33 protein-coding genes and 1 pseudogene (1 of these 34 only partly in view) are annotated in these 57,671 nt (G+C 49.8%); 7 read left to right on the forward strand and 27 right to left on the reverse strand.

Annotated features, from left to right (window positions below; genetic code table 11):
* The 20 genes and pseudogenes from F0L74_RS11780 to F0L74_RS11875 form a co-directional block, all read right to left on the reverse strand.
* Window positions 1-5,381, reverse strand: partial view of an RHS repeat domain-containing protein gene (locus F0L74_RS11780; RefSeq protein WP_188315972.1) — the 5' portion only. Its footprint begins 3,346 nt before the window's first position; 5,381 of the gene's 8,727 nt are visible here — the first part of the coding sequence; the start codon lies at window positions 5,379-5,381; its stop codon lies off the left edge, out of view.
* Window positions 5,382-5,386: 5 nt separating this feature from the next.
* The gene (locus F0L74_RS11785) at window positions 5,387-6,145 is read right to left on the reverse strand and encodes a LolA3 family protein (RefSeq protein ID WP_149838064.1); all 759 of its coding nucleotides are present in this window, start codon (window positions 6,143-6,145) and stop codon (window positions 5,387-5,389) included.
* A 3-nt stretch (window positions 6,146-6,148) separates the two neighbouring features.
* Complete coding sequence (locus tag F0L74_RS11790; protein WP_149838065.1) at window positions 6,149-9,244, reverse strand: hypothetical protein; 3,096 nt, start codon at window positions 9,242-9,244, stop codon at window positions 6,149-6,151.
* A 399-nt stretch (window positions 9,245-9,643) separates the two neighbouring features.
* Window positions 9,644-15,136 (reverse strand): PA14 domain-containing protein, encoded by a 5,493-nt coding sequence (locus F0L74_RS11795; protein ID WP_213086945.1) that lies wholly within the window; start codon window positions 15,134-15,136, stop codon window positions 9,644-9,646.
* Window positions 15,137-15,307: 171 nt separating this feature from the next.
* Window positions 15,308-16,411 carry a hypothetical protein gene (locus F0L74_RS11800; RefSeq protein ID WP_149838067.1) on the reverse strand — a complete coding sequence of 368 codons (1,104 nt, stop codon included), beginning with the start codon at window positions 16,409-16,411 and terminating at the stop codon, window positions 15,308-15,310.
* 9 nt (window positions 16,412-16,420) lie between these two features.
* Window positions 16,421-18,679: a hypothetical protein gene (locus F0L74_RS11805; protein ID WP_149838068.1), complete on the reverse strand. Its 2,259-nt coding sequence runs from the start codon at window positions 18,677-18,679 to the stop codon at window positions 16,421-16,423.
* A gap of 426 nt (window positions 18,680-19,105) precedes the next feature.
* A complete protein-coding gene (locus F0L74_RS11810; RefSeq protein ID WP_149838069.1) occupies window positions 19,106-21,904 on the reverse strand; it encodes a M14 family metallopeptidase in 2,799 nt (932 codons plus the stop codon).
* 27 nt (window positions 21,905-21,931) lie between these two features.
* Window positions 21,932-24,685 (reverse strand): M14 family metallopeptidase, encoded by a 2,754-nt coding sequence (locus F0L74_RS11815; RefSeq protein ID WP_149838070.1) that lies wholly within the window; start codon window positions 24,683-24,685, stop codon window positions 21,932-21,934.
* Between the two features lie 41 nt (window positions 24,686-24,726).
* Complete coding sequence (locus F0L74_RS11820) at window positions 24,727-26,019, reverse strand: M20/M25/M40 family metallo-hydrolase (RefSeq protein WP_149838071.1); 1,293 nt, start codon at window positions 26,017-26,019, stop codon at window positions 24,727-24,729.
* Between the two features lie 23 nt (window positions 26,020-26,042).
* Window positions 26,043-26,675, reverse strand: a complete 633-nt coding sequence (locus F0L74_RS11825) for a hypothetical protein (protein WP_246197684.1) — start codon at window positions 26,673-26,675, stop codon at window positions 26,043-26,045.
* Between the two features lie 22 nt (window positions 26,676-26,697).
* Window positions 26,698-28,308: a SusD/RagB family nutrient-binding outer membrane lipoprotein gene (locus F0L74_RS11830; RefSeq protein ID WP_149838072.1), complete on the reverse strand. Its 1,611-nt coding sequence runs from the start codon at window positions 28,306-28,308 to the stop codon at window positions 26,698-26,700.
* A 24-nt stretch (window positions 28,309-28,332) separates the two neighbouring features.
* The gene (locus F0L74_RS11835) at window positions 28,333-31,929 is read right to left on the reverse strand and encodes a SusC/RagA family TonB-linked outer membrane protein (protein ID WP_149838073.1); all 3,597 of its coding nucleotides are present in this window, start codon (window positions 31,927-31,929) and stop codon (window positions 28,333-28,335) included.
* 300 nt (window positions 31,930-32,229) lie between these two features.
* On the reverse strand, window positions 32,230-33,204 hold the full coding sequence (locus F0L74_RS11840) for a FecR family protein (RefSeq protein ID WP_149838074.1): 975 nt from the start codon (window positions 33,202-33,204) through the stop codon (window positions 32,230-32,232).
* 112 nt (window positions 33,205-33,316) lie between these two features.
* Window positions 33,317-33,913, reverse strand: a complete 597-nt coding sequence (locus F0L74_RS11845; protein WP_149838075.1) for an RNA polymerase sigma-70 factor — start codon at window positions 33,911-33,913, stop codon at window positions 33,317-33,319.
* Between the two features lie 144 nt (window positions 33,914-34,057).
* Window positions 34,058-35,791, reverse strand: coding sequence for a DUF885 family protein (locus F0L74_RS11850; protein WP_149838076.1), 1,734 nt, complete (start codon window positions 35,789-35,791; stop codon window positions 34,058-34,060).
* Between the two features lie 18 nt (window positions 35,792-35,809).
* A complete protein-coding gene (locus F0L74_RS11855) occupies window positions 35,810-37,060 on the reverse strand; it encodes an NAD(P)/FAD-dependent oxidoreductase (RefSeq protein WP_149838077.1) in 1,251 nt (416 codons plus the stop codon).
* 24 nt (window positions 37,061-37,084) lie between these two features.
* Window positions 37,085-38,089 carry a 4-hydroxyproline epimerase gene (locus tag F0L74_RS11860; RefSeq protein ID WP_149838078.1) on the reverse strand — a complete coding sequence of 335 codons (1,005 nt, stop codon included), beginning with the start codon at window positions 38,087-38,089 and terminating at the stop codon, window positions 37,085-37,087.
* Between the two features lie 143 nt (window positions 38,090-38,232).
* A complete protein-coding gene (locus F0L74_RS11865; protein WP_149838079.1) occupies window positions 38,233-39,654 on the reverse strand; it encodes an APC family permease in 1,422 nt (473 codons plus the stop codon).
* 78 nt (window positions 39,655-39,732) lie between these two features.
* Window positions 39,733-41,202 (reverse strand): annotated as a pseudogene (locus tag F0L74_RS11870) (aldehyde dehydrogenase (NADP(+))); the annotation flags it as partial.
* 32 nt (window positions 41,203-41,234) lie between these two features.
* Window positions 41,235-42,164, reverse strand: coding sequence for a dihydrodipicolinate synthase family protein (locus F0L74_RS11875; protein ID WP_149838081.1), 930 nt, complete (start codon window positions 42,162-42,164; stop codon window positions 41,235-41,237).
* Between the two features lie 252 nt (window positions 42,165-42,416).
* On the opposite strand from F0L74_RS11875, the gene F0L74_RS11880 reads away from it, so the two are divergent.
* Window positions 42,417-43,298 carry an AraC family transcriptional regulator gene (locus F0L74_RS11880; RefSeq protein ID WP_149838082.1) on the forward strand — a complete coding sequence of 294 codons (882 nt, stop codon included), beginning with the start codon at window positions 42,417-42,419 and terminating at the stop codon, window positions 43,296-43,298.
* Between the two features lie 19 nt (window positions 43,299-43,317).
* Window positions 43,318-45,615, forward strand: a complete 2,298-nt coding sequence (locus F0L74_RS11885) for a S9 family peptidase (RefSeq protein ID WP_149838083.1) — start codon at window positions 43,318-43,320, stop codon at window positions 45,613-45,615.
* A 72-nt stretch (window positions 45,616-45,687) separates the two neighbouring features.
* Here the strand turns inward: F0L74_RS11885 and F0L74_RS11890 are convergent, their stop codons facing one another.
* The gene (locus tag F0L74_RS11890; RefSeq protein WP_149838084.1) at window positions 45,688-47,580 is read right to left on the reverse strand and encodes a DUF4139 domain-containing protein; all 1,893 of its coding nucleotides are present in this window, start codon (window positions 47,578-47,580) and stop codon (window positions 45,688-45,690) included.
* Window positions 47,581-47,682: 102 nt separating this feature from the next.
* On the reverse strand, window positions 47,683-48,360 hold the full coding sequence (mnmC2, locus tag F0L74_RS11895) for a tRNA (5-methylaminomethyl-2-thiouridine)(34)-methyltransferase MnmC2 (protein ID WP_149838085.1): 678 nt from the start codon (window positions 48,358-48,360) through the stop codon (window positions 47,683-47,685).
* 368 nt (window positions 48,361-48,728) lie between these two features.
* Between mnmC2 and F0L74_RS11900 the strand changes: the two genes are divergently transcribed.
* On the forward strand, window positions 48,729-49,349 hold the full coding sequence (locus F0L74_RS11900) for a hypothetical protein (protein WP_149838086.1): 621 nt from the start codon (window positions 48,729-48,731) through the stop codon (window positions 49,347-49,349).
* 80 nt (window positions 49,350-49,429) lie between these two features.
* On the opposite strand, the gene F0L74_RS11905 is transcribed toward F0L74_RS11900, so the two are convergent.
* Window positions 49,430-50,359 (reverse strand): EamA family transporter, encoded by a 930-nt coding sequence (locus F0L74_RS11905; protein ID WP_149838087.1) that lies wholly within the window; start codon window positions 50,357-50,359, stop codon window positions 49,430-49,432.
* Window positions 50,360-50,498: 139 nt separating this feature from the next.
* On the opposite strand from F0L74_RS11905, the gene F0L74_RS11910 reads away from it, so the two are divergent.
* From F0L74_RS11910 to F0L74_RS11925, 4 genes are read left to right on the forward strand one after another with little or no spacing between them, the layout of a single operon-like run.
* Window positions 50,499-51,164 (forward strand): CGNR zinc finger domain-containing protein, encoded by a 666-nt coding sequence (locus F0L74_RS11910; protein WP_149838088.1) that lies wholly within the window; start codon window positions 50,499-50,501, stop codon window positions 51,162-51,164.
* A gap of 2 nt (window positions 51,165-51,166) precedes the next feature.
* The gene (locus F0L74_RS11915; protein WP_149838089.1) at window positions 51,167-52,441 is read left to right on the forward strand and encodes a flavin monoamine oxidase family protein; all 1,275 of its coding nucleotides are present in this window, start codon (window positions 51,167-51,169) and stop codon (window positions 52,439-52,441) included.
* A gap of 40 nt (window positions 52,442-52,481) precedes the next feature.
* Window positions 52,482-53,045, forward strand: coding sequence for a YeeE/YedE family protein (locus F0L74_RS11920; protein ID WP_149838090.1), 564 nt, complete (start codon window positions 52,482-52,484; stop codon window positions 53,043-53,045).
* Window positions 53,046-53,048: 3 nt separating this feature from the next.
* A complete protein-coding gene (locus F0L74_RS11925; protein WP_149838091.1) occupies window positions 53,049-53,540 on the forward strand; it encodes a DUF6691 family protein in 492 nt (163 codons plus the stop codon).
* A 2-nt stretch (window positions 53,541-53,542) separates the two neighbouring features.
* On the opposite strand, the gene F0L74_RS11930 is transcribed toward F0L74_RS11925, so the two are convergent.
* The 4 genes from F0L74_RS11930 to F0L74_RS11945 form a co-directional block, all read right to left on the reverse strand.
* On the reverse strand, window positions 53,543-55,726 hold the full coding sequence (locus F0L74_RS11930; RefSeq protein ID WP_149838092.1) for a peptidase domain-containing ABC transporter: 2,184 nt from the start codon (window positions 55,724-55,726) through the stop codon (window positions 53,543-53,545).
* Between the two features lie 17 nt (window positions 55,727-55,743).
* Window positions 55,744-56,907 carry an HlyD family secretion protein gene (locus F0L74_RS11935; protein WP_149838093.1) on the reverse strand — a complete coding sequence of 388 codons (1,164 nt, stop codon included), beginning with the start codon at window positions 56,905-56,907 and terminating at the stop codon, window positions 55,744-55,746.
* Between the two features lie 15 nt (window positions 56,908-56,922).
* Window positions 56,923-57,153, reverse strand: coding sequence for a helix-turn-helix domain-containing protein (locus tag F0L74_RS11940; RefSeq protein ID WP_149838094.1), 231 nt, complete (start codon window positions 57,151-57,153; stop codon window positions 56,923-56,925).
* 313 nt (window positions 57,154-57,466) lie between these two features.
* On the reverse strand, window positions 57,467-57,658 hold the full coding sequence (locus tag F0L74_RS11945; RefSeq protein ID WP_149838095.1) for a hypothetical protein: 192 nt from the start codon (window positions 57,656-57,658) through the stop codon (window positions 57,467-57,469).
* Between the last annotated feature and the right edge of the window lie 13 nt (window positions 57,659-57,671).

Below are 57,671 nucleotides of genomic sequence, written 5' to 3' on the forward strand. Positions count from 1 at the left end.
GTATTCAGGTAGTCTTGGTTAAAAGCGTTACGTACAGAATCCCTGTAGGCATAATACAGCTCTGATCCGGTACTGGTCGCAAAGAAGTCATTATCAGAACAATTATTGTTATCGCTTGCAGCTGCAGGAAATACCGGCGATGCATTACCACAAAGCAGCGGGCCGTTGTTGAAGGTGTAACAGTTCTCGTATCCCGGGCAATTGATAATACCCGGCGTTACGTTAGCTGCCTTAGCTACTACCGAAATAAACCGAATCGTATCTATCAGTTCCCACTCACCATATTCATAGTCCAGTTCACTCATGATACAATTCTGATAGCTATTATTTGCAGGTACGTCGCCGCAACCGGTTTTGCCCTCCGCATTAGTAAGCAGCAATAATCCTTTGTTATCACTTCCCCCGACGCCAGCAATCGTGCCATCCTCATTTTGGGTAAGGGCATATATGGCCTGCACTCCATCCGCTTGTATCAGATTTGACCAGGCCAGACCGTCACCGTCCTGATTTGTCCTATGTAAGACGATATCCTGGGGTGATTTGGCGAGCACCTGGGCCGCGATTGTACTACCATCTGAATTGCGGTTAATAGCCAACCAGGAATCCTCGTTGCCGGCAGGTACTGCCACCTTTTTTGCAGACAATATAGTACCTTGTTTATCCAGGTCTAATATTGCACCAACGCCATCCTTATTTCCCCAGTCAGTTGCGTTCAATACATTGATCTTATAACCATTATTATTCTTAAATATATTAAGAAACCAGTTTGTTCTAGAATCAAGATCATATTGTCTGCTGAATACTACCTGGCCACTTTCCATCTCTATTTTCAACAATACGCCATTGTAGTTGCTACCATAAACAGATGTACCAGCTGCCACCAATGTTCCATCGTCATCTAACAGCTTTAAGGTGGGATCCGAATTTTGTGTTCCTATTCTTTGGGTCCAAATAGTATGTCCTAAACTATCTAACCGGCCCACCATCCAGTCTCCCACTACCCTTTCGAAATTAAACTCACCGGCAAATGCATAACCATCTCCGATCGGGAGGATATCCATCCCTTGCTCCCCATTAGTTGTTTTAAAACCTATCGCACGGCTCCACTGCACCTCTCCGTTCACATCCATTTTCACGATAAAAGCATCGCTCACATGACCTGCTGAATAAGAAGATGTAGTAGTACCAATAGCAATATACCCGTTATCCTTAGTAGGTCTCATGCGCACAAAATCATCATTCCCTGTTCCGCCATAGGTTTTTGCCCACTGGAAGTTTCCAAACCTGTCTGTTTTAACGACATAAGCATCCTTGCCTCCGTTACCACTACCTGTTGTAGATCCTACCAACAAGTACCCATTATCCGCTGTCTTTACAATATCACTGAAAACATCCGTGGCTGACGCCCCCGTAGAATATGTCCGTAGCAATTGACTGGGCGTACACACTACCGTATCCCTCGAAGATGTATGCTGACAGCTATCCCGGAACTTAAGATATTCCCAGGCCTGTTTATCAAAGCCCAGGCGATTGTTCATATAACCGGCAAACAGTTGGTTCTTCTGCAGCTGAGTGGTATCTGACTCCTCCACGCTTGGTACTACATCCGGATAGTCATGGGTGAATATTGTAAACAAGCTGTCCACCACATGACAGGTAGCGCACCCGGGCCCTGTATTACACTGCATCAACGCAGGAATTTTCAATGGGGCATCTGTGTAGGCGCAATTGGAAGCGCTATTGCACGCATTTATCAGTTTGTTTATATCTGCGGAGCTTATAACTACATTCCTCGTGCGTTTAAGATAGGCAGACAAGTCTACGTCTGATAACCGCTTATTTGCCACAAATTCCTTTTGCAGCTGCTGTAATTTATCACACTCACAATCCGCCGGCTTGGTAAAACTTGGCTTATCCGCATAAGCAGGCTGCCTGTCATATGGTTTCGGCACCGTTATCATCATCGCGTTACACCCAAATGGCTTACCTGGATGCTCAGTGTTATACCTCCCTATCACCTCTTCGAAACTGTGGTAATCATAGCTGCCGCCTGGTTTTACCGTACTGGACCCATAAGGATGGTCAAGATCAGATCCGTCCTTACATACTTGTACCAACTTATCTTTTACTTCATTCCATTCTGTTGTATTAGCAAAGGCACAAGGCGCCAACTGCTGCAGCCAATATTCCGCATATGCTTTGCAGTTCTCATCATACGCTTGTTGCAAAGCCGCAGTAGCAGCAGCTGCTGCAGTGGTGGCATCCCCATTGTTCAGATAACCCAGCTGTTGCTGATTCAGGGCGTCCTGTGTATTGTTAAAATGCAGTTGCTTGCCGGCCAGATCGGATGCGGACACCTGACAAGCGGCATTTATTTTCGCATTAATGATATCCCGCTTAGCCTGCTGGTATAAACCACGGAAAGCCCGCCATGCCATATCCAGCTCACCCGGACACAGACTTGCCTCGTCAAAGGCGGCCTGCGCATTTCCGTATTTCACCATACAGGCATTGTCAGACTGGGGACATTTTATTGCAATTACCGCTACACTCCACATGGAGTAATTTTGCTGGAAATTGGTCAGTTTACCTTCCAGCAGACCTTGTAATTCCGCGCTTTCCTGCGCCAGGGAATCCTTATTATCTGCTACCAGGTTGTAGCTGGTATAAGCCGGATTAGCAGTTGGGTTCAGGTATCCCAGGGCTTTCGCTTCCGCATAGGTATCCACTATTTCAAACTTCCGGTCCCAGCGGGTACTGGCCGCATGTTTTTCCAATTCAACCAACTTGCAGTATTCGGGGTGGAAAGACAGCAATGTCTCCGCCCAGGTATCATTGAATTTACTAGCAAATTGGGTGGGGCTCAGTTGTTGAGGCAGTACGTTGCTGTTACTGAGCTCATTATAGGCAGAATCAGGTTGGCCGGTCTCATCGCGGTAAATTAACGCGCCACTCTGATAATAGGGCGGATGATCATTACCGGTGCTATAAAATATAGAATGACTATCATTTACATTACTGATATCGGCATATTGGCCAGAAGGAGGCGTCATATCCATCAGCATGGCCATCCTTATATCATCCGTCTCTGATAACTTATTACACAATGCGTCACAGCTGGCTACGGCGTCATTATATGCTACCTCGATATCCTTCTCATAGTCCGCTACATTACCGCCGGAGTCGATCCTGTTCATGTAGTGCACACGAAAACTGTCCAGGCTTCCTATACTTGTCAGGCAAGACTGACAGGTAGGCGTACATTCTATATTTGCCACCAGCGCAAGCTGCTGACTTATAAAATCGTCCAGCGTCTTACACAGGTTAGCCGGCATATATACATTATCCCGGTAATAGTCCATCCCTTCTGTGCTAACCGTGAGCTGTTTAGTGATCTCGTAGCTGCCTTTCTTAAGGCGGATAGTAAAATTGGTATCCAGCACCGGCGCTGCATCATTACAGTTCCCCGCCTCAATAGCGCCTGGCGTATAATTACGCACAATAGCTTTAAAAGGCTTCTTATCCGGCATCAGCTGGTTCTGGCTATCATCGGTGATAGTGATCTCAAGATCATACAAGCCATTATAACAAACAGTATTACCATCACAATCTTTTTTCTGTAATACCGGCGGCGTAAGATGATAATTGAACGTATAATCGGCATCAATGGTCACGGCTTGTGATTGGCGAGTTTCCATCACCAGCTCCTTCACCATATTTTTACCGGGGCCGGAAAGGTTGGCCGTTGTATTATAAACGCTGTAAGAAGGCAGGGGGTCCAGGTTAGCGCTATCCGGCATACCAGCCAGCGCGGTAGCGATGGTACGGCCATGCATATCCACATAACTTACGGAATACTGGCCGTTGGCGTCACGCACCATATTCTTGAAATAGTGCGTCTTATCGCCGGCCTCCGTGCCAAATAACGCATCCAGGTCATTATCCCCCGGGCTGCCATAGAAATACTTTGTTTCATGGTTGCTGCCCATTTTAAAGACCGGTCCTAATCCTCCTTGCCGGCTAATGCGACCGGTATTGTCCTGCATATAGGAGGTCTCAGTAAAGGGGTAGCCGCCGGCATCCGGTATAAAACGGCTGGAGCCATTATCTTTATCTGGATTCTCCGGTGAATAGTACTGGCTGGCGCCACTACCTGTTGACATGGGCGCCGCACTGGCTGTCAGGAACTCATTGGGGTCTTCCAGATGATCATACTGATCCTTATCGTACTCAGCGCCATTGGCGGCACTATTAAAATTCCGGCTATACTTAATGATCGTATTCAATGTAGGCGCAGGCATAACCTGTACTACCGGCCGGCCCTGGTAATCATAAAAAGACTCAGCCACCACCGTTGTATTAGTGGTATTGTCTTTTGTAACGGTTTGCCGGCTATGCAATCCTCCGTCGAGATATTGCACGACCGCTTTCCGTTTACCGTCTTCTGCGAAACTGATATCTGACTGCCAGTTCAGGTTACGCTGATGGCCAGTAAAGGAGAAACGCCCCAAACCGGTGGTGAAGTCAGAGCTCCAGGCAGTTTCCACCCGCCGGTTGCCGGGCTTTTCCTGTACGGCGCGTACCCTAAAAAAGAGCACGCCACCATTATCATACAATAATGGCACTTTATAGGCATTATCACTTATAGTAACCCTGGTGGCGTTATTTTTGAATAACAGATCCGCATTGGGCGGCGTACCATACCGGCCCAAAGCGGATGAGTCAATATAAGCCCACTCCAGGTCATATACATCTGCTCCCGTAACTGTGCTCCAACTGATCCGGATCTCGTCCGTGGAATCGGTATTGGCGGTATTATCCGCATATATGCTATTAATAGCATCCGCTGTGCAGGATAATTTATATACCGGGTGTACCTGCATCTCATTCTCTATCATAAGCGCCGGCAATAGATCCGGTATGGATACGGTCATACTCAACACCTTCACCGTAACCTCGTGCGCATTTTTGAACACAAAGCTATTCCGGGCTGAATAAGCCCTGGTGGTATCATAGTTGATGTCCAGTATTTTCTCGTCAATGGAATCTACTGTATGCTGCGGCGTGATATAATAAATACGCACCTTAGCACTAGCCGTAAAGGGAGCCCGCAGGTATAACGGCGAGTATTCGTTGATCCGGAACGTAATTACGTTCATAACGCTGTAAGGCGTGTCCAGCTTGTTCTGAAAAGTGGTGCTGAAGAAAGCGGTATCCCGTACCGTGATAGCCGAATCCTTCACCAGTTGTCCTCTACTGCCATCCAGCACCTTCTTAAACACTACGTTATTTCCGGTCTGTGCATGAACACTGCCGGCTGCCACTAACAACAGGCACAGTGTTATCCATCTGCCAATTTGTTTCCGCAAAAATTGCTTCATATCTTTCATAGATTGGGAGATCCTATAAATATTTTATAATCCTGGTAGGCGGCCGTTACTTTGAGATCGGTTCCCTCACGCTGGAAGAAAGCCTGCTCATCGAACCGGTCCTGACCGGGTGGGGTATCATCATAATTTTCAAACACGGCCTGCACGGTAGCGTATTCCTCATATCCTTCACCGGGTGTTGCATCGCCTCCGGCAGCAGCATCCATAAGTAGCGCAGTCTTCACCACGTACCGCATGGCCTGTAGATGTCCGGAGAGCGTATCTACTGTTATCTGCAGGCTTTTATAAGGCGCCCCTGCCCGGAAGCTGATCTGTACAGTTTTCTTACTGCCCTGATAGGATATACCACAGTCTGTCACACCTGCAGTTTGCAGGGCAGTACGGATCGGCTGTAGCAGATCGGCGCTGTTTACTGCGGTATCAGATTTGGCGAGATACATGATCTTATCTTCCGCAAACAATATCACATTGTACCGGCTGTTGTGTATGGACTCCGTATTTCTAAGCAAACAGCGGGAGTCAGCGCCTGACAACTCTATCCTGCCTTTCATCGAATCCAGCACTTTACCTGGCGTATGCTCATTGCTATAGGTATAGACTATATCAAATGACATAGGCCGGGTATTATAACCATGCTGTATCTCTTTTATAGCCTGCATGGCCAGGTCAATATTATGATCTGCCTGCGCCGCAGCCGGCAGATAGGCCGCCAGCAAAACCATCACTCCAGTCAGTAAAACATTCCGGTACTTCATATACTATTGCTCTTTTAACAATGCGCTTCTTGTTTCTTTAATTGTTTTTATGCCTCTTTCTGTTTCTTTCTTCAAACGGATCAATGTGCCATCATCATCGTACTCATAGAAAGTAGCATAGTTATTTTCATCCAGTTCTGCCATCAGACGCAGATTTATGGCATTGTATACAAACGACTTCATATTGGCGTTGTAGGGATGCACCCTTACATCATCGAAGTATACAATGGAACTACCGGTTGACACCAGGTTAACAGATATGCGAGTGGCGGATGCCGGCACAGCTATTACGCCTTCCACCCGTTGCCAGCCATCAATGATGCCGCCAATAGGTTTGGCGTTAACAATTATATTACCCCCGCCGTTCTCCACCGTCAGGCTTACCTGGCTTCCTGTATAGCTTTGGCAGTTGCAATCCTGTGCTTCTTTTACCCATGCGCTTACCAGTATTTCCTTACCAGGTATGGGTAAAAACCCAGGCAATATTGCATTCGCATCTGCTCTTATGCTTTTTAAAGCGATATTCCCATCTGCGCAGACGCCAGTGCCTGTATTGAAATTCAGACCGGAGACATCTGTATCTGCGGCTACCAGTGCTGCGCTTATACCGGCTGATGAGCCGGCATTCACCCGCAGACTGTACCTGCCGGTATGCTGCTGGGTAGAATCAATGTTAGCTTTATAGGCAGAAAAATCGAACCGTCGGCCTACGGCGCATGTCGTATCACAGATAACAGGTTCAAAAAAGTAGTCCTCAAATCCTTCAAAAGCAGACTCCCTGTAACGGCTGTTCTGTACCACCGCTACTGGCACGCTATAGTCATAACCATATAACCCGGCATTGTAACGGCCCAGCGGGTCTTTATTTTCGAGCTCGAAGCCTTTACGGTTAAAGAGGGTGCTTTCTGCGTTCCATACCCATCGGGTGGTATCCACAGGGTCAGATGACCAGGCCCCGGCGGCATTTTTCCAGAATGCGGTAAAATCTGTGAAGGCGCCATCTGTGCTGATGTCTGTTTGTTGCGTGTCACTAACTTTCGCAGTCCTTGTCCCATAATAAGTGTAAGAACGGGCAGGCCGCCATTCGCCCAGCAGGCCATAGAAATATGGGTTCACGCTGGTGTCCGTGATGGCGCTGTAGCAGTCTGTTACAAACGGCGCAAGGTCTACTTCCACATCATCTATAATTGGGTCGCGGCAGATATCAGAGTTGATAACCACATGATAGGTACCTACTGTGCTAGGTTTTACGCCAGTAACCACCGGTGCAGGGGCCGTGCTGGAAAATCCGTCGGGACCGGTCCATTGATAGGTATCGGCGGTAGTCGGTAGATTGATCACACTGAGGTAGATGTTCTCTCCTATGCAGTACTGCGGTTTATCAGACTTTGCTACTTGTGCGGTAATAAGATCTATTATCTTGATCGCTTGCGTGGTTTTTGCACCACAGGCATCCACCACTTTTATAATATAGCTCTTATCAACTGTTAATGTATAACTACCATTTGAAGCAGAAGTACTGAACCGGCCGCTGGTGTTAGAAGCAATAGGCGTACCATTCTGTCCCAGTTCGGCCGGTATTATGCTAAATGTGTACGGAGGCACTCCATTAACAGCAGCGGTCCTGATGTAGCCGGAATCATCCGGCAAACTGGGGCAAACCCAACCAAATGTATGAATCGTATCTACCGCTAATGTTTTATTCTCATAAACAATCGTCTTTACATTTACGCCAAAGCTATCGACGCTGGTGGGGCTCGCGGACATTCCGACAGTATACACACCAGGCAAGGGTAATATCAGCGGCGTATCGATCGGTACAATTTTGGAGCTATAACCGGGAGGACCCGACAATATTTTAAAATAAACAGGCTGACTGTTATTTTTATACATAGCAGTGCCAGACCGAACGACTGCCATTCCATTACAGGTTGGCTGCAGATCGTAGGTCCAGTTGTAACGGTACACATCCGTCTCTCTGACAGTAATTGGAACATTATAAGTGTTACAACCATCTGTAACCGTAAAAACATAATTCCCAGGGTGAAAATAACCGGATTTGGGCGGCAGTGACACCTGTACCGGATGCACAGAGGTCGCGGACGAAGGAGTTCCTTCATAGAAATAATCGGACGGGCTTAGCAGTTTGATAGTTGTATTGGCAGTAAAGTTGCTGCCGTTCCGTAATATAAAGAAAGACGCGGCGCCATCGTTCCCTGCCGGTCCGGTACTATGGGCATTGGCTTGCGCCCTGTACGGATTGGGCGCTGCATTTACTATCCAATTGGCATTTTGATATACTGGATAACCATCGGATGAAGTACAGGTAACGGTATAACTACCAAATGGGAGCCCAGCCGTTGTTCCAGACTCTAGATCTGAAATTGTATCATACTTCATCTCACCCGTGCTATTATTTTTGAAGCTAACAAACACGGGCGGGCACACAATCTCTCCGGTAACAAAATAGTGCGCATCAAAGTTAATATTGCAATTATTGGATGATGAAAGACTCAGTGAAGGAAAGCCCAGAGGTACATCTATCGCCACCTCTTCTCCGCAGGGCGATTTGATGAAAACAGTTACTTTTTTCCCATATATGTCCTTAAACGTTAAACCGGAAGGCAATGGAAGGGTATCTCTTATACCCGAATAGGTTGGTTTATAGGGTATTTTATCTCCACCATCAAATGACATACTGGAAGTTAAAGGCGTACCCGGCTGCCAGTATGAGGCGCCGTCATCGCCAGGTAAGGTAGGGGAAAGCATCTCCATCCGGTTGCAGGTAGCCGGTACTGGCAGCAAGTTAAACGGATGAATATCCATTTGTGACATCGGCGGCATTTCAGTGATATCTATGGTCTTAGGAGGCATTCCCTGGCCACATGTGTCCGTTACGGTTACCGTATAGGAACCAGCCGATAGATTATCAATAACGTACGTTTTATTATAGGTAACAAATGTGGTAGGCCCCGTATAACCAGCTGGCGCATCGATATTTATTGTATACGGCCGGCGGCCGTCCACTATGGTCACACCGATTTGCCCTGTGCTGCAGCTGTTCAACGTATTTCTTTTACGGCTGGTAGTTGCTGCCATTAGCTGGTAATTACCGGGAACTGTAATATTTTCAGTACTCGATACTTCCACTGATCCGTTGCAAACGCCCTTAACAGTCACTGAATAATCGCCAGATGGCACATCAACGAATGTATCAGAAGATTGATCACCCACGTTGATCCCCCCGGGTGTTTGCGCCTGCAGGCTATAGCGGAGACCGGTTATTGATCCGGCATCTGGCCCCGCAAGGCTAGCTACTATCCTACCATTCCTTGTACAGGTAGAAGAATCTGCTGACAGTTCAATATGCCATTGGCATTGTGCCCTGACCTCTGCCGCATAACACATCAACAGCACCATACATAACGCCGCAACAGCCATTGACTTCTTTATAACCCACCGTTTTATAAACATGTTAATTCGTTTCATCATTGAATATTATTGCTCATTAGGGGCGCAGATAAGCCTGGCTTTGCGTGCGTCATCTACCTTCCAATGTTGTTTAAATTCTGTGACAGCGGCATTAATGATCTTTGAGTTATTGTCTATCACCAGGTGATAGGCGCCTCCGGCATCCTTCTTCAGCGGGTTTGCCATCATGGTTACCTCACCGGCAACAGCGCTGATGTTTTTCCTGCCGGAGCGGATTATCTTCAGTGAAATATTGTAACCGGTAAAGGGCGCACCTTTGGCGTCTACAAAGTAGATATCCGGATCGCCTCCGCTGATCGCCGTTGCATCTACCGCCCACAGCTTACCGCTTAAAGGATAGGTAGCAGGCCGTGGATTGCAATCGTCGCCGGATGTTTTAGGGCTGGACCAGATCAGGATCTCATCCCCGGATGCAAAGTATGCCGCCACATCAGCAGCCGTCAGCCCACGGGTGACCTTCCCCTGCTTTATATCAATATCTCCTGTTACAAATCCTACATTCTTATAAGCGCCGCTCATGCCGTCATACATCCAGTCTGCAGGATAGGTAAAATGATAGATCGGGGCATTATACTCATTCTGGGTACCCGTCAGCACTGGCTCTCCTGATTCACTGCTGTATAACATATTGCTGGTAGTTACCCGGCTGCCCTTGTCTATTGCCCGTACGCTGTCAACGATGCCATGGCGGTTCACCACCTTGGTTACTGCTACGGACCGGAACTTGTTTTCGTCCCGCTGGGCAAGGTTCAGGAGAGATGGTATCAGCCAGGGCAGAATACCCGCTGCAAACATGTCTGTATTCAGGTTCACGTTATAAGCGTGGGTTACCGCACGCTGTTCCCGCATATCTGTCATTAATTCCACATCCTTGCCAATAGAAGCCGCAGGGTCTATTGCACCCTGCAGAGTGATGGCTGGCACGGTATTGTTAAGGTGCTTAAACTCGGCGTTCACATCATCTACATGATAAAAGTTCTCTGTATATGTGATATAGTGCTCAGGATCTGTTTCCGGGTAGGTGGCTACAGAACGGATCTTGCCGTGCATATCGTTCAACTCTACCTTAAATCCCTGGCTTACTGCCAGGAAATACTTGGCGTCAATATGCAGAAAACTGCCCAGTGCCGGTTTGTATTTCCGCTTCTGATCCGCCAGGTTGGTCTTCTCCGTGAGCGTGGGAAAATCATAGGCGGTATAGAAATTAGTTTCCGTATACCCGTTGGCAGAGCGGGTATTCTTTGTGTGAATAGATCTTACCCTCACTTTACTATACCCTACAGCCGGCGCGGGGAAAAGTGATTCTCCGAGCGGCTCTTCCGTATATCCCAGGTTTACCGGCGCAAGAGCAGCCACCTGTTCGCCATACTGTTTCACCGGTACCCTCCATGGGTTCTCCTCTCCGCCTAAGACCGGCTCATATACTGCTACGCCGGAGCTGATCGTTTCCTTTACATTATTTACCAGCCTGGTAGTAGTATAGAGGTATTCCTGTCCGTATACGGATTCTTTTTGTTTGGTCATGGCGCTCCAGTGGTCATAGCTCACAATGCTTTTTACACGTAAGCCGCCGCCATATTTCTTAAAGAAGGGATTGTTCAGCCGGATGAATGTCCGGGACAGGTCAACTGTCTTTGCCCAGCCTTTATTGCGGGCGGTATTATCAAAGGAGCTGAACATATTTATAATATTGCCTGCCATACCCAGCACCACCTTTACCTGGTCTGCTATACCTGCGTCATCGCCTATATCAGAGCCAGGATATGCCTTGGAAGGAAGGTTTAAACGCAGGAATTGTATGGCCGCCTTGGCTAAGGGGCTGTAAGGCCCTCCTGCGTTTCCGTCGTTGTCTATCGATTTGAGCTTTACCCAGATGGTACTTCCGCCGTTGATGGAGCCATAGCCCCCTTCCAGGTCCAGCGTGGCATAACATGGTACATACTCGCTGCCGCTACCCCACTTGTCTGTTGGCATCTTTGTAAACAGCTTAAAATAAGTGGTGTCCAGCCCCTGCAGGTACCAGCTATATACTTCATTGTTGTTATTCACCTTCCTTGGCACATTGATACACACATATAGATTATCCGCTATATCGAATGTGGTCTTCGCGTCATATAAATTACTGGAGAGCGGGCTTCCGGTAACCGGCTTTGTATTGGAGAACCCAGCTATCTTAAATAATTGCGCGGCCCGTTTATTCTGCACATATCCGTAATCATCACTTTCATAGGTGATCTTCATCCGTCCTCCCGCTGGCTCTATGATAGAATCCAGCGTCCAGGCGGCTGCATTATTTGCGGCCAGCGTACTGTCCTGCAATGAGTAAGGATACTCGGAATTTGTGATCAGGTTAGTAGATGAAGATCCCGGGTTTTGCAACGGGTCTTTATAATTCCCCCAGCGGTCGAAAGATTTCGCATTATACCCGGGATTGTTCTTATTGTAATGGAAAACATATGGATTGCGTTTTCCTTTCTCATTACCATTATAGGTAAACCATATACTGTCCAGCGTAAGTTTGCCGCTGTCATTTACCGCGCCATTGATACCCCGGCACAATGTATAGCTGTAGCTAAAATGCACTGTCTTTACAGGAACGGCCTGCAAACCACGCGCTCTGAAATCTGCTTTATTATACAGGTTTATCTCTTCGAGTTTTTTAGCGGGCCCGGTATGTTTTTTACCGTCCCGGTCTATTGCCAGCAGGTCTTTCCGGTCGCCCAGCTTAAACGTTGCGATCATATTCTTCGACTCAATAGAGTGCATATACCATAACTCCTTTTCGCCGTAGATATAGCTACCCTTATCATCCCGGTTATCCGCTCTCAGCCCCTCAATATAACTGGCGCTGTCTGTGTAAGGCGATCTCCATCCATAGGGATTATGTATACCGGCTACCCGCGTATAATTAAATTTTACGGCATTACCCCGGTCGTCGTCGGAGATACCATCACCGGTAAAGTCCATATAATCCGGTGACAGTATACCTGTAAGCAGGAAGGAATGCGCATAGGCAGGCATTTCCTCCCGGTTAAAGTACCAATCGGTACCGTTCCTGTTGGTGGTACTGTCATCTACACCCGGCGTATATTTCACCAGTCCGTCCTTTATATTACCATTGCCGGCATTTACTGCGAACGTGGCTTCCTGTTGTTTCAGGTTATATACAGGCAGGCCATATACATATCTCCTGCCATCATTATTCAGTACATCTATTTCAGAGATGTGATCCGCTTTGCGGAATCCGTACACTCTTTTTTCTTTTGTGATAAGCGTATCCTTTCCTCCATCCAACGTAACGCCTATTCCTGTGCGGAAGGTATCCTTGGAAACAGGCGGATACAGGAAGGCCTGCGGAATGATGGTACGGGGATGACCATTGTACTCCCAGTATAGTTTAACACTTCCCAGTTTCCTGAACTGGAAATAGTCCAGCTGTATATCCACAAACTGGCCCGCTACCAGGTTTACGGTCGTTTTTCCCATGGTATTCTCGTCTCCGGCGCCCTGCACATACCAGCGGTTTGTCATCTGCTTGCCATTCAGGTATAATGCTGCACCATCATCACTATCTGTGATCAAAGTATATGTACCAGTTTCATCGGCCTTTAAACGGCCTTTCCAGGAAACGGAATATTCGTCTCCCAGGTCCTCTGGGGAGCCGGCTTTTATATCTTCAGTGCGGGAAAAATCTATTTTACTATCCAACCGACTATATACCTTATGCCAACCCTGCGTCCACCACATAATCCCTTTAAAGTAGTCGCCTAACAAACCGGTTCCGCTTGCATTGGTCTCATCAGGAAAAGTATTGTCACAGTTCTGCATGCCAAAGGTGTTGAGCGTATAGCTCTCTATGTATTTTGACAGCCCTGTCTCGCCGGCCTCTTTTGCCGTGAGGTAAGTGATCACCTGTGTCCTTTTCTCCCGGTTTGTTTTAACTGCGGTCTCTTTCTTCAGCTGTACTTTCTCTACAAGTTGCTGGTTTCTGTAACGGTTCAGGTAATTGGTGGTGGACATGGTGCTGCTACTGTTACCAAGTTGGTACAGATCTACTGCCACCAGGTCGTCCCCGCCAATGGCATCGTAAAAAGATTTATCATTTGCCGTTGCTTCACCGGGATTGCGGAAATAAGCCGGTTCAAATAGTTTATCCTGTTGCTGGAACCCGATGGTGTTAGCCAGGGGATTTTGACTGGTCCAGCGGCCGGTTTCACTAAATGCCCGCACATAGTTCAGGTCTACGCCACCATGCACAATATTGCCCCAGCCAATATCAATACTGATCTTACCGGATTGATCTTTCGTTTTCATATAATGGTCATACACAAATCCAAGATCGCTGCGGTATGCACGGAACATTCCCCCGGTTCCTTCGCCGGTAACGGAGAAAACGTCATAGGTATAGGTAGGCAACCCTATATTGGGCAGATCCGGTTTCTCGCGGTAGGGTATTTCTTTTTCCCGGTTATAGTCCAGCAGCACGTCCGGAGAAGTGCCATTCTGGTAATTCAGGTAACCGTAAGCCGGGATAGAGCGGTGCTGATCTTCTGGCGCTATATACTGGTTTGACATATAGCCGCTTACAAAAAAACTGGGATGTACCAGCGTAATGGCCCCGCCTATTTTAAGCGTTACCGCGTACATGCTGCTGGTATATGGTAAATTGACAGTGGGCGTAAAAGACGGATAGGCAAATGACATCAGCGTACGGGAAATGCTGTTACCGCTGGTACGCGGCTTTTTACCTTCTTCGCCCTTCTGTCCGCTGGTACCTGCGGAAAGCTGCAGGGCCTGCATGCCGGACCGGGAATTATAACCGGTACCTATGGCCAGGAACCCGCCGTAACTGCCTTTATCTGCTGCACGTTTTTCTTGTGCATGCAAGGATAAGGAAGGCGACAACGTTACGCCTTGCTGGGAGTTATTAGTCAGCGACATACCCGCCGTTAACGGGCTGGCGGCCTTCGCTCCCACATTGATGCTCACGTTTACGCCATATTCGAGGCCCCAACCCCGATAGGTATTGTGAAACACGCCCAGGCTGCCGCCCAGGCCAATAGGCACGCCTGTCACCTCTACATCCATACCGGATGTTACGCCGATCGTTTTACTATCCTTAACAGAAGATGTTTTCAGAATGGAATCTGTACCGTTAAAATCGTCTGGCAGGCCTCTCATATTACGGTTAATGGCGCCGGCGTTGATATTCCAGCCCAACCCTACCCAACTGGCTTCTTCGTCCATGGTAATGCCGCTGTTATAGCCGATGGTGACAGGGTATCCGCCAACATCCATCAGCGGCAGGGTATAGGAGAAATTACCAGTAAAAAGATCCACCATATTGGCGGTGTTGGCAGAGTGGAACGAATTGCTTTCCGGCTGCCCCGGACCGCCGAAGCTTTCAGCGGCAGCGGGCGCTTTCATCTCTTTTCTCTTTGGAGTAGCGGTGACAGCCGTCATATTAATGCCAGGCTTTTTCACTGCTTTTCTGTACATGTTGACAGATCCGGCTGCACCTATGTGATAATTGCCAGTAAAGCGTGCCCCCCTTGCATAAGCGGGCACCACTATATCTCCGTACAGCAACAACAAGCAGATGATCGCAATCGTTTTCCTAGCTTTTGCAGCAAGTGCCAGTATCATGTAAATATTATTTAGCGTAAATTTTTATTGTTTATCCAATGGCGCATATATGAACTTCATGCTCCAACGCTCCTGCCGGGAGTTGACCAGGCGGAACTGGTAGCTTTTGCCTTTCTCCAGCCGTGCGCTGCGTTTCAATGCCAACTCCAGCAGGTTCTCGCCGGCTTGCAGCGAAAGGCTACCTGTTTGCACCACTTCGTTATTATCCTGTAGCGCTATGATCTCGTACTGCACTTTTTTATCATTGGCTAAGTTGCTGTAGGAAACCTGCAGCGGACCGCTGCAATTGATCACGGCGCTCGTCAGCTCTTTTTTCAATTGCACAAAACCGCTGAGGTCAGCTCTATTATTTACCTGCTTACCGGCGATCCGGAAGGTCCATACCTCTGTTTGCGCGGCAAACCGGGGACCGTTGTTGGCGATGATCGTCCAGGCATATAGTTTAGCTGTATCCAGTGTCATAGCAGACGCAGGATAGTTGATGAACAGGTTCTTATTGTGCGGCGCCCGGAACACCGGTATATTCTGTTGTATAGCTTCCGGCGCGGATTGGCCCGGACGTACTTCCACCAGCTTTAACTCATAATTCAGGTCATTGAAGATATTCAGCGGAGCCGGGGGTAACCAGGTAAACTGGGGTAGTCTGGATTCCAGCATACTTTCATTAGCGGGCGTATTTAACAATGGCGGACTTACCGGTTCTACTGTGAAGGGAATGCAATCTTCTGCTATCAATCCGCCGGTATGGCTGGTTGACACCACGCTATAACAGGCCTGGTAATTACCTGTTGTCAGTAAGCCATTGGTATTCCTATCTACAGCCGCAGAGAGATACTCATATTGTATGGGCTCTATGTCCGTTGCCTGTAATCGCCGGCCGCCTTTATTCAACACTATGGTCCGGGAAACGCCGGTTAATAGCGGCTGGTTGGTTTCTGCATCCGACAAACGCAATACCATCTTTACACTTACCGGGTTAGCTGAAGCGGACGTTAGCACAATATTCCATAATTGTGATTTCTGCATGATCCCAACCGGCGGTATCTGCACGGTCATGCTTACCTGTCCGTGCATTTGCAGCGCGGTCAGCATAACCACCGTCCATAGGCATAGGTACTTCTTCATCATTCTTCTTATTTAAAATATCTTTGTATATGTAAGTCTTCCTGTATTATTCGGCACCAGCTGCTTAGCGGCGCCAGGCACAAATCCTTTATCCGCCATCAGAGAAACCTCTCCCAGCCTGGGTATATTCACACGTGTATTACCGGAATACCCCAGCTGTTCTATGTTAAATTGTGTTTGCCGGTTATATTTTGCACCGCCTCCTATCTCCAGCCAGTTATTTATTTTATACTGCACATTTCCGTCTATACCATACAGATCATAATCCTGGTTGGTAGCGGCTGACAAAGAACCGTTGAGTGTAAATTTTCCCAGGAACACCGTATGGTTCAACAGGATATTCTTGCTATTGAAATACACGAAATTGCTGTCTGTCTGTTTATTATAGAACCGGGTATAGGAAAAGATGGTATTCATCATCACGCCATTGTATTCGTAGAAATGACTAACAGACCCAACCAGTGTGTAAAAAAGGTTCTCTGTGTATTGGTTTTCACTAAGCTTTATGAGCTGGGAACTAGGCATATAACCCACCGCAACTACCGGCCATTTTTTTATCCGCAAAGTGGCTTGTATACTTTTGAAGATGGTGTTTGTCTTATAGTCTACATTCTGATACAGGCTGGTAAAATCATTCTGGCGGATGGAAGCAGATAATGTAAGCTGCTTCCTGAAAAATGGCTGATCTACCCGCAGTGACCAGGCGCTTTGCGAAGAGCCGGTAGTATACAGACTAAACGACTGGAAATTAGCGCCCATCTTTTTATACATAGCATTGATACGGGTGCCCGTCAGCGGGACAAATGAAAACGAGCTTACAGAGTAGGCCTCGTTGGAACGGTTACCCAGCTCCAACATACTGCCCATTGTGCTTTGTTTATCTGTGCTGCGCGCGTAATAGGGCAAGGATGATTTAGCCACCTCTCCTACCAGGTAGTTGTTCCGGTTCAGCTGCCACTTACCCTCCAGGGACACGCCCATTATATTGTAGTTGGGGGCCGTCTGCGGGTTGGTACCAGTTGTATCTGTATTAAAGTTGTATAGCTGCTTTTTACCGGTATACCATGTAAAAATGATGTTATTTCCTTCCCGCATGCCTGTACCCACTCTTATCAGGTTCAGGTACTGTCGGGACCTGTTCTCATTCACGATAAAATTCCGGAAACGGTAATCCACCATACCGGTTGCGAATGCTACATAATAGGATGGGTTGTATTCTGCCTGCACACCAAGGATGCTGATATCTTTTGCGGTTAACTCAGAATAATCCACAATGGTACGGCCAACACCTACAGATCTTATAGCCAGCAGGTTCTTGTATCCTTTAGGCAATACCGTATCCGGCAGGTTCATAGCATGCAGGTTATCAGCCAGCTCCTTATTGTTCCGACTTTTCATGAGTACGTCCAGCAGCTGCGTGTTATTAACCCCATATGCTTTCTGCTTCCCGAGGTATAACTGATCCAGGCCGGCCAACTGTTTTTGCAGAGAATCCAGCTGCTGTGCCGCTGCTGCCCTTTCTTTCACCAACCTGCTCATGGCGGTATCTGTCTGTGACATTTTAGGCCGGTCTATCGGCGGCCAGCGTTGTGCCAGGTTAATATCCTGCATTCCAAAGCCCGCAAGACGAGATAGAGAATCCTGCACCTTTTCATACAACGCCCGTTCTTTAGCTTCCACTATCTGCTGTACACCGAAACGGGCAGCTATGCTGTTCTTTAACTGGTACACCTCATTGGCTTTCTGTTCCCATTGCGCACGTAAGGCCTTTAACTCATCCAGCTGTTGCAACCGCCCTGCATCCCAATGCCTGGCCTTATCTGCCAGCATATTCTTAAAATCACTGTTGGTATACTGAAGGTTAATGCCCGTGATATTCCTGAAAAGGGATGAATTACCCATATTGGTCGTGAAAGCCACCCGGAGCGGGTACTGGTTCCTGACGGTAATGTCCAGGAAAGTCTGCACCGTATGCTGGTACACATCGTTTTCGATATAGGGCGTGTCTACATGGGATTGATAGTAGAGATCATACGTAACGTTACCGTGGATAACAAGGAAGGGTGTACGGGGTGGCAAAGCTATCACCTCCCGCCTTTTCCTGATCGTAGGGACAACTGTATCCTTTCTGAATAAAGGGTAGCTAACAGCCGTCACTCCTTTACAGCCGTCCTGTATCAGATAAAATCCGGTATCCTGCTTCGTTTGACTGAATCCTTCACGTGCAATCAGCAAAAACACCCATAATAATATGTAGGTACAGGTTCTCAAAACAATGTGTTAATATTCATTTCTTAGGTATAGGCATGCGATTATCCGCATGTTTCTTGTTAATATACATGAACACAGAAAAAACGCGGTTATATCCGCCCGGGAAATATGACAATTATAATAGCAGGCAATATACTTGCACTTTTCACACGTTATAGGGATGCAATCTTAAGTTGTCATTATTTGGGTTACATAACTTTCGGTTTTTTGTCCTCCTGGTATTTGAGTAGAGTTAAGGGTTGTACTGCTCACCTTTTCAACTCATAGGTATAAATGATTCGCGACAAAGATTTATATATTTTGTGAAACATACAAATTTTTTTACTGCATTTTTTTATCATTGACGCCAATCATTAAAATAACAGGGCGGGCGTCTGCATATAATATGCAAACACCCGCCCATGTTATACGTCAATCCCTCCTCCCCTACTTCATCCCATACAACTCATTAAACAACATCTTAAACGTCCCATGCGACTGCCCCCTGAACGTGATCTCCGGCCCAAACGCATACAACTTTCCACTTCCCACCGGTGCTACAAACGCGGCCACGCCATTTTTCAGATACGCCTGTCCCCAGGCCCAGCCACTACGCAGTGGTTTATCCGTTGCAAACCATGCAATAGGTTTAACTCCTTTATCCGCCGCGCCTGCATCTAATTTAAACACAGGACTATTATCAAAATTAATATCACTCACAGCATACATCCCCCACGCAGCGCTCTGCGTACTATCCACCGCTACCTGCAGCACGCTGCCGGGCACAAAATACTTAGCCCCGGGCAATGGCTTTTCTTTACCTTCTTTACTCATCTCCGTCAGCGCACTATGCACCGGCAGTCCTAAATGATACGCCAGGTTAGTACTACTGCCAATGGTCACCACCGTTCCGCCTGCCTCCAGGAATTGCTTCAGCTCCGGCACAGATTTCTCGATCGTCATCTTACCAAGCGTATGACGAAACTCTTCCGGTACATCTTCCGGATTAGGATCCCGCATAGCAAACCCACCACCACGGCCGCCTTCCGTAACGCCTGCAGGCGGTGGTATAGCCCGGGTAACAAATACGATCACATCGTATTGCTTGCGGAGATCACCGGCGTCAATATCCTGAGGATACACCAGCTTAAACGGAAAATGATATTGCTCCATGATCCAACGCACCCAGCCGGAAGGAATAGAACCGCCATAAGTATCCCATAAAGCGATCCGCATAGCCGTTACCGGTACTGCTCCGGCCGGCTTTTTACTTACGCCGGTAGCCGCAACGCCGAGCGTAGTGGCAGATTGTTGTAGCAAAGCTTTGGTTTTACCGCCAGCGGGTATAAAGAAAGAACCCGGCGGCATACCTTCCATACCCTGTGGCAAACGGAATACTTTTACGCCTGCTTTCAGCAGATCGTTCACCGCAATAAACGCGTTATTCTCATGCGCGCTTAATACATATCCCGCAGCGCCATCTGTAACGGCCGCCTTAGGCATATCCTGTAACTGACCATACGGCAGCTTTTCAAACGGACCGCTAAAATCATCCAGGATACGGTCAAACTGTACCCCCATCTGGAAAGCCAGCGTCCAGCCGGCAGCGTCATACGGCCGGATGGGAGGACCGCCCGGATACAGGAAATCATTGGGATGATCCTGCGGTTCAAACATATCCAGCACATGTGGACGAAAAGCCTGTGCAGCTTTTACTACATAAGAACCTGCCGGGTATGTTTTACCGGCTACGGTAAATTCAGCCGTTGCCTTCTGTATGCTAATACCTGTTTTAATAAGTGCATTAATAAACTTAGTCGCCGTGGCAAAATCCGCCTGGTTAGCCGGCAGGATATACCCACGCGGATCACGGTTCACAGGGTTCTTCAGCACATCATCATAAAACTTCATAGAGATAGCGCTGCCTCTCCGGGACCATCCATAAGGATCGCTGCCATCATCCGGCGCGGCGGCTTTGCTATCGTCTTTACCAGCCTGCTCTTGTTTATAGGCAGCGGTAATAGCATCAGAGCGTTTGGGTGATAAGGTCCAGGTATCTTTATTACCTCTGTCTATCGCGTTCTTACCCATCTTGTAAATATTGAACAGCACTTCATCCCGCTGACGCGCGGCATAATCCAGCACGGCATAATTCAGCGATACCGAGTAATCGATAGAGCGGCGGAAATGCCAGTCATCCGTAGGCAGCACCGGGTTAGGCGTAGCGCCGTTGGGGATCAGGCGGTTTGGCACTACCGGGATCTTTTCCGGCGTAGGGTTGCCAATGATCTCCGTCAGCAGGCCTATCATGTTATGATATTGGGAGGTGGTACGTAAACCGCCGTTATACCAGGTAGAGAAGCTGGAGCCATTGAGGCGGGTAAACCCTGGTTTGTCCTCCGCATTCAGGCGGGTATACATGGCCGCGCCCAGCGCATCAATACCGGTGATCATCAAGGGATCAAAAAAGTAATTAAAAGGGTCACGGTAAGGAGGCCCAGCCAGCACAGAACCTTCCGGCCCGCGCTGGTGATGGTTGTACATGATCTGCGGAAACCATTCCAGGAACAGCTGGCGCCCCATATTGGTGCTTTCCTTAGTATTCATCATGTAGAAGTCGCGGTTATTATCATGACCAATGTATTTTTCATACAGGCGGGGTATCTGGTCAGTGGAGCGTTTCTTAGGATCGCTGTTACGCATATACCAATTGGAGACCAGCTCCTGCCCATCGGGGTTGGCATGGGTAAAAAGTACGATCACATTGTCCAGGATCCGTTTGGTCTCTTCATCGTTACGGCTCAGCAATTGCCACATGGTTTCTATCAGCTGATGGGCGCCCACTACTTCCGTAGCATGCAGGCCGCCATCTATCCATACTACGGCCTTGCCTTCCGCAGCGAGAGCGCGGGCCTGGTCCATACTTAGGTCTTCTGCGCGGGCCAGTTTCTGCGAGATCTCTTTATAGTGCTCCAGTTGCTGCATGTTCTGTGCAGCAGAAACGATCACCATGTATTGGTGACGGCCTTCTTCCGTCATACCAATATCTACCAGCTTTACGCGGGCGGGATCCGCCGCAGCCAGCTTTTTGAAATACGCTTCCGTTTGGGTATAATTGGCAAGCTGGTAATCATCGCCAATATCAAAGCCGAAATGCTCTTTTGGCGAGGGGATGTGTTGCGCAAAAGATGGCGCGCTCAGGCACAATCCAATGGCAGTAAGGGTGACGAGGAATATACGTTTCATGGGCTTATAATTTGAGACAGGCGCTCATTATTTATAGAGTTGGTTGAATAACAGTTTAAAGGTGCTGTGCGACTGTCCACGGAAAGTGATCTCCGGGCCAAAGGCATACAGTTTTCCTTTGCTTACCGGTGTGGAAAAAGCCGCCACGCCATCTTTCAGGTATTGCTGTCCCCAGGCCCAGCCGCTATGTAACGGTTTAGCCGTAGAGAACCACATCAGCTTTTTTATGCTGCCGCCATTGCCGGTTAATTTAAACACCGGGCTACGGTCAAAATATACATCATTTTGCGCAGGCATACCATAGTTCTCCGCAGCGGTGGTATCAAAGTCTGCGATGAGCAGGCTGCCGGGTATGTAATATTTATTGCCGGACAGCGGCTTCAAAACGCCTTTGTCATTCTTTTCCAGCAAGGCGCTTTGTACCGGTAAACCCAGGTGATAGGCCAGGTTGGTGCTGGTGCCAATGGTTACGATCTGGCCGCCTTCTTCCAGGAACTGTTTCAGCTGCGGCACAGAAGTATCTGCGGTGATACGTCCCAGCCAGCCGCGGAACTGTTCCGGCAGCTCTTCTGGTTTAGGCGGTTTGGGTGTGTTACCGCCTGATCTGGCAGGCGCACGGCGTTTGCCCGTATCCGGTATAGCGCCGGTAGGGAAGATGATCATATCATACTTCTTCTTTAATCCGCCGGCGTCAATGGCTTTGGAATAGATAAACTCCGCATTGAAATGGTATTGCTCCATTAACCAGCTCATCCAGCCGGCCGGGATGGAACCGCCATAATTATTCCAGATGGCGATACGCATAGGCGCCAATGGCGTCATTCCAGTGGGTGCAGCATCTGCATTGCTGACGGTAATACCAAAATCCGCGGCGTCTTTTTCCAGTATGGCCTGCGCTTTGGCATTAGCGGGAATATAGAACGCACCGCCTGCAGGCAAACGGTATACTTTCTGGCCGGCCTTTAGCAGATCATTTACTGCTATAAAGGCATTGTTGATCTTTGGATCTATGAGGTAGCCGGCTTTGGCTACGGTAACAGATTGTTTTGGTGGTGATTGTAATTCGCCATAAGGAACGGCTTGCAATGCGTCGTTAATATCGTCCAGCACACGGTCATATTGTACGCCCATCTGGAAAGCCAGCGTCCAGCCGGCAGCGTCATAAGGGCGGATGGGAGGACCGCCGGGATATTGAAAATCATTCGGATGGTCCTGGGGCTCAAACATGTCTATTACATGCGGGCGGAATGCCTGTGCGGTCTTTACCACATAGGAACCAGCCGGGTAAGTTTTACCGCCTGCGGTAAAGTCTGCGGTGGCTTTATGTACCTGTATACCAGACAGGATCAATGCATTGATAAACCGCACAGCGGTAGGAAAATCTGCCTGGTTGGCCGGTACAATATACCCACGGGCATCGCGTAGGGAGGGATTCTCCAATACGCTGGCGTAGTATTTATTAGCGATCGTATCTTCCCGGCCAAAAGAAAACTCACCGCCTTCGCCACCGCCGGCATCCGCCTGGGCCGCGTCGTCTTTTTTCTTAGTATCGTTCTTTGCCAGTGCCTGTATGCTGTCTATATACCGGGGATAAAAGGTCCAGTTATCACGGCTGCCGCGTTCAATTGAGTTTTTACCCATCTTGTAAATGTTAAACAGCAGTTCCGCTTTATAACGGGCGGCATAATCCAGCACCGCATAATTAAGCGATACGGAGTAGTCAATAGACCGGCGGAAATGCCACACCTGCGGTGTTATAGGATTGGGCGTAGCGCCATTGGGGATCAGGCGCTCCGGCACCAGCGGCACCGTTTCCGGCGTGGGGTTGCCAATGATCTCCGTTAACAGGCCCACCATGTTATGAAAATAGGGCGTAGTGCGTAAACCGCCGTTCCACCAGGTAGAGAACTGGGAGCCGGCGCGCTGGGTATAACCTGGTTTACCTTCTACATTCAGACGGTTGTTCATGGCCGCGCCTACGGCGTCAATGCTGGTCACGATCAGCGGATCATATACATAATTGAAGGGATCGCGATAAGGAGGGCCTGCCAGTACGGAACCTGCGGGGCCGCGCTGGTGATGGTTATACATGATCTGCGGTATCCATTCTACAAACAGCTGGCGGCTGATGTTCTGGCTTTCCTTCATGTTCATCATGTAAAAGTCACGGTTGTTATCATGGCCCACATATTTTTCGTAGAGCCGGGGAATGTTCAGCGCGCGCTTTTTAGGATCGGATTCCCGCATGTACCAGTTGGATACCAGCTCCTGGCCGTCCGGGTTGGCATGGGTGAGCAGGATCACATCATTTTGCAGGATGTTCATGGTTTCCGGATCTGTACGGGTTACCAGCTGGTACATGGTCTCTATCAGCTGGTGCGCGCCTACTACTTCTGTAGCATGCAAACCGCCGTCGATCCAGATAACGGATTTACCTTCGGCGGCGAGGCTGCGGGCCTGATCGTCCGTTAGCCCCTGCGCATGCGCCAGTTGTTGAGAAATATCCTTATACCGTTTTAATTGTTTTATGTTTTCGGGGGATGATACGATCAGCATCCACTGATGCCGGCCTTCTTCCGTCATACCGATATCCACCAGCTGCGTTCTATCGGAAGCAGCCAGCTTCTTAAAATAGGCCTCTGTTTGTGTGTAGTTCGCCAGTTTATAATCGTCTCCTATATCAAAACCAAAATGCTCTTTGGGCGATGGTACGGTCTGCGCCCAGGCCATGGCCCCACTTAGCAGTAAGGGCGCAAGCAGGCGGTAAAAATTATTTCTCATAAAGTAGAGCGGTTATAGATCATGAATTAACAAATACGTGTTTATTTGGCAATGCCTGCTTCCGCGAGCAATAATAACAGCGTACGCTGGATAGCCAGGTAACCGTTATCATTTACCCACCATTCCTGCAGCGCATGGGCATTGCCACCCCGGCCTCCGCTGCCAAGGGTGACTGCTGGAATGCCCTTCGAAATAGGAATATTGGAATTGGTAGAACCTACTCTTAATTTGGGCGTTCCGCCTACAAATGTCACCGCGGCTTTTGCGCGCTGGATCAGTGTAAGGGAACTATCGAGCATACCGGAAGGCCGGTCGCCAATCAATGCTACATCTACCGTCAGGTCAGCGCCGGACTGTTTCATCTGGTTCTCCTCCTGCAAGGCGCGCTGTACGGCTTCCTGCAACAGTTTATCTACGCCGCCCAGCCGCTCCGGGCTTTCTGAGCGCATATCTACTTCCATCCAGGACTCAAAGGGGATAGAGTTCACAGAAGTACCACCGCCTATCACGCCTACGTTATAGGTGACCCTTACGCCTTCCTGCCGTACAAAACTGTCTGCCGTTACTGCCCAGTAATGAATAGCGCGGCCCAGGGCATTATGCGGGTTGGCCAGTCCAAAAGCACCGGAGGAATGACCGCCCGGGCCTTTGAAGGTGATGCGGTAACGGTGAGAGCCTAAACCACGGTGGGTAACGCTTTCCATATCCCAACCGTCAATAGCAATATAACTGTCTATTTTACCCGGCCCTTTATCACTGAACAGGTTCTTTACGCCGCGCAGATCCCCTTGTCCTTCCTCACCTGTTACGCCACAGAACAATACGTCCGCATCTGTTTCAATGCCTGTTTTTTCCATGGTCTTTAACACGGTGAGCACGATTGACAGCGCCCGGGTATCATCCACAATACCCGGTGCTGCCAGCGTGTCTCCTCTATGTTTCACCGTTACATCGGTCCCTTCCGGGAATACTGTATCCAGATGCCCTTCGAGTACGATCGTTTTTTTGCCGTTCCTGCCTTTCCGTTTTGCGATCACATTACCGGCGTTATCGATCCATACGGAGTCTGCGCCGGCCGCCTTCATCATAGCGGCATACTTTTCCGCGCGTTTCATCTCTTTGTAGGGCGGGGCGGGAATTTCTGTTAAGAGCAGATGGTCGCTCAGGGTCTGCGGCTCCAGGTCGATAATGGTCTGCATGGCCTTTTTTACGACCGGCCTGGCGGCCAGGGCTGAGATCTCAGCAGAAGGCCCGCCTTTCTCCTGCGCATAGCCGGCAAAACCGGCCGGTAAAACCATCGCCGCGAATAATGTTGCTTGTATGATCTTTTGCATAGTATTGATGCTTCCAGTTTAAATTACTGATTTTTAAACCTAACGCCTACACGGCAATCGCCTGGTTCTCCCCTGGCCTCATCACACACATTGTTGAAGTAAGTTACAGTACGCCGGCCGTCATCCAGGTTCAGTATAAATTTAAACAGGAAATAGTCATTAACCTTCACATCTGCCAGGTTTACCTGGTTCATGGCAGCCAGCTGGGCAGCAGTAAAGGAGTAATTCTTTGGAAAATCCTTTACGGTCTCATATAAATGGTCCGTAGTGCCTACAATACTGGGCAGCGGGAACTGCGCAATATTGGGATACTGGTTGCCCGGCTGCGAGATCACCAGGGGATAGGCCGGTACGCTAGCCTCAGCTTTGTTATAGCTGGCATACACCTCTATAGAGGTTACCCTGGCTTTGCCAAAACCTTCCCAGTTCAATGAAAATGCAAACTGCTCGTTGGCCAGGTCCGTATCCTTGAGGTTAAAGAAAGCCACCTTACCTGCCTGCCGGGTAGGCAAGGCCGTTTTAGTAGTGTCTACGATCACAATGGGCACCGCGGTGTATTGATAATTTTCCCATTCGTAGTTTACCTTTTTACAGCCGTGAAAACCCCATGTGGCTATTAACAGTACGAGCCCTATATGTTTTATGCTTAGTTTCATAATCAGTATTTATTGTTGAATGCTATTTATCCCAGAACACCGGCGTGGTTTGCTGCGCGGTCTGTAGCTGGCTGGCGTTGCCTCCCAGGCTGGTATTGGCCGTTAACTCTGTTTCTGAATAATACAAGCGCAAGGGAAAAGTGTTCAATGGCGACAGCAAAGTGCGCAGCACCGGCAAACCCGTTCTCCGGTAGTCGTTATAGGCTTCCATGCCGTTACCATAATTGGCTATGTATTTCTGCGTCATCACCAGGTTTAGCTTGCCGGCGGCATCCGCGGCATCGTATTGGTTTACCAGGTTATCCGCAAAACTGTTGATCAGCGCGGGGCTTAATGCAGCGCCGCCGTTGGCGGAGGCATACGTGCTTATACTGGCCAGGCTGGCAGTGATACCGTCGCGGAAATTCTGCCGGGCGTCATCGCCGGTATTCAGCGTAAGGGCCGCTTCTGCCCGGATGAATTTTACCATCGCATTGGTGATATAAGGCATGATGCCTGCACCGCTGCCATCCGTCACCCCTACTACCTTCAGGGAGCCGATGGCGCCGTCGTTCGTAAGGAACTGATTGGTGCCGGGCAGGTTATTGATGGGCGCATTATCATACAAACCGCCTGCAGGGTATATGCCAAAAGTAGAGCGGCGGCTCTGGTCTGCCGGGGAGGCCGTGCCATCGCCCGGGTTACGGCCGTAGTAACCATTGCTGTTGTTAGAGTTGTTCAGGCCCGCTGTGCCGTTCTGCCGGATCACATAATAACGCAGGCGCGGATCATCCGCATTGAATAAGAGGTCTATCAGCGACTGGCACATATAGAAGTTCTTACCTCCGCCATATTCTGAGCGGTGCCAGGGATGCCGGTTATTGGGATTCTGTCCCGCGCCAAACCGGAACGTATAGTCCAGGCTGTTGGAGTTGGATGTGCCGCCTATCAGGGTAGACGGGTCAGCGATCAGCGCTTTGATCTGTGTAGTGGCACGGGCCGGATCTACCAGGCGGATCTGGTTATAGAGCTTTAGCTTCAGCGATTTGGCCATGCTGATCCAGGCGGACTTAGCGCCGTTATAGATCATGTCTGAAGTAGCGGGTATCAGGGTACCTGCGCTTACCTTGCCCGCATCTGCAATGCCTTCGTCTATCAGCGTAAGCACACTTTCGTAGATAGCGGCCCCTTTATCAAAAGCAGGGCTTACATTCTCCTGGCCTTTCTGTGATTCTGTATAGGGTATATCCCCCCACATATCCACCATCAGGCTTACCAGGTAGGCTTTTTCCATTTTGGCAATGGCTACATAACCCCATTGTTCTTCTTCCGTACCGGATTTGATAACGGTTTCCAGGTCGTTCAGCGTTTGGCTGTAGAAGCCATTCCAGGAGTCGTCAAAACTGGTGCCTGCCTGCTGGTACCGGCTTAAAGCAGCAGAAGAAACCGTGTGCTGCATAAAAGTGCCGGTACCGCTGTTCAGCTGGTACATATTGGCCGCCATGGATACTTCTGTAGATGGCAGCAACAGGGCCAGGTCTGCGGTGGTGGGGTTGTTGGGATCTGTATTAATATCCACGAACTTGTTACAGCCCCCGGCCACCGATATTAAACCGGCTAACCCGCATGTATATATTATATGTTTGAATTTCATCGTCATATCAGATTAATTGAGTCATCAGAAAGAACACCGCAGGTTTACGCCATAACGCCGGGTAGTTGGCACCGCCAGGTTATCATAGCCCTGTGAGTTGCCTACGCCCAGTGAGCTTACTTCCGGATCAAAATTGCTATACTTGGGGAAGTTGGGCGCGTTGTACCAGAGGTTACGGCCCGTGAGGGAAAGAGCGGCAGATCCAAAAGGCGTTCTGGCCAGCAAGGTTTTCGGGAAATCATAGCTCAACGATACTTCCCGCAGGCGGAATACCGTCGCATCAAATATGGAGCCTTCTGCTACCCCGCCGGGGCCCATACCACCGCTAAAGAAATGATCCTCATAAGAGATGGCCACGTTATTGGGGATCTTTTTACCGGTGGCGTCACGCAGCGCGGTAAGCGTATTGATATCTCCCAGCACGCCGGGCGCTATTATCTGGAACTCGCGGTCCTCCGTATCCCTGGTCACGCCGCGGGCCATCATCTGGCCTACCGTGTTGGAATAGATCTGGCCGCCCTGCTTCCAGTCAAACAGTATGCTTAACGACAGGTTATGGTACTTAAACGTATTGGTAAGGCCCAGCATAAAATCCGGGTTAGGATTACCAATGGCCTGCAATGCGCCGGATTGCAGCGGTTTACCGGTGTTAGGATCGATCAGGATATTGCCTTCCTCATCGCGGGCATACGCCGTACCCTGTATAAGGCCATAAGGCTGGCCTACGATATGTACGCTGCTGGTGCCGTTGGTGCCTCCGTAGCTAAAGCGCTCGTAACCGCCCAGGTCCTTGATCATATTACGGTTGCGGGTAAAATTGGCGTTGATATCCCAGTTAAATCCGCTGTTGGTTTGTATGGGCGCCAGGTTCAGCCCTATTTCCACGCCTTTATTGGTGGCTTCGCCCAGGTTAAGGATCTGGGTGGTGTAACCGGAAGAAGGCGCTGCCGTTACCTCAAAGATCTGGGAAGTACTTCTTTTATTATACCAGGTAAAGTCAATGCCAATACGGTTATCAAAGAACTGTAATTCAGACCCCAGTTCCAGCTCCGTAATAAACTCCGGTTTCAGGTTGGCATTGGTAAGCAGGTTGGCCTGCGTAACTACGTTGTAGATAACGCCGCCCGGAGGCGCAAAAGGCAGGCCCACATTGGAGGGCGTAACAGAAGATCCCAGGATGGGATTGATCTGGTAAAAGCTTTGTGTCTGGTAAGGAGAAGCTTCGTTACCCACCCGGGTATAACCGGCCCTTACCTTACCAAAGTTCAACACCTTTTTAGATAACTTCAGTGCTTCCGTAAATACCAGGGAGCCATTCACGCCGCCGTAGAAATAGCTGCGGTTATTGGCCGGCAGCGTGGAAGATACGTCGTTACGGCCTACCAGGTTCAGCGAGCCCCAGTTCTTCCAATCCAAAGTGATATCTGTAAAGAAGGCGTAATAACGCTGCTTTAACAGGTTCCGGTTATTATTAAGCTGTATAGGCGTTACGGAACTGGTATTGTTCATATCTATCAGGTCCGCTACGATGATGTTGTTACCGTAAAATGCTTTGCGGTCTGTTAAACGCTGGTTTACGTTGTTGCCCACAATAGCGCGGAGTGACAGATCAGTAGTAAGCGGGTGGGTGACCGTTAACAGCAGGGTATTATCCAGCTCCTGCCGGTAGATATTATCCGATGTGATGCTGCCGTTCGGATACGAGGACGAGCCTTTGCCCTGCACGCTCAGCCGCCGGTCTGTATAAGCGTTAAAACCAACCGTGTTCTGCACGTTCAACCAGGGGAAGGGATCAAACCCTAATACCAGGTTGCCATAGTACCGGTCCACGGAGCTGGTGGAAAGACTGTGTTTTACGGACCAGTATGGGTTATCTATCCCCGTATAATCATATACGTTACTACCGTCCAATGGATTTTCATAGGGATAGTTGGTCAGATCATAGCTGGTGGGCGTATACATTAAGGCAGACATGATAGAGCCGGTAAGACCGCCAACAGGGGGCGTTTTCTGCCGGGTCATCACGTAGTTGATAGAGCCGCTGGCATAAAACTTATTATCCAGGCGGATATTACCCCCTATGTTCATGGAGGTACGGTTGATCTCATTATTAGGCACAATACCATTATTCATAGTATGGGAGAACCCGGCGTTGAAATTGCCTTTTTCGCTGCCGGACGAGATCGTGATGGCATTTTCATATACGCTACCCTGGCGGAAGAAATTCTTCACATTCTGGTCTGCATAGGATTTGTAAGGCACCTGTATGGGCGTAACGCCATCGGCCTCATAAAACTGCGGAAACACATTCGCCCCAAACTGGCGGGTAAGCTGCGCCGGTACGGTAGTACGCGTAGGCAGCATACTTTTCACGCCGGGAAAAGGCTGGCCCCAGGAACCGTATACCCCGTGACGATAGTCGTTATTGGTGCCTTGCCCATACCTGGTCTGGTACTCCGGCAGGCCCGCCACATCTTCAACAGAGTAAGAGGTGTTATAGGTGATCTCCAGGCCTTTGCGGCTTTTCTTTTTACCCGCTTTGGTGGTAATGATAATAGCGCCATTGGCCGCCCGGGAGCCGTACAGCGCCGCTGCGGCCGCGCCTTTCAGCACCGTCATGCTCTGTATGTTGTTAGGGTCCAGGTCAAAAGCGCGGTTGGTAACGCCAGCGCCGCCTACGGTGGTACCGCCCACATTGGCAAAGCTGGAGTTATCAAACGGCACCCCATCCACCACAAACAGCGGTTGGTTATTACCATTCAGCGATGAGTTACCGCGGATGGTGATGTTAGTGCCACCACCCGCCACACCGCCGGCGGATTGTACATTCACGCCCGCTACTTTACCGGTGAGCGCCCGTATGGGGTCCGGTTCAGATTTCTGCGCGAGTTTTTCTGATGTAACGGTGCTCACAGAATAACCGAGGCTGGTTTTCTGCCTGGCTATTCCGGCAGCCGTTACCACTATATCCTGCAGCTGCTTTACGGCAGCTTTTAGTCTGATGGTTTCTGCGGCGGCGGCGTTGATCTCTGTTACGCTATACCCGATGGCGGTGATCACCAGGGTAGCGCCGTTGTGCACTTTCAGGGTGAATGCGCCGTCAGGACCGGAGGCTACGCCATTATTGGTGCCTTTTTCCACGATGGTGGCGCCGGGGAAGGGTTCCCCCGTTTCGCCCAGCACCCGGCCTTTAAGCAACGTATCCGCTACGGGGCGCAGCGCCGTGATATCATTCACCGGCGTGCGCTTATCTGCCGTGCCGTGATTTTCTTTAAGGATAATATAGCTGTCGTTCACGACGAAGCCAATATCCTTGCCCAATACCTTGTCCAGCACTTTTCCCAGCTCTTCTTCATTGGCGCGGGCGGTTACTTTCCTGTCCAGCGGTATCTCGCTGGAACTGTATACAAACTTTACGGATGCCTTGCTACGTATCTGGTTCAATACCAGTTTCAGGCTCATATCATCCGCCTGCAGCGTGATCTTTTTACTGAGGATACCTTGTGAATAAGCTGCATTGGCATAGGAGATGCCAGACAATAACATGCCTGCCATCAATTTTAATGACGTGATCTTCATGCATTTGGTCAGAAAGGCATTTGTCTTTAATGTAATGTGCATAGCCCAATTTTCTTTGTAGTTCTGGTTGAATAAGACAAAAGGATTCCCCTCCGCGGCGAGACGCGGTTTTTCAATATGCGGACAGGCATGCCATGCCCTGTTACGGTTGATGGATAACTGTAACCGGCTGACAATAACTGTCAACTAAAATGCTTCCCTAATAAATAAAAATGATTCCCGTTCGTTGGCTGCCTTATTGCTGTCGCCGGCAGTGATGGCTGTTCGTAGCTCGCAGTGTTACAATCGTCATAGGCGCGATGTTTTTAAGGGTGAATGTTCCGGATTGTGGTTGATACAGGTTCATGACTCTTTTTTAAGTTTTAGCGAAATAGACTTTCCATTGATCTCAACATCCAGGTTGAGCGCCTGGCAGATCATTTCCATTGTATTCTGTAGTGACTGGTCTGTAAAATCAGCCGTGATCAAACTGCCCGTGATGGCTGCGTCCTGCAGCGCTATGTTCACTTCAAATTTCTTTTCTATCCTTTGTACCACTTCCGACATGCGCACATCGTTAAACGCCATATCGTATTCAGTGCCTTTTGTGATCTCATGTACAGAGGCGCTGTTCCTGTTTTCCCGGGCTATCACCGCGGCCTCTTTATAGATGGCCTGCTGGTTGGGATACAGGATCACCTTGCCGGACTGTGGCGCGCTCAAAGCGATCTTACCTGTTAGTACCGCTACATGCGTTTCATTACCGCTGCTACGGATATTAAAACTGGTGCCCAGCACCGTAGTGGTTAAGCTGCCGCATTGGATCTGGAAAGGATGGGCGGCATCCTTTGCCACTTCAAACAGGGCCTCTCCTTCCAGGGTCACCACCCGGTTACCCTCGCCAAAACTGACCGGAAAAACAAGCTTGCTGTTTCCCTTTAGCCATACGATCGATCCATCCGACAGAATATGCTTTTTGATCCTTCCTTCCGTGCTTTGCATGGCGGTAAGCCTATGCGGCGCCACTATATCCAGCAAGCTGTTTTTGAACAGGGTTCCCGTTATTACCAGACAGGCTACAGCGGCGGCAATCTTCCAGCTCCGGGCGCCGGTGAACATACGCTTTACGATCGTGGGCCGCTGTGCTTTTTCAATACGCTTTACCAGGCGGTTATATCCTTCTGTACGGGCGGTCTCCTTTTCCTGCTCCGGCATAGCGGCAAACGCATCGTCTGCGGCCATACCATCCAGCCACTGCTCCAGTTGGGCAGTTTCTTCCGCATTCAACGCGCCATCCAGGTATTTGTCAATCAGATTTTTCAATTCGTTATTCTTCATCAGTTCTTCTAACTTGGAGTTTATGAGGGCTTGGGTATTGGTGTATATATAGTAAGTACACTCAGCGGCAGCAAACACCTACTCCAGTTTAAAAAATCTTTAAGTTTTTTTATTAAAAAGAGGCGGAAAGGATCAGCAGGAAGCAGATATAGTGGCCCAGCACCATTCTCAGCTGGCGCAGCGCTTTGGTGAGATGGTTTTCCACTGTTTTGCGGGAGATGTTGAGGGAGGTGGCAATATCATGTACGGACAAATGCTCCTGGCGGCTCATGCGGAATACCTGCTGGCATTTTTCCGGCAGCCGGGAGATCTCTTTCTCCATGGTATTTTTCAGGTCTGCAGCGGCTATATGCTCTTCGTTGGAGTTATCTGTTAAAGCGCCCTTATCAACCGCCGCCCGGCTAACGTAGTTGCGGCGCACATGGTCTGCCTTCAGGTAATTGAACAGCTGATACTTAACGGCGGTATGTAAATAAGCGGAAAGCGAATGGGTAAGTTCCAGTGTGGCCCGTTTCATCCAAAGGGAGAAAAATACTTCCTGTACGATCTCTTCTGCCACTTCCTTGTTTTTCAGGCGGTTGTACACATAGCCGTACAGTTTAGGCCAGAATTCATTATAAATGGCTTCGTAGGCGGCCATATCGCCTTCCTTAAGCAAAGCCGTATTAGCAGCTTCGTCGAATAAGTTATATTTATTTATAATATCCAATAGTTTTGACCTATTCTGCCTGGAATACTATAAATAAACAAAAAATAGACGTGAAATCATAGTATAAAATGTGGATGATAATACTATCTAAAAAAATAGTATCGTACATCCGACACATATATTATATACTACTGCTTTTATCCTTCATTTTAACGGGTAGAATCTCCAGTTGGTCTTAAAGTCCTTGCTAAGCGGCTGGTTGGTAAGAATGGCCCTCACCATTTCCACCGGCATATTATTTTCGTGCAGTACAGCGTCGTGGTATTGTTTGTAAGTCATTTTGCCGCTTTCCACCAACTCTTTTTTCAGGGCATAGAATTGCAGGCCGCCAATCATATATGCCAGTTGATACAGCGGGCTGTATCCCAGGCCCGGCACAAAGGAGCGGCGCACTTCGCCGGCGGCATTGGCTTTTTCATGCCCTACCCTGTCCACCAGGAAATCTATACATTGCTGCGGCGTCCATTTACCCAGGTGAAAGTTAAGGGAGAAGATAATACGCGCGCAACGGTGCATACGCCAGAACAGCATGCCCACCCGGTCTTCCGGCGACTGCGGGAATTGCATATCCCATAACAGCAGCTCCCAGTAGAGGGACCACCCCTCTGTCCAGAATGGCGTATTAAAATTGCGGTAGGTCCGGTAGCGGCGGTTCATGAATTGTTGCAGGTGGTGCCCGGCAATGAGCTCATGATGTACCGTAGCGCGGGAAAAATGCGGGTTATTGCCGCGCATGCTCATCAGCTTATCATCTTCGCTCATATCATCCGTAGGATAAGAAATGCTCAGCGTTTCGCCACCGGTAAAGAAAGGGTTCACCAGCTGCCGCTCCGGCGTCATCATGATCATACGCCAGCTTTCCTCCGCCAGCGGCGGAATAGTGACCAAATCATGCTGATGCAGGAACGCTACAGACTCGTTATATAATTTCATGATGGCCTCCGGCTGTTTGCCGGCTGGCACATAAGTGTTCTTTACTTTTTCCAGCGCCTTTTTCCAGTCGTCGCCAAAGCCCATTTCGCGCGAGGCTTTCAGCATTTCCGCATCGCACCAGGCAAACTCCTTATTGGCGATCTGGATCAGCTCTTCCGGCGTGTAGGGGATCAGTTCATCCTGCAGCTGCCGTACCAGCTCATCCCGGCCTATGGGGAAACCCACGATGCCGCTGCCATCCTCCTTACTGCCCGGCGCTACTTTCTCCTGCGATTTCCAGGCGCCGGCGTACAGGCTCAGGGCGCTGTCCAGCTCTTCATAAGGCGCTGCCATCCACCAGGTATACTGAGGATCGTAGCCGTTGTAGAACTGGTGTATACTGTGCAACGCATCCTTCAACCCTTTTACGATACCTTCCGCCCGCAGGATCAGGTCTATATTAATATCCTTTTTATCCCGCAGTTGTTTGGTCTTCTGGCGCACATCCGCGGTCATGCCATGAAAGTCGGCCGCCAGCTGCTGCGCGTTCTGTTCCGTGCCACGGCGGCGGACCTTCTCCACCGCATAGATCTTATCCGCAAACGGAAACCAGTCATGCAACCGGCCATATTCCGTTTCTTCCTGCTGCAGGTCATGCAGCTGGCTTTGTAATTGTTTATGGAAAAGGATGTAATCTACCCGCGCACCGGTTGGCAAGGCATCGAAATTAGTTTGTTCCAGCTGCTGCAGGTAGGTGGTGTTGAGTTTTTGCAGTTGCTGCCGGCGCTCCGGCGAGTTGCCTACAAAATAAAAGCGCCCTATGCTGCCTTTGTCCGCATTGTATTGGACCATGATGTTATTTACCTCGCTGGTCTGCTGGTACAATACATTTTCTTTTTGTTGCGCTTTGCCGGGCAGGTAACAGCCGGCTGCCAGCAACAGGCAGCATACGTGGAGTGCTTTCATGTGATGATCCTGGTTTTCTTAGCGCCGTTGGGGGCGGAAAGGTGTTATATCCATAGAGGCAGGAACGTTCTGTACCAATTCGCTCACGAGTTTGCCGGTACCGGCGCCCAGGCTGATGCCCAGCATGGAATGCCCGGTGGCAATGGTCAGGTTCCTGTATTTATCTGTTTTTCCAATATAGGGCAAACCGTCTGCGCTGCAGGGGCGGTAGCCATACCATACTTTATCTGCCGCAGGCATGGGAATATCATATGCCGGGAAATACCGTTTTACAGATTCCAGTATGCCCTGTACGCGCTGCATACGCGGCGGCGCATTAAGGGAGGTGATCTCCATGGTGCCGCCAAAGCGGATCTTATTGCCATCCATGGGGGAGATAGCTACCCGCGCCTCGCTGAGGATAATAGAGTGGAACAATTTATAAGGCGCGTTCTCAAATGTAACGGAGTATCCGCGGCCGCCTACCATCGGCAGGCGCAGGTTCAGCTGCCGGGCCACTTCACCGCTCCATACGCCTGCGGCCAGCACCACATGATCAGCGGCATAGATACGCTCTCCGGCCTTTACGCCTTTGAGCTGGTCCCCTTCTGTTATGAACCCCGTCACGGACTGGTTCATTTCAAACAACACGCCTTTTTGCCGCAACCAGCCCAGCAGGCTGCTCATCAGCTTATTGGGATATAACTGCGCATCGCCGGCAAAGTACAGCGCGCCCAGCGCGTCTATCTCCGCATGCGGCTCCATGGCCTGCAGCTCCGCTTTATTCAGCAGGCTGGTATCCAGGCCCAGATGCTGCGCTTCTTTTAATGTTTCTTCCGCATGCCGCATGCTTTCTTCTGTCTTAAAGAACTCCAGCATGCCTTTAGGCTCATAGGCAAAGTCCATATCCGGCAGCTCCGCCCAGCTTTCGTACATCCGTTTGCTCAGCAGGGCAATATCCCGCAGCGGTACGGCAGAACGCTCCACGTGGGCATGGGTAGCGCTTTTCATGAACTGCAGCCCCCAGGAGATCAGGTCGCGGTTTAAACGCGGCTGTATATAAAAAGGGCTTTTGGCGTTCATCATCCATTTAATGCCCTGTTTTACGATACCCGGGGTGGCCAGCGGCACAAAATGGCTGGGACAAACATACCCGGCATTGCCGTAAGAGCAGCCCTGCTGCATATCGGTACTGTCTATCACCGTTACCTTATAGCCTGCTTCCTGCAGGTAAAAAGCGCTGCTAAGGCCTATAATGCCGCCGCCTATGATAATTACTTGTTCTGCCATGTGGTTGTTTAAAATAGCCTGCCTTTAGATCACCTGTAACCCGTATGCATACGGATCATCTTCCGGGTCGATGGTAATGGTATTATAGCCGTAGATCCTGGCCCAGCCTTCAATACTGGGACGGATAGCGGGCTTACCGCCAACAGTGGTTGTTTCTTCTATCCTGCCTATGAATTTGGAACCGATGATGCTTTCATGTATGAATTCGTCCCCCGGTTTTAGCAGGCCTTTGGCATACCACTGCGCCATACGCGCAGAGGTGCCGGTGCCGCAGGGCGAGCGGTCAATGGCCTTATCGCCATAGAATACCGCGTTACGGGCGGTGGAACTGCTATCCAGTACGGCGCCCGTCCACAATATATGCGAGCAGCCATTGATGTGTGGATTGTCCGGGTGAACGAACGTATATTTTTCATTGATGCGTTTACGCATTTCCCTGGCCCAGGTGATCAGGTCCGCGGCGGAATAATGTTCCAGCCCTTTGAAGTTTTCCTGCACATCTACAATGGCGTAAAAATTACCGCCATAGGATACATCCACTTTCAGCAGGCCCAGGTCCGGGCATTCCACTTCCAGGTCCGTAGCCTCCAGGTAAGATGCTACATTGGTGAGCTTTACGCTCTTTACTTTTCTGCCTTCCTGCCGGTAGCTGATGGTTACCAGCCCCGCAGGGGCTTCCATCCGTACCACGCCCTGGGTTTTAGGCCTGATCAGCCCTTCCTCTATGGCGATGGTGATGGTGCCAATAGTGCCATGGCCACACATAGGCAGGCAGCCGCTGGTCTCTATGAACAGCACCGCTACATCATTAGCCGGATCATGCGGAGGGTACAGGATGCTGCCACTCATCATATCATGGCCGCGCGGCTCAAACATCAGCCCTTTCCGGATCCAGTCATATTCCCGCAAAAAATGATTGCGTTTATCGCTCATGTTGGCGCCTTCCAGCACGGGGCCCCCGCCGGCAACCAGCCTGACCGGGTTGCCGCAGGTATGCGCATCTATACAAAAAAAAGTTTTCTTTGACACGGTCTATGTAGTCGTTAATTGTTAGTCTATTCAAAAATATTCAGAACCGGCCAACCCACCATTGCAGGTATTGACCAAAGGTTTACAAAAATTAACATAAATACTTCAGTTCTCCTGGCAGAAAGCTTAAAATATGGTGCATTTTATGCCGGCACTACTTTCCGCTGTTTGCCCCATACAAAATAATACACGGGTATGCCCAGCAGCACCAGCCCCAGGCCGGGCCAGGTATACATCGGTTTATACGCCAGTAAGGCCAGGCAGATAACCGTAGCCGCTACTATATAAAACAGGGGCAAGATCGGGTAACCAAATGCTTTGTAGGGCCTTGGCAGCTCCGGCCGGTTACGGCGCAGCCGGAAGATGCCGATGATCGTAAGGATGTAGAAGATGAGCACTACAAAGATCACATAATCCAGCAGCTGCCCGTATTTGCCGCTCAGGCAAAGCAGGCTGGCCCATATGCACTGCAGCCATAAAGCCTTGGCAGGTACGGCGTTTTTATTGAGGACGGCCAGCTGTTTAAAGAACAGCCCATCATTGGCCATGGTATAATATACCCTGGCGCCGGCGAGTATCAGCCCGTTATTACAGCCAAAAGTAGAGACCATGATCAGCGCGGCAATGATAAGGGTGCCCACGCCGCCAAAGATGTGCACTGCGGCTGCTACCCCTACCCTGTCACTCTCTGCAAAAGCAATTTCGTGCAGGGGCATCACGCTCAGGAACATGAGGTTGGCGGATACGTAGATGATGGTCACCAGCAGCGTGCCCAGGAACAGGCTAAGGCCAATATTACGCTCGGGGCGTTTGATCTCGCCGGCGATGAAAGTAACGTTGTGCCAGGAGTCACTGCTGAAAAGCGTGCCTACCATGCTGCCCGCCACCGCGCCCAGCGCCGCCATGCCCACATAGGGCGCCGCGCCGGAGGGCCCCAGGTTTTCCAGCCGGAAACCGGTGGCCCAGTTCCGCTGCCATACGTCTTTGCGCGCCGCCAGCAGCAGGCCAAAGATGATGAGCCCAAACAGGGCGGCTATTTTGGTAAGGGTAAAACTGGTTTGGATGATCTTACCTTCTTTTACCCCTAAAGTGTTGATATAGGTAAGGAAAATGACCAATAAAATGGAAGTCAGCTGGGCGGCCGTGATCTGCATAAAGCCCAGGTCAACTAAAATATGTTTATCGCCCAGGGCGGGGAAAATATAGGCTGCAAATTTTGCAAAGGCCACGCCTACGGCCGCAATGGTACCCGTTTGTATCACGGTAAAAAAGCTCCAGCCATACAGGAAGCCCACCAGGGGGTTAAAAGCTTCTTTAAGGTACACATACTGACCGCCTGCTTTGGGAAACATGGCGCTCAGTTCTCCATAACTAAGGGCGGCGGTAAGGGTTAAGATACCTGCCAGTAGCCATGCCAGCGTAAGCCAACCGGCAGAGCTAACGTTGCGTACAATGTCTGCGCTTACGATAAAGATGCCGGAACCTATCATGGAGCCGGCCACGATCATAGTGGCGTCCAGCAGTCCGAAGGAGCGCTTAAAAGATGTTGGTTGATTTGCTGACATAGATCTCGTTTGGGTAACAGGCAGGGCCTGGGTATATATGAAGGGCCGCAGGCGTACATACGCTTACGGCCCTCTTATTTACGCTTTTGTAAATTCCCCGTCTACCAGCCGCCAGATGCCCAATGGATTGGCATGTTGCAGGGCAGGCGGCAGCATGCCGTCAAAAAATCCCTGGAAACATACCGGGCGCACCCAGCGTTTAATGGCGCTGCTGCCTACAGAAGTGAAACGGCTGTCTGTGGTGGCCGGGAAAGGCCCGCCATGCACCATGGCCGCGCACACTTCCACGCCTGTTGGCGGCGCATTCAGGATAACACGGCCTGCCAGCGAGGTTTGCAGCTCAATAAGATCCGCATGGGCCTTTACATCCGCCTCTGTACCCGCAATGGTAGTGGTTAGCTGGCCACGCAGGCTTTTTAACACGGCTTTCATCTCTTCTTTATCCTCGCATACTACCAGCAGGGAAGAGGGGCCAAATACTTCTTCCTGCAAGATATGATTCTGCAAAAAATCCTTTGCGTTCACACGGGCTAGTACCGGCTGGGCTTCCAGCTCCGCCGCCTGTGCGCCTTCGCTTATCACGCTTACGCCCTGTTGTGTTAACAGCTGGCCGCGGTTATGTACATATGCCTGCTGTATGCCGCCATGCAGCATTTTCTGCGGGGCGCATTGGCCAATGGCATCGCCCAGCAGCTGTGCAAACTGGTCCAGTGCCGGGCTGCGCAGCGCGATCAGTAAACCCGGGTTAGTACAGAACTGGCCCATGCCCAGGGTCACGGAACCGCCAAAGGTCTGCGCCAGGGCGGCGGCATTTTTCTCCAGCGTATCCGGCAGGAATACTACCGGGTTAATGCTGCTCATTTCGGCAAATACGGGTATGGGTCTTTCCCGTTGATTGGCATAGTCAAACAAGGCTTTACCACCCGCAAAAGAGCCGGTAAAACCTACGCCCGTCGCTAAGGGGTGCATGACCAGCTCCTTACCTATCTCATTGCCCGGTTGCGCTACGTGCTGTACGGTATACGCGGGCATGTTTGTTTTTTTGATGGCGGCTTGCATGGCCTCAAATACCTGCAGGGAAGTATTCGCATGCGCCGGGTGGCCTTTGATCACCACGGTAGCGCCGGCTGCCAGTACGCTGGCAGTATCACCGCCCGCAGTGGAGAAGGCAAAGGGGAAATTACTGGCCCCAAATACCACCACCGGACCAATGGGCAGCAGCATTTTGCGGATATCCGGCCGGGCGGGCGTACTATTGGGGTTAGCGCTGTCAATCACCGCTTCTACCCAACTGCCCTCGCGTACCAGGTTGGCAAACAGCTTTAGCTGGTTGGTGGTACGGGTAAGCTCCCCGTTTAAACGGGCCGGGGGCAGGTTGGTTTCCTGTCCGGCAACGGTTACCAGCGGCTCGCGCCTGGCTTCGATCTCAGCGGCAATGGCTTCCAGGAAGGCCGCCCTTTCTGCGGCCGGTACTTTCTTATACTCTTCAAATGCAGCAGCGGACTGCTGCAGGATGTTGTTTACGTCTGTCATGGATAGCGCTTTTACATGGGTGAAAGGTGAAGTTAATAAAACTACCCCTAAGCGCTAAGCGCTTCTATGGAACGGTAGTCCGGTAATTCCGGACGGTTCACCAGCGCAGTGTTGATAACAGAAAGGATCCGCTCGCGCTCCTTACCGGCCAGGGTGAGGCGCGGCGCGCGCACATATTCGCTGCCCAGGCCCGCCTGGGTCTCTGCCAGTTTAATATATTGTACCAGTTTGGCATGCAGGTCCAGCTCCAGCAGGGGCAGGAACCAGCGGTAAATAGCTACGGCCTCAGCCATACGGCCGGCTTTTACCAGGCGGTAAATAGCCACTGTTTCTGCCGGGAAAGCGCATACCAGGCCGCCTACCCATCCGGTAGCGCCCAGCACCATCTCTTCCAGGGCCAGGGTATCTACTCCGCACAGGATCTTAAAGCGGTCGCCAAAATGGTTGATCATCCGGGTTACATTGGATACGTCGCGGGTAGATTCCTTTACCGCCTGTATGTTTTTATGCGCCGCCAGCTCCTCAAAAATGTCCAGCGTCACATTTACTTTATAATCCACCGGGTTGTTATAGATCATGATAGGCAGGTCTGTAGACGTAGCTACTGCCTTGAAATAAGCGGCCGTTTCGCGGTCATCGCTTTTATACCGCATGGGCGGCAGCAGCATCAGGCCTTTAGCGCCCCAGGCTTTGGCGTCTGCGGCCTGTTTAATGGCGGCGGCGGTAGCTCCTTCCGCAATATTCAACACCACTGGTATACGGCCTTCCACCCTCTCCACGGTGTATTTTACCAGCGTTTCCTTTTCAGCGTCGGTCAATGTGCTGGCCTCACCCAGGGAGCCGCCCAGGATAATGCCGTCAATACCGGCTTCCAGCTGTGCCTGCAGGTTCCTGTCAAACAATGGAAGATCCAGTTCATCATTGGCAGTGAACTTAGTAGTGATTGCAGGAAATATACCTTTCCATTCAATAGACATATAACACTAATTTTTTTTCAAAAGTATTTCAAACGGCACAGGCTTACCTACCCGATTATAATCAATTATTACCTTATATTAACCTGTTTTGAGTAGGGATGGGGTAAAATTTGTAATATTGATGCAAGGGGTAACCATTTGATGCTTGCATTTATTTACCAGTATATTCCGTTATGAAGTATGCGGCGCCAGGGATACCGCCTTTTTACAAGAACATCCGCTAACGACTTTATCAACCAATTGCCGACACGTATGAAAGTGCTACAGTTTACGATACCTGTGCCGTTGGACAAATCCATCATTGTACAAAAAGATGTGCTTCCTTTTTTCTATCCGCACCTGCACCGCCACCAGGAGATACAGCTTACCTGGATCCAGAAAGGCGACGGCACGCTGGTAGCGGATAATAACATGCATGCCTTCCGCTCTAACGAGATCTACTGGCTGGGCGCCAACCAGCCTCATATCTTTAAAAGCGAGCCTTCTTATTTTATGCCCAAAAGCAAAAAGAAGATCGTTGCCTGGATGTTCTTTTTTAATCCTAACGGACAGCTGTCGGCTTTTTTTAACCTGCCGGAGCTTAAGCTGCTAAAGAACTTTGTACAACAACACCAGTCCGGTTTTAAACTACCTCCGCAGCATGTAACGGAAGTATCTAATAAAATGCTGCGCATAGCGCAAAGCGCCGGGGCAGACCAGCTGATGCATTTCGTAGAACTGTTAAAACTACTGAGCAGCTACCAGGAGCTATTACCGCTGAGCGCCAGTAATAAAACGCCTATGTTCAGCGAATATGAAGGGATCCGCATCGGCAATATCTATAACTATATCATGCAGCAGTATGACCGGCCTATTACGCTGGAAGACGCGGCCAAACAGGCGCATATGACGCCGCAGGCTTTTTGCCGTTTCTTCAAGAAACATACGCTGCACACCTTTGTATCCTTCCTGAACGAGGTGCGTATCAACGAAGCCTGCCGTAAACTTACAGATGGCGCTTATGATAATATCGCCACCGTAGCGTACACCTGCGGGTTTAACAGTATAACGAACTTTAACCGGGTATTTAAAGGTATTACCGGCCAATCACCCAGCGAATATGTTAATAGTTACTTCCAGAACGTAGAACACTAAACCCTTTAATGGAAACGCCATGTTACTTTACACTACCATCCGCCGCCGTTCTTTACCATGCGGGATCCTGCTGCTGTTATTGATCAGCAGCGCCTGCCGCCTGTATGCGCAAGGTACAGCGGAAGACTACCGCCGTGCCAACGACTGGGCCAACCGCACCAAGGATAAGCTGTATTATGCCCCCTTTAGCTTTAACTGGATAGGCGACAGCCACCGCTGCTGGTATTACCAGCAAACGCCAAAAGGCAAGGAGTTTATACTGGTAGACGCTGATAAGCGCAGCAAACAACCCGCCTTTGACCATAGCCGGCTGGCCACCGCCCTCAGCTCCCTGCTGCACCGGAACTATAAGGCCTACGAACTGCCGTTCAGCAATATCGACTATAGCAATAACGGGCAAACGCTGTTACTTAACGTAGGCGATACGGCTTTACAATGCCGCTTATCAGACTATACCTGTAAGATAGATTCCATCAAACAGAAAGGAACACCGCCCAACCGGTACTGGGGCAGTTCAGCGGATGACCAGGCCAATGAGCCGGAAGTATCGCCGGATAGCAACTGGGTGGCGTTTATCAAAAACTATAACGTATATATCCGGAATATTAAAACAAAAGCGGAACAACAGCTAAGTTATGATGGGTCAGAAGGTGAGTTTTATTCCACCTACATACAATGGTCGCCGGACTCCAAAAAATTAGTGGCCAATAAGGTACGGCCTAATAAAAAGCATCTGCTATACCTCATTTCCTCCTCACCGGAAGACCAGCTGCAACCCAAACTAAGCACCCGCGAGTACCTGAAACCCGGCGATGCACTGCCGGTAAGAACGCTGGCGCTTTTCGTAATAGATAGCAAACAGCAACTACCCATAGATCCCTCGCTCTATAACCAGCAATATAGCCTCAATAACCTGGCCTGGCGTAAAGATAGCCGAGCCTTCACCTTTGAATATAATCAGCGCGGGCACCAGGTGTACCGCGTGCTGGAAGCGGATGCTGCTACCGGCAAAGTAAAAGTGCTGGTAGAAGAGACCAGCCCTACTTTTATTGATTATAGCGGTAAACGCTACCGCTATGATGTAAAGGATGGCCAGGAGATCATCTGGGCCTCTGAAAGAAGCGGCTGGAACCATCTGTATCTGTATGATGGTAAAACCGGCCAGGTAAAACACCCTATCACCAGCGGTAACTGGGTAGTGCGCTCCGTAGTAAAGGTGGACGAGCAGGCACGTACCGTCATCTTTGCCGCCAGCGGCCGTGAGGCCGGCCAGGACCCTTACCTGCTGCAATATTATAAAGTGGATTTTGACGGCCAGCACCTGGAGCCGCTCACCAGTGAGAATGCACAGCATGCCGCCAAATTCAGCACAGACTACCGCTACTTTACAGACGCCTATTCCCGGGCAGATCTGCCACCCGTGACCGTACTGCGCGATGCGAATGGCAAAGTGATCATGGAACTGGAAAAAGCAGATATCAACGCCCTGCAGCAAACCGGCTGGCGTATGCCGGAAGTATTCTCCGCCAAAGGCAGGGACGGGCAAACAGATATATGGGGTATCATTATCCGGCCAAGCAATTTTGACGCTGCTAAACACTACCCGGTGATTGAGAACATCTATGCGGGCCCGCACAGCTCCTTTGTGCCCAAGACCTTTTACGCCGGTATCCGCGGCATGCAGGAACTGGCAGAACTGGGTTTTGTGGTGATCCAGGTAGATGGTATGGGCACCTCTAACCGCTCCCGTGCTTTTCATGATGTATGCTGGAAAAACCTGAAGGACGCCGGCTTCCCGGACCGGATCCTGTGGATGAAAGCCGCAGCAGCTAAATACCCTTATATGGATATCACCCGTGTAGGCATTTATGGCACTTCCGCCGGCGGACAAAACGCCGCCGGCGCCGTACTGTTCCACCCGGAATTCTATAAAGCGGCAGTGGCCTCCTGTGGCTGTCATGATAACCGTATGGATAAGATGTGGTGGAATGAGCAATGGATGGGTTATCCCATAGGTCCCCAGTATGAAGAATGTTCTAACGTAACCAATGCCTGGCGCCTGCAGGGCAACCTGATGCTGATCTTAGGCGAAGTGGACGATAACGTAGACCCCTCCTCTACCCTGCAGCTGGTGAATGCGCTGATCAAATCCAATAAGAACTTTGATTTTGTGATGGTGCCGGGTATGGCCCACTCTTCCGGCGGCGAATATGGCGAACAAAAACGCCGCGACTTCTTCGTGAAAAACCTTTTACAGGTAACGCCTCCTTCGTGGAATGAGATAAAGATGGATAATAAATTATTGGGAGCAAAATAACGGCGTTTAACATAACAAGGAGGCCGTATCAGCAGCTGCTGATACGGCCTTGTTTTATCTGAATTGTCCCCTTTAATCAATATTAACGATCGCCGTTCTTGGGTATGTAACATTATACTTCAGCTGCTGCTTTTCCTCCGCGGCCGGCTGCAGCACCATCTTCCAGGTAAGCATTTGGGTAGATTCCTCCAATTGTCCGTTACCATAACTGATACCGGAAATATCCATGGCTGCATTGCTGCTGATGGGCAGCTGATCTTGTATAGTTATGCTGATAGGCGCCTGCTTGTTATTCTTAACGCTTAAATTCCAGGCGCGGGCTACGGTGATATTCTTGCCTAAAAAGCGCTTACGGCTGTAATCTTTTTCCATAGTGCGGCTTACGCTTACCTGGTTATCCCTGCCCAGGGAGATCAGCAGCGTATCGCGGGAAGATTGCAGGTCCAGCAGTGATTTGCCCAGGTAAGTGTCTTCATAAAAAACACTGGCTTCTCCTTCTAACAGGTTCAGCGATTCCCAGTCTGTAATGCCGGCCACCAGGAACGCCGCTTTCTGCAATTTGGGCACCGCATAATATTCATAACTGGCAGGCACTTCCAGTTCTTTTACGCCTACGGTATAGGGCTTGCCATCCGGCTCAATGGTATAGGGAATGGGAATATCGTAATAGAAAGTAGTGGGTGTGTATTGCTCGCTTACATCCGGGATGGTATTGGCGGAGGCTTTGCGTGTAACGTTAGCTTTTTTCTCAAATGTATCTGCTTCCGCGCCAGACAGCCTGCCCTCCCCTGATACGCCATACCCTACTACCACCACTTCATCCAGATGTCTTTCATCCACCTGTAGTCCCACCTGCAAAAATCCACCGCTGCTTGGGATCTCTTTACTCATATACCCTATATAGGAAAACACAAGCGTTTGCTCTCTTCCTGTTGATGGCAGATCAAAATAACCACCCGCATCTGTAACGGTGCCTAAGGTAGAGCCCTTTACTTTTATAGAGGCGCCCGGCAGGGGTGAGCCCCTCTCGTCTGTTACGCGGCCTTTTATCTCATTACTGCTGAGTGTACGCTGTATTTCCCTTACCCTGCTCAGCTCATCATAACTGCTATAGGTACGCAGGTACCAGGGCTGCAGCAGCGGCCGCACATTGCCCTCATCCGGATTACCGGTGCTTAGCTGCAGTTTCACCTTGTTCCATACCTCGCCGCATTGCTGGAATACTTTGGCTTTAAACGTGATATCCAGCGGATGTGATATATCCTTTACCCGGATATCATAAGAGGGCAGCCAGCCCGCATTCTTTACCAGGTAACTTACCGTGCATTTACCGGTGGCCGCCGTTTTGGACAACACATCCAGGATAATATCGCTGGTAGCTGTTTGCTGCTGGTTATGCAGGGCGGCCAGTTGTTTACTGATCTTTAGTTTTTCTTCTTCTAAGAGCCGGATCCGCTGTTTAATATCCAGCTGTTTTTCCAGCACCTCTGCCAACCGCTGGCGTTGCAGGTCCAGGACCTCTTTCAGATCCGCGGCCTTAATCCCATTGGTACTGCCGCCTATATCCTGGTTCTTACCCAGCATGGCTTCCTCCTGCGTATATACCTGCAGGTTGCCCTTCTCATGGGCGAGCTTGTTATCCAGGTCTTCCTGCTGTTTCAGCAATGCGGCTATCTCTTCACGCTGCTGCTGTTCCCGGATGAAATTAGGCTGATAGGATACAGATAACAACGTAACATTGCCTTCCATTTTTACCTGTATGCTTTTTTCCTCCACATCGGGGGATATAGCGGAGAATATAACTTTATTATTACCGGGTGTTAAGGTGTACTGCATGCTGCGGGTCACCTGCGCCCCTTTCAGGAAAATGGTCACCTGGTCAATAGCGCTGGTTGTTTTAGAAGCAGTTTGCGCGTAGCTGTGGTGTAGTGTCAGCAACAGTGGGAGTAAATAGGCAAATCGCATATGTTAGAGTTTTGTGAAAGATGCAGCGGAAGGGGTGTTTTCCATAAAATTGCATAAAAATCATGTAAATAACTCTTAATCAGTCATTAACGAAACACCTAATTACAATTTCCGGCTCACCACTATTTCCCTTTTCCCCGGCGGACCGGGCTGTTTTGTTACCTGTAAGCCCGCTGACTGCATGGCCCTTCTTACCACACCTTTACTACAATAAGTAACCAGCGCAGCTCCGGGATACATACGCGCAGCCAGATGCTCAAATACGGCAGGGCTCCACAGCTCCGGTTGTATCTCCGGCGCAAAAGCGTCAAAATAAATAAGATGATACTGTTTTGTTACCGGGGCGGACAGGTATTGCGCTAATGACAGCTGTCTTTTATAGAGCGTAAATAAAGGATGCAGGCCCATTTCCTGTTCCCAGGGCGCTTCATGTAAGCTAACCAGGTTACAGTTGGTGGCAGGTATATTTAATAAACTGTCATAGTTCAATGCCTGTACTTCTGCTGCTGATAAGGGATACAGCTCTACCGTCTCATAATATACCGGCTGCTGAGCGGCAATAACTTCCTGTAAGGTGAGGAGCGCATTGAGCCCCGTACCAAAACCCATTTCAAATATATGCAGGCAGGTATGCTGCTGCAGAAGCGGGCGCAAACCAGCCTGTATAAATATATGCATGCTCTCCTGCAATGCGCCATGGGTGCTATGATAAGTAACTTTTGTACCGGACAGGCCAATAGTATGGGATCCGTCATCCGTTAACTGTATGTGCCGTTCCATGATGCAAATATAATAGTCCGCAGCATGCTACGCAGTTGCATACACGGCACAAAAATGTGGACACAGTCAACAAGGAAACAGGGGGATTGGGTGTAGCTTCTACAAAAAGCTATGTTAAAAACAGGTTGGCATAAAAAAGAACAACTTTTTTAAACCCTTACCAGCAAAGGGTCGTAGGGTATTTTAACAAAACGTTTTCGATTTTGTGCAGGGTTTTTGTCTTTTCTACTGGCATTACCAGAAGTATGGTTCACTTCAAAATTCGTTAACCATAAAATTGAAAAACAATGAGAACACAAATGTTGAGATTCGGCCTTATTGCTGGCGTAGGAGCATTACTGCTTACACAAGTAAACGCCAAGACTGTCATGAGCGCAAACAAATTGTCCGGCGACACTGCATCCGTTGCCAATGACACCGCCTTTCTGAAAGGAGACACCGCTGCTTTCGCTAAGGACACCGCGTTCTTTGCAATGGACACAGCCGCTATGTCAAGCGACACCGCTATGTTTGCAGCTGATACTGCAGCATTTGCGAAAGACACTGCAATGTTCGCAGCTGACACCGCCACTTTCAAAGCTGACACTGCTTTTGCAGTAGATACAGCAGCTTTTGCAAAAGATACTGCTCTTTTCAGTAAAGACACCGCTGCTTTTGCACATGACACCGCATTCTTTAAAGACACCGCCTCTTTTGTAGTGGACACCGCTGCTGCCAGGGACACCGCTGCTTTTGCCCGGAAGGATACTGCCTTCTTTGCAAAAGACACCGCCCTGTTTAGCAAAGACACCGCCACTATGCGCGATACTGCCACTTTTGTAAAGGATACTGCTTCCTTTGCTAAAGATACGGCCACTATGCGCCGCGACACAGCTGTTATCCGTGATACCACTGCAGCGCAGCAGGTAGATACAGCCGCCACAAAGAAACATGCTAAGCACAAGGGGATGAAGGATGCCAAACCAAAGAAAGACACCACGCAGCAGTAACCTGAAAAGGTAACTGTAGCAATAAAGTGTAAAGGTATTTTCCTCCGGAAAGGCAGTGTATAACACTGCCTTTTTTCTTTTTATGCCTTGGCCAGTTTATAATTAGGCACATTCGTTAATAACACGCCTGCCAGTATTATCAGCAGCGCCATGATCTGCAGCCAGGTGATCTGTTCATTGGCGAAGATCCAGCCAACAAATACCGCCACTACCGGGTTCACATAAGTATGCGTGCTTACCAGCGCCGGCGGCCGTATGGTGATCAGCCAGGTAAAAGCCATATAAGCCACCAGCGATCCCATGGTAATAAGGTATAAAAGCCCGCCCCATGCGGCAACAGGTACTGCCGCAATGGAGAAGCCGGACCACTCGCCGGTAAATGCCGCGGTCAGCCCGCTAAAGAGGCCCGCAGCCAATAGCTGCAGGCCGGTTGTCAGGGTATTGGAATGGCTGTGATCAATTTTATTTTTTGCATATAAAGAGCCTACCACCCACAGAATGGCGCCCAGCAACAATACCAGGTTACCAATAAGCAACATGGCCCCATCATTTGTTTGTTGCGTACTGCCGCTGGTATAGTGGAAGAACAATAACATACCCGCAAAACCTACCAACAACCCCGTAAGTACCCAACGGTTCGAGAAATAGTTACCCCATTGCTTTTTATCCAGCAATACAAAGAAGAAAGGCTCTGTAGCCATTATGATGGCCGCATAACCGGAGTTAACATACTGCTCTGCCCAGGTAACCAGCCCGGTGCCGCCTACCAGCATTAAAATACCGCTTACGGAACTGTTGCCAATCACCGCAAGCGAGGGCAGCTTTTCACCCCGCAGTAAACACCAGGATATTAAAAGGGTACCGGCAATAATGCCGCGGAAGGCCGTTAGCACAAACGGCGGAAAACCCTGCAGGCCAAAGGCAATTGCCATATAAGTAGTGCCCCAGATGATATAGATGGCAATAAATGCCAGGACTACCAGCCATTGAGGCGATGCTTCAGTTCTCATACAGATGACGGTTAGGTTCGGTGATCAACACAATTACTACCAGTAAAATAAGCTTTACTGGTGTAAATGTACATCATTCTTTCTTACCACCAAAAGTATTTTTACTGGTAAAAATGCTGTATCTTTCGTTTCGTAATTTATGAGCAAAGAGAGAAACATAGCCAACCTGCCCCTTGATGGTGGAGCGCTCTGCTTTCACTTCATCAACACCGTTGACTCCTGGCGGGATGAGCCCCGGCATGAATACTTGGATAGTTATGCCACCGTGCTGGAATGGAGCCATAAAGTGAACATCCTCACCACAAAAAGGATTGCGGATCTGCGGCAGTATGCCGCCGGTCACCCCGGAGCGGCAGCCGCCGCGCTGGAACAGCTGAAACAGGTAAGGGAAACACTGTACCGCTTTTTTTCCGCCTTGGCAGAAGGGGAAACAGCTGCCTTACCGGCGGCGGAATTGCAGGCATTTAATACGGCGCTGGCCGCCGGCCTGTCCAGGATCCGGTTCACCATAAAAGCGGCAACCCCACAAAAAGGCGCCCATCTGCAAAAAGACCAATACCCACAGCAAAGCTGGCTGGAGGAAGACACGGACCTGCTGGCCCCCCTGTGGGTGGTGATGAAATCTGCGTATGATGTCCTCACTATGGAAGATCCTGAACGGATCAAAACCTGTGGCGCCTGCGGCTGGATGTTCCTGGACCAGACCAAGAACAATAAACGCCGCTGGTGTAATTTAACCTGCGGCAGCATAGAGAAATCGAAGAAATATTACCAGAGCAGGAAGCATAAAGAAGCGGAACATTAACTATGGCAACAACACTTATCATTGGCGCAGGAGCGGCAGGCCTGATGGCCGCCAGGGAACTGACAAAAGCCGGCAGGCAGGTAATATTGCTCGAGGCGCGTGACCATATAGGCGGCCGCATGCACGGGCATACCGGCGCTGAATTCGTGCACGGCGACCTTCCGGTAACCATTGGATTATTACAGGAAGCCGGCATCCCTTATAACGCTATTACCGGCGTTATGTGGCAATATGTTAACGGACAGCTATCCCCGGTGGAAGATTGGATCATCCCCCACTGGCCAGACTTTGTAAAAGCGTTGCGTTCGCTGCAACAGGATATGCCGCTACAGGATTTCCTTACACAATATTTCCCCGAAGATAAATATGCCGACTTACGCGATATGGTGCTCCGTTATGCCTGCGGTTATGATACCGCCGAACCGGCAGATGCGAGTACAATGGCCATGCGCGAAGAATGGCTCTCTGAAAAGGATGCGGAACAATACCGCATTGTTGGCGGATATGACCGGCTAACCGCCTTCCTGGAGGCAGACATCCGTACAGGTGGCGGCGTGATCAAATGCCAAACGGTTGTAAAGGAACTGCATTGGCAGCCAGGGCAGGTGACCGCCGTAGCTACAGATGGGCTACAATACAACGCCCAGCATGCCATCATCACCCTGCCCTTTGGCGTATTACAAGCGCCCGCAGGCGCGCCGGGCAGCGTGCAGTTTGTGCCTGCGCTACCGGCACAGCAGGCCGCTGCCCAACAAATGGGCATGGGCGGCGTGATCAAGATCTTACTGCATTTCCAAAAAGCTTTCTGGGAAGAACATCCCGTAGGCGATGATGGCTCGCCTACGCCAGACCTGTCTATGATCTTTTCCAAAGAAGCCGTACCTACCTGGTGGACACAGCAGCCGGAAAGATCCACGCTGCTCACCGGCTGGCTGGGGGGCCCCCCGGCCCGGGAATTAAAAGACGCCAGCACTGAACACATTTTGCAGATGGCCCTGGCTTCACTGGGCGCTATCTTTAACATGCCCGTTACTGCTTTACAATCATTGCTGCAAAGCCACGATATCATTAACTGGACCGCGGATCCCTTTACCAGGGGCTCCTACACCTACCCTACCGTACAAACCAAAGCCGCGCTGCCGGTGTTAAGCGCACCCGTAGCGAATACGCTTTATTTTGCAGGAGAAGGGTTTTATGAAGGCCCGGAAATGGGCACGGTAGAAGCAGCGCTGACAAGCGGGAAAGCAATAGCCGGCAAGATCTGTGAGCTGGTTTGATCAGCAACGCATATTATCCATTATATACAATTACCAACCTATGTTACAAACGCTCTCACAACCCTGGCCCTGGTATATAGCCGGACCACTGATAGGGTTGATCGTACCGGCTTTATTGCTCCTGGGCAACAAAAGCTTTGGTGTTTCCGCTAACCTGCGGCATATCTGTGCAGCCTGTTTACCAGCCAACATTCCCTTTTTTAGCTACGACTGGAAAAAAGAAAGCTGGAACCTCTTCTTTATAGCCGGTATTGCTATCGGCGCTTTCCTGGCCACTTACGGACTCGCCAATCCGCAGCCCATACAGGTGCATCCTGCCCTGGTCCGCGAGCTGGGCGGTTATGGTATACATGATTACAGCAATATCATCCCACAAGAGCTGTTCAATTTTAGTTCACTGCTTAGCATACACGGTTTTATCATTATTGCTATTGGCGGCTTCCTGGTAGGATTTGGTACCCGTTATGCCGGCGGCTGCACCTCCGGGCATGCTATTATGGGGTTGGCTACCCTGCAATGGCCATCGCTGGTAGCCACCTGCTGTTTTATGGCCGGTGGATTTTTTATGGCAAATGTCATCCTCCCATTTATACTTCAACTGTAAACGATGTTCAATACTAATACCGATTTTGAAGTACAATCACTGGATATCAACGCTATATCCGTAGCAGAGAAAACAACGCATTGGTGGGACCTGCTTAAATATACCGCCATCGGTATGTTACTGGGTGTGATCTTTATAAAGGGAGAGATCATTTCCTGGTTCCGTATACAGGAAATGTTCCGGCTGCAAAGCTTTCATATGTATGGCGTAATTGGGTCCGCGGTAGCGGTGGCCGCGTTTTCTGTGTGGCTGATCAAAAGATTTCATATCAAAACTATCCACGGGGAACCGGTGGTATTCTATCCCAAACAATTCAATAAAGGGCAGGTAATAGGCGGGCTTATCTTCGGGTTTGGCTGGGCGCTCACCGGCGCCTGCCCGGGGCCTTTGTTTGGATTACTGGGGGCGGGCGTGCCTGTGGCGATCGTGATGATCGTATGCGCCATTGCGGGCACCTGGGTATACGGTTTGCTGCGGGATAAATTACCGCATTAGCATTAAACAGAGATCATTCCCTGGTGATGGCTCCACAACCGGGCATAGACCGTATTCCTGGCCAGCAGCTGACTATGTGTGCCCTCTTCTGCCAGGGCGCCATCTTGCAGCACCACGATCTTATCCGCGCTGATTACCGTGCTTAAACGGTGGGCAATGATCACAATGGTCTTACCGGCATCCCGTAACAGCTGCATGGCATTCTGCACGTACAAATCTGAAACCGGATCCAGGGAAGAGGTGGCCTCATCCAGGATCAGGATCTCCGGATCCCGGTAAAGGGCGCGCGCAATAGCAATACGCTGGCGCTGCCCGCCGGAGAGGTTTACGCCATGCTCGCCCAGCAGGGTATTAAAACCATGCGGTAGTTTCTCAATAAATTCCAGTATGCCCAGTTGCTGGGCAACGCGCAGCACCTTCTGCATATCCGGCTCAAACTCGCCTATGGCAATATTTTCCGCCACGCTGCCGGCAAAAAGGTCTATTTGCTGCGGCACTACGCTTACCTGCCTGCGCAGGCTCTCATGCTGTATATAACGGATATCTGTATTGCCAATGGCAATAGCGCCTTCTTTTAAAGGATAGATATTCTGCAGCAACGACATAAGCGTGGACTTACCGGAACCGCTCTCCCCTACGATCGCCGTGATCCTGCCGCGCTTCAGCTCCAGGTTAAAATTGTGAAATACGTCCAGGCGCGCCCCATAGTTAAAGGTGACGTTATTGAAAGTGATATCGCCGATCATTTCCGGCTGTAACACTACTTTTTGTGTAGTCTCTTCCTGTTCCAGGTCCATGATCTCAAACAGCCGGTCTGCCGCGATCAGTGCATCCTGCATGCTTTTATTGGCGGTAATAAGGCTCATGGCCGGCCCGGTGAAATATCCCACCAGGGCGTAAAAAGACAACAGCTCTCCGGGGCTCAGCTGCCGGTCTATCACAAAAATGGCCCCTATCCACAACATCACTACCACAAAGATGCTGGTGGTAATATTGGCGGCGCTGCCTATATACAGGTTGCCGATGGTAGACCGGTAAATGGTTTGCAGTAAACGTATAAAACGATGCTCTGTTTTTGTATTGGCATGTTCCTCCAGCCCAAAACGTTTAATGGTAGCGGCGGCATTCAGGGATTCCACCAGCTGGCTGCCCAGTTCCGCGTTATCTTCCATCAACCGCCGCTGCAACTTTTTATTCACCCGGTTACTTACCTGGTAAATGACCAGGTAAGCGGGAATGATGGCCAGCATAATAAGCGCCAGCTTCCAGTAATAGGTGAACATGAGCGCAAAAGAAAAGATAACAATGAATATGTTCACTACCAGCGTAAGGGCTACATCATTAATGAATACGCGTATTTTAACGGCATCATTCACCCGCGAGGTGATCTCCCCCACCCGCATCGTATCAAAGAATTGCTGCGGCAGTTTCAGCAGGTGTTTATAGTAGCCTAATATCAGCCGGGCATCCAGCTGCTGGCCGGTCTTAACGGCAAAAATGCTTTTGAGGTTACCGATAAAGAATTGCAGCAGCAGTATCAGCAACATGATAATGCCTAAGAGATTCAGCAGATTACGGTTACCCTCTACCAGCACATTATCAACGATCTTTTGTACATAGATAGAAGTAGAAAGCCCCAGCACCGTATAGACCATCGCGCCAAAAAGGGATTGGGTCAATACGGAGCGATGCGGGCGCAGCAGGAACCAGAAACGCTGCAGATGGGAGATCTTTTCATTACGTGGCGTAAAATCCTCTTCCGGCATCAGCAGCACGAGCACATTGGTCCATACCGCCTTAAACTCCTCATGTGTTTGCCGGTGAAACTCCCCATCCATGGGGTCCATGATCACCACCTGTTTATCTGTTACCTGGTAAATGACCACAAAATGTTGCAGCACGCCGTTTATCACTACATGGGCAACAGCAGGTTTAGGGATATTGGCCAGCGCTTCCAGCGGGCCTTTTACGCCTTTGGCCTGGAAGCCCAGTTTCTGTGCCGCTTCTATCATGCCCAGCACATTGGTGCCTTTTTTATCTGTGCCGGCATACTGGCGGATGCGGGCTACCGGCAGCTGCAGGTTATAATAAGTGGCTACAGAGGCCAGACAGGCGGCGCCGCAATCGCTGATGTCGCGCTGTTTTACTTTGGCATTGCGTTTTAAACTGGCAGCTAGATTACTCATATAAAGGATTTCAGGCGTTAAACGCTTTGTTTCTCCCGGGCGTTCTTCCCGTTAGGGTTCATCCAGTCGTCTGCTTTATCATATAAAAGCTGGAACAGGCTCCGCTGTGTAAGTATAAAACGTGCCTGGAAGGTCATGCCTTTTTTGAGCATGCCTTTTACGCCATTGCGGGTACGTACCTCCGTATTGGCAAAGCTGCATTTTACCTTAAACGCCGGCTGGTTGTTCATGAGTATAAAATCATTGTCAATGGATTGTACAACGCCGTCCACTACGCCCCACTCGGTATAGTTGAACGCGTCTACCTGGAATTTAACCGGCATACCGGTCTTCAGGTAACCAATATCTTTGGGGCTTACATAACATTCCGCTACCAGGTTAGAGTCTGGCGAAATAATACCCAGCAGTTCCCCTGCCTGTATATAACCACCGGTATACTTGCCGGTGAACTGTTGCAGCGTACCGCTTACCGGCGCTTTTATCACATTCCATTCCTTTTCCTGTTGCAGCTGCCGGGTATCTGCATGCAGGCGGCTGCTTTCTTCCTGCAGGCGGCTCAGCTCTTCCTGCCAGGCGCTGCGTTGCTGCTGCACGGCAGATTGATAGGCTGCCTGACTTTTTACATACTCATATTGCCGGTCTGCATACTCTTTTTTTGCGATCACTTTTTCTGCAAAAAGTTTTTCATACATCTCCATATCCGCCTTTAGCTTATTAACGGTGGCCAGTTGCTCATTAAGGGAGGATTGATAGCGTTGGTATTGCTGCTGGTAAAGAGCGGATTGCAAACCGCCGCCCCGGCCGGTAGCCAGCACCGTAAGATCATGGATGTATTTATCGCGTTGCTCCAGCTCCCAGGTATTCTGTTGCAGCTTGCTGTTGCTTACCTCTTCCTGCAGGCGCAGGATCTCCTGCCCCTTGCTGATCCTGGCGCCATCGGACACCAGCACTTCTGCGATGGTGCCTGCCACCAGGTTGCGCAGCTCATGCTTTTCCGTTACAGGCCTTATGAGGCCGGCAGATTTCACAGATACATCCACCTTTATAAATGGCAATGCCGCCAATGCGGTCAGCACGGCGGCAAGCACAGTGATATAGATCAATTGCGTGCGCACCTTTACCCTGGGCAACCAGGTGTAAGAGGAGTGTTGCATAACTTCAATCGGAAACAGCTGTGGCATAGCAGTGTTTTGTATTTACGCCAATTTCACTTCGGCCAGTAGTTCTGTAGGAGCAATCTCCAGGATGCGCGCCACCTCACAGAGGCGGTCTACGGTCATAGGTATCTTTCCTGTTTCCAGCTTGCTATAGGCGTTCTGCGATATGTCCAGGTGCGCGGCCATATACTCCTGGGAGTATTCCTTTTTTCTCCGTAAGTGCCTGATCATGATTGCTACCTGTTGGGTACATCTTAGTTTTTCTTCCATACTACGCTGATTAAATAGGAGATGGATAGTACAATCTCATTTCACTAAATAGGGTACGACGGTCTAACTATTAAACAATTGTATAACAGATATTTACGGGTAAACACTTTATACGGATTGCAGGACAAATACATTTTTATTTTTTTTACTAAAAAAAGATAATGAGGTTAGTGATTCACGATGGTGATTGATTGGTGTAAGACCACCAAAAGCAGGCGCCGGATACTTGTATAAAAAGGGAAGCGCCCCCATCCACTTGCGCGGACCGGGACGCTTTACATCCTTCGCTTAATCTGGTAGCAATGCTACGCAGCTAAACAAGAATATCTACTATGGTACTCAGGAATGTTCCGCTGGTAGTAGTAACATTCTTCACTACGCCAATAACGTTGGCCACTTCTGGCACTAAACGCGCGGTAAGGTCTGTTAAAAACCCACCTCCCTGAACGGCTGATAGTTCATCCTGGGATAGTGGGACCAAGCCTTCTGTCAACAGCTGTTTCATGGTTAAATTTTAG

Source organism: Chitinophaga agrisoli (assembly GCF_008386695.1).
Taxonomy (GTDB): Bacteria; Bacteroidota; Bacteroidia; order Chitinophagales; family Chitinophagaceae; genus Chitinophaga; species Chitinophaga agrisoli.

Bases quoted from the DNA above. Each gene is read 5' to 3' on its own strand.
- F0L74_RS11785 (WP_149838064.1), bottom strand. From the start codon at position 6,145: ATGAAGTACCGGAATGTTTTACTGACTGGAGTGATGGTTTTGCTGGCG.
- F0L74_RS11790 (WP_149838065.1), bottom strand. From the start codon at position 9,244: ATGGCAGCAACTACCAGCCGTAAAAGAAATACGTTGAACAGCTGCAGC.
- F0L74_RS11795 (WP_213086945.1), bottom strand. From the start codon at position 15,136: ATGTACAGAAAAGCAGTGAAAAAGCCTGGCATTAATATGACGGCTGTC.
- F0L74_RS11800 (WP_149838067.1), bottom strand. From the start codon at position 16,411: ATGATGAAGAAGTACCTATGCCTATGGACGGTGGTTATGCTGACCGCG.
- F0L74_RS11810 (WP_149838069.1), bottom strand. From the start codon at position 21,904: ATGAAACGTATATTCCTCGTCACCCTTACTGCCATTGGATTGTGCCTG.
- F0L74_RS11815 (WP_149838070.1), bottom strand. From the start codon at position 24,685: ATGAGAAATAATTTTTACCGCCTGCTTGCGCCCTTACTGCTAAGTGGG.
- F0L74_RS11820 (WP_149838071.1), bottom strand. From the start codon at position 26,019: ATGCAAAAGATCATACAAGCAACATTATTCGCGGCGATGGTTTTACCG.
- F0L74_RS11825 (WP_246197684.1), bottom strand. From the start codon at position 26,675: ATGAAACTAAGCATAAAACATATAGGGCTCGTACTGTTAATAGCCACA.
- F0L74_RS11830 (WP_149838072.1), bottom strand. From the start codon at position 28,308: ATGAAATTCAAACATATAATATATACATGCGGGTTAGCCGGTTTAATA.
- F0L74_RS11835 (WP_149838073.1), bottom strand. From the start codon at position 31,929: ATGCACATTACATTAAAGACAAATGCCTTTCTGACCAAATGCATGAAG.
- F0L74_RS11840 (WP_149838074.1), bottom strand. From the start codon at position 33,204: ATGAAGAATAACGAATTGAAAAATCTGATTGACAAATACCTGGATGGC.
- F0L74_RS11850 (WP_149838076.1), bottom strand. From the start codon at position 35,791: ATGAAAGCACTCCACGTATGCTGCCTGTTGCTGGCAGCCGGCTGTTAC.
- F0L74_RS11855 (WP_149838077.1), bottom strand. From the start codon at position 37,060: ATGGCAGAACAAGTAATTATCATAGGCGGCGGCATTATAGGCCTTAGC.
- F0L74_RS11865 (WP_149838079.1), bottom strand. From the start codon at position 39,654: ATGTCAGCAAATCAACCAACATCTTTTAAGCGCTCCTTCGGACTGCTG.
- F0L74_RS11875 (WP_149838081.1), bottom strand. From the start codon at position 42,164: ATGTCTATTGAATGGAAAGGTATATTTCCTGCAATCACTACTAAGTTC.
- F0L74_RS11880 (WP_149838082.1), top strand. From the start codon at position 42,417: ATGAAAGTGCTACAGTTTACGATACCTGTGCCGTTGGACAAATCCATC.
- F0L74_RS11885 (WP_149838083.1), top strand. From the start codon at position 43,318: ATGTTACTTTACACTACCATCCGCCGCCGTTCTTTACCATGCGGGATC.
- F0L74_RS11890 (WP_149838084.1), bottom strand. From the start codon at position 47,580: ATGCGATTTGCCTATTTACTCCCACTGTTGCTGACACTACACCACAGC.
- mnmC2 (WP_149838085.1), bottom strand. From the start codon at position 48,360: ATGGAACGGCACATACAGTTAACGGATGACGGATCCCATACTATTGGC.
- F0L74_RS11900 (WP_149838086.1), top strand. From the start codon at position 48,729: ATGAGCGCAAACAAATTGTCCGGCGACACTGCATCCGTTGCCAATGAC.
- F0L74_RS11905 (WP_149838087.1), bottom strand. From the start codon at position 50,359: ATGAGAACTGAAGCATCGCCTCAATGGCTGGTAGTCCTGGCATTTATT.
- F0L74_RS11910 (WP_149838088.1), top strand. From the start codon at position 50,499: ATGAGCAAAGAGAGAAACATAGCCAACCTGCCCCTTGATGGTGGAGCG.
- F0L74_RS11915 (WP_149838089.1), top strand. From the start codon at position 51,167: ATGGCAACAACACTTATCATTGGCGCAGGAGCGGCAGGCCTGATGGCC.
- F0L74_RS11920 (WP_149838090.1), top strand. From the start codon at position 52,482: ATGTTACAAACGCTCTCACAACCCTGGCCCTGGTATATAGCCGGACCA.
- F0L74_RS11925 (WP_149838091.1), top strand. From the start codon at position 53,049: ATGTTCAATACTAATACCGATTTTGAAGTACAATCACTGGATATCAAC.
- F0L74_RS11930 (WP_149838092.1), bottom strand. From the start codon at position 55,726: ATGAGTAATCTAGCTGCCAGTTTAAAACGCAATGCCAAAGTAAAACAG.
- F0L74_RS11935 (WP_149838093.1), bottom strand. From the start codon at position 56,907: ATGCCACAGCTGTTTCCGATTGAAGTTATGCAACACTCCTCTTACACC.
- F0L74_RS11940 (WP_149838094.1), bottom strand. From the start codon at position 57,153: ATGGAAGAAAAACTAAGATGTACCCAACAGGTAGCAATCATGATCAGG.
- F0L74_RS11945 (WP_149838095.1), bottom strand. From the start codon at position 57,658: ATGAAACAGCTGTTGACAGAAGGCTTGGTCCCACTATCCCAGGATGAA.